Origin of the sequence: Solibacillus merdavium (genome assembly GCF_014836935.1) — a bacterium.
Taxonomy (GTDB): domain Bacteria; phylum Bacillota; class Bacilli; order Bacillales_A; family Planococcaceae; genus Solibacillus; species Solibacillus ferritrahens.
Map to the genome: position 1 here is coordinate 1 of NZ_JACSPW010000012.1, position 56,509 is coordinate 56,509.

Consider the following 56,509-nt stretch of genomic DNA (forward strand, 5'->3'; position numbering starts at 1 on the left):
TATACATTTCGAAAAAAATTTTTTGGCACTCAAAAATGGCGTGAGCCATTGATATATCAACATTTATAGAGGGAGGGGGTTTATATGCAAATTAGGCAAGCTCAGTTAAAGGATGCTGCAGGAATCGCCAAAGTACATGTGGATAGCTGGCGGACGACGTATAAAGGAATTATTCCGGATGAATATTTGGATGGGCTATCCTACGAACAAAGAGAAGAACTGTGGGAGAGAAATATGGCAGCTCCCGATAATTACATAGTTGTTGCCGAAAATAGCGATGGGCACATTGTCGGCTTTGCTACTGCAGGGAAAAGGGAAGAAAATCAAACTGACAAGGCAGCTGATTTAACCTCTATTTACCTGTTTGCTGATATGCAAGGTTATGGCATCGGGAAAATGCTAATGAAAGAACTGTTTATCTATTTCACTCAAAATGGTTATGAAAAGATATTTGTGGAAGTGCTAAAGGATAATAAAACCCGCCATTTTTATGAACATTACGGCGCTCAACTAGTAAAGGAAGTCCAAATCAAAATAGGCGGCAAAGCACTTGATGAGCTTATTTATGAGTGGGAAAGTGCTGAGAAGGTATTAGAAAAACTGTCGAAACCCTAACACCAGATTTATGAGGAAATGAAGTGATGAAATATGTGGCAAATCAAACAAGTACAACATATTGATTTATCGGCATTAAAGGATGAATTAAGGCTTCAGATGGAAGAGGTTAAGCCTCGTATTGAAAAAAAGGCATTTCATGAGTTATTTATTCTAGAAAAAAATGACGAAATCATGGGGCTCTCGCTTAGTTGGTTAAACAGCTTTCATCCAAAAGCTAAATATGTAAGAGTCTATACAACTTCAGCCTGTAAAGAAACAAAGTGGCCGACAGCTCTATATGAGCAATTATTCAATGATACTTATCCGCAGAAGCAGCTTATCTTTTCATGTTGGGATGAGAAAAAAGATGCTATTTCTTTTATGGAAAAGCAAGGTTTTAAGCTATTTAGGAAAACGTATATGCCTGATTTAGAAGTACGAGCTTTATTACAGCAAATGCCGACTGTTCCAACCTTTAAGCAATATGAATCTCTAAATGATGTCCTGCAAAATGAGGAGAAGAAACAAGCCTTTCTTACACAATTAAAGGAAAACTATGAGAACACACATTTACATAATCCTGTGCAAACATATACATGGCAACAGTGGGGAGAAATATTGCTCGATGATGAACCTGATCTAGAGTATAGCTATGTTGTATTTGAAGAAGCACAAGTAAAGGCGTATATTTTGTTGCATAAATTAGGCAATCATTATGAAGTCGGATGGATTGGGTTTCAAGGAAATACCGAAGATGAATGGAAACTGACAGCTCTTTTCAAAACACAAATGGAACTGTTACAGCGTGAAGGAATAAAGAAGGTCTCTATTGAAATAGATACAACAGATACCAGCGCCTTTTCATTATTTAGGTTTCTAGATTTTGAACAATTTCCTAGCTGGAACAGTTATTCACACAAATTCGATAGGGGTAATATAAATGGTCAAAGCAGTGATATTTGATTTGGACGGTACATTATTAAACAGGGATGCATCAGTTAAGCAATTCATAGCGAATCAATATGACCGTTTCTATCACCAACTACATTCTATTAATCGGCTAGATTTTTTAAACCGCTTTATTGAACTGGAACAAAGAGGTTATGTATGGAAGGATAAAGTTTACCAGCAGCTAGTACAGGAATTCAGTATTGAAATCTCTTGGGAAGTCCTGCTTCAAGATTATATAGCTCATTTCCATTCCCACTGTATCCCTTTTGCCCATTTGTATGAAATGCTTGATGAGCTGAAACAGAGAAACATCCGATTAGCAATCATTACAAATGGTTTCGGACAATTCCAGATGGATAATATCCATGCACTCGGTATTGCACACTATTTTGATGCCATTTTAGTATCAGAGTGGGAGCAAATGAAAAAGCCACAGCCTGACATCTTTTATAAGGCACTGAAGCAAATTAGCGTTCAGCCTGAAGAAAGCATATATGTAGGTGACCATCCAGTAAACGATATAGAAGGGGCTCAGAGTGTGGGCATGAAAACTATCTGGAAAGGAGATCCATATTTTGGTTCAGTAACTACACCTTATATAATTGATGATTTAGATGAAATTATAGGTATTGTAGATTCGATCAATGAATCCCAATCCAGTCTGCTATGACAAGGAGGTCATTATGAACCATATTGCCATCCATACTCATAAAGAAGCGGCACGCTTTATGTGCCATCTGCTTGAACAGGAAAAGGAATGGATCTTTTCTAAACTAGAGGAGCCGAAACGAATTTTGAGATTTTGGGAGAGAGTTATACAAATTATGTAGCGAAATAATGAACAGTTTTTCCGTTAAAGTCCAATTATATAAGCCTCTTTCCTAGATACATACCATATATGTTTGTTAGTATGAAACAGAGATGAATTTTAAAAGGGTGAATTTGATGTATAAAAAAATGTTAATCGTATTTAGTGCAGCTACTATTTTATCTGCATGCGGAAACAGCGCCGATGCTGAGAAGGAAGTAATTGATGCGCAATTTGAGCTGCATGGGGATTATGCAAATTTACCAGAATACCTGTATATTCTTGAAGAAATTGAAGCCGAGCAGTATGATTTTAATACTGTAACCGACAATGATGACAAGCGCGTCATTTCTATTCAAGCGGATAGTGAAAATTACCGATCTATTTATGTTTATAAAACATCTCGCTTAATCATCCAGCATGAAGGGAATCAAGGCGAAATATTTAATGAAGAAATCGATTGAAACCACAAATAACTAGCTCAAAATCCTCCTACTAGTAGTGGGGATTTTTTTACTCTATGCTAAGGGGGAAGTACTATATTTATATTTAATACAGTCATTTTATGGATCGTTATATCCACACTTATTAATACATATTTAATGACATTTCCTATACCCGTTTTACGTAAAAGAGCTTATCCTGCCAACTATCTGATTCAACAAAATAATCGAATAGATTTCCAAAACAATACGGAATGTGCGGCCTTTTCAACAGCGTATATTTTGCGCCATTTTGGTTTGGAGGCGGAGGGGGAAGCGTTATACACACATTTTCCTAGTAAAACGATGGCCGGCAATGTATATCCAAAGGGAATCCGGACGGTGTTAAATAAAAAGGGCTTTAAAACAAACTATTATAAAGGGAATATCCACACATTAAAATACGAAGTTAGTAAAGGAACTCCTGTAATTGTTTTTATTAAAGTACATAAGAATCTCAATAACTTGCATTTTGTCCCGGTTGTAGGCTACGACAAGGAGTATATTTACCTTTCAGAGTCTTTAAAGCATCTGGTGAATAGTGAAGGTGAACACAAGAGCTATAATCGGAAAGTTCCTATCGAAGAATTTAAAAAACTTTGGGATGTAAAGAGACTGCATATGCTTTTTTATAGCAATACATACTTAGCCGTTCATGCCAATTCAAAGGAGGGATGAAAATGTTTAAATATATCGATGATATGGCTGGAGCTATATTTGATATTTTTAAATATATTTGTTATTTTTTTGCTGGCGCAATAATCGTTGGTGCACCACTATACTTGATTGCTAAATTATTTGAGTGGCTTTTCTAAATGTCTTATATATAGAACTTTGAAAGGATTTAAATTCCAGCATAAGAAAAAATATCCATTTTCATTAGGGAAATGGATATTTTTCGGTTAGAGCATAAATTAAAGACCATCCGCCTATAAAATTAATACGTGTCCTTAAACCGTTTTGGCTTTTTCACATAGCCTTCAATTACGAACCCGCACTCCGTACAAATAATGTATTCAACCTTGGACCCGAACCCTAATTTATTGACGACGGACATGACACTGTAGCCACTGTGCTGGCCTTTTCCTAATTCCGTCGAACCGCATTTTGGACAATCACTTACCTTTGTAGATTCGATCAATTTCTTCACTCCTCGTTTTGCTATACTGATTCCGTTACTACTTCCGAACTTTGTGTCTCCGGTTGCTTGTTTTCATGTGATTGTTTCGTATGTTTTTGCACAACGTTATTAATATTAAAGAAAAGTCCCATTACAATAATGGAAAATATCCAGCCCGCTACTTTTTTATAGATAAGCATGTCCCCATATCCATCGATACCATATTTATTTAGCAGAAACGCCGTTAAACCTGCCATAAAGAGACCCCGAATAATAAACACCGCTTGGATGATTTGAAACCATTTGAAAATGCCCTTTTGAAAAAATAAAGTTTTGCTGTCTTTTCTGTCATAGCCCTGTAAATAGGCAAAATCGACCGCGATATATAATGAAAAAGGCTGCTTTACGATGAATAGAATACAGTATAAAAAAGTATAAAAGAGACTTAAATAAATGCCATTTATAATCATTTGCTCTGCTGAACCTGACAGTAAATCGACCGTTGTGCCAATTAACAGCGAACCTAAAATAAATATTCCTGTTATATTAAACTGTCTATCAAAAATAAAGCGGTAAAGGGTATAAACAATACCAGGAACGGTTGAAAGCAGCATCGCAACATAATCCCCTAAAGGTTCCCTACCAAAATTCCAAATAATATAGGGGAATGCCGCATAAAATAGCAGCTCAAGTAAAATAGAATTTTTATTCGACTGTGGTTTTTTTGCCATAGAATCCTCCAATATAACAATATAAATACAATTATAAACTTAATTTACATAAAATGGATTACGTTATTTCTTAAAGAATTAATATAAAAAAGTAATTGTTAGACTAACTTGATTACATTTGACATGAAGAATAATAAAAAGTACAGCGTAACAAATGTGAACAATAGGATTCTTTCTTTTCTGGCAATATATGAAATACACGTAACAATAATTGATCCAGCTGCCAATGCAGAAACTAAAGGACTGCTTAACAGAAGGCTTAAGGTAAAGAAAACAAAGAAAGCTGCATAGGACCAGTTTTTTAGTTTTAAAAATACCCCTTGAGCACCTGTTTCGGTAATTTTCCATTTACCTAAATAGTTATGTTCGTTTTTATTAGGTTTTAGTGATAAATTCTCTTGATCAAACTGCATGTATACGGGCTGCAAATAAGGTGCACACCCATCTACTGCTTCATAACCCCAGTAAAAAGGTTCTCCATCAATTTGGAAAGGCGCAATGGGCGGGTATGGCGAATTAACTATTGTTAGTTTATCCAGATCGTTATATTTAGGGGATAAATAGAGCTCTGCATCATAAGAAAAGACAACACGCTGTCCTTCTAATTGACCGAAGTATGCAGTCCATTTTAATGTACGGATATTACTAAACAAAAACTGGAATTTCTTCTTCTTTTGAAGTGATGCTAAACTGCAATCGACAGGAACCCAGCCTGCCTGTTCATCATAAAGTTCATTCCACACATGAGCTCCCATCTTACCATTAGCCCAACTACCGATAAGCGTACGGCAAGGAATCCCGATGGAACGACATAGTGAAGAAAATAGAAAAGAATATTCTCCACAATCACCTTGCTTCGCTTGTAAAAAGGACTTAGTGCCACGTCCTTTAGGGGGATAAACATATTTATATTGAGTGACTGTATAATTAAAGATAGCCTTCGCTTTTTCCATTGTCGTTACAGCCCCAGCCGTTATTTCATGTGCTAGATTCCTCATCTGTTCATCCACAACAACGAGTGTACCGCTGCGCAAATAAAATGCCTTTTCCTTATCCGTAAGCATTTTTTGTTCATTTTGTTTATACGTATCGATAGAATAATTCATTTGAAACTGTTCATTTTCTTTTAAAGTAAAATAAAAGAGTTCATTATTGCCGTCATCAATTGTTTTTTCTTCAGGGGAATGAGTACAAGTCACGTCAGGGTGATCCATCGGTAAAGTAGTCCATATCCTTGTTATGCCTTTATTTGAGTTGTGATACGAATATGCTATATTGACAATATTTTTCATTATAGACACCTTTTCTTTTAATGATTTTTAAATATTCTGGATATTTGTATATACGGAAAATACTTATAAAAGTTTCAATGTATTTAATTTTATAAGATCAAGTAAAGGTAAAAGGAATGAGAAAGAGGGTAGCAAGAAGGTGCGAATTTACTATTAGTTTTCTGATTTATCTATGTTACAATAATTTTCAAATAAAATAATTTCCTTCGGGGTCGGGTGAAATTCCCAATCGACGGTGATGAGTTAATCTCTAAGCCCGTGAGCCGCTTTTTGTGTGCAGGATTTGGTGCAAGTCCAAAGCCGACAGTATAGTCTGGATGGGAGAAGGAATAGCCACGCATTTTTTAAAAATTTGATTTAAAATGTGCTTTTTTGCTATACACTTTTCCCGTCGCACCAAGTGACGGGATTTTTTTATTGATAATTTTATATGAATTTCCTTCGGGGTCGGGTGAAATTCCCAATCGACGGTGATGAGTTTAACTCTAAGCCCGTGAGCCACTTTTGTGTGCAGGATTTGGTGCAAGTCCAAAGCCGACAGTATAGTCTGGATGGGAGAAGGAAGCAATGTCATTCGCTTTTTGAAATTTGTGTTCAAAAGGCTTATTTGATGCTGCTAAATTTCCCTCTCATCGAACTCCGAATTCAATCGGGGTTCTTTTTTAATTTTAAAAAGAGGTGAGTAGGATGTTTACAGGAATTATTGAAGAGTTAGGAACTGTGGAGAAGATTAGTCAGTCCACACAAACGATGGAATTATCCATTCGAGCAAGTAAAATTTTAGAAGACGTAAAACTCGGAGACAGCATTGCGGTGAACGGTGTTTGTTTAACAGTGAAAAAATTTTCGTCCAATTCATTTTTGGCAGATGTGATGCCTGAAACTGTTAAAGCAACAAGCCTGAAACAATTGACTGTAGGTATGCATGTCAATTTGGAACGGGCAATGCTGGCGGACGGCCGTTTTGGCGGACATATTGTATCTGGCCATGTTGATGGTGTCGCAATCATACAGCGGAAAAGACCTGTTGCTAATGCGGTCTATGTGGATTTAGCGATGGACCGTACTTTAATTGCACAGTGTATCGAAAAAGGTTCTATAACAGTCGATGGCATAAGCTTAACGATTTTTAATGTGTCAGATACACTCGTTACCATTTCCTTAATCCCCCATACGTACGAACAGACCGTGTTGGGCTATAAAAAGGCTGGGGATGTTGTGAATATTGAAACAGATTTGATCGGGAAATATGTGAAAAAGCATTTACAAAATCAAACGATAAATACGATTACACAAGATTTTCTGCAACGTACAGGGTTTTAAAGGAGTGGGAAAAGATGAATACGATTGACGAAGCAATTCAAGCATTAAAAAATGGTGAAATTATTATTGTATCTGATGATGAAAATCGAGAGAATGAAGGAGATTTTCTCGTTTTAGGAGAATTTGCAACACCGGAAAATATCAACTTTATGGCACTTCATGGTAGGGGATTAATATGTACACCTATTTCTCTAGCCATCGCTGAAAAACTTTGTCTTCACCCAATGGTCCAGAGTAATACAGATACATATCAAACGGCTTTTACGATTAGTATCGATCATATTAACACAACGACAGGAATCAGTGCATTTGAACGTTCAGCAACGATATTGGCATTACTTGAACCAGCAGCGAAGCCGGAACATTTCCACCGTCCTGGGCATGTTTTTCCGCTTATCGCAAAAGAAGGCGGGGTAATAGAGCGCCGCGGTCATACAGAGGCAGGGGTAGATCTTGCAAAATTATGCGGGTCGATGGAAGCGGCGGTCATATGCGAAATTATGAATGAAGATGGTTCGATGGCGCGGATGCCGCAGCTTGAAAGACTCGCACTAAAACATCAGCTGAAATTTATTACGATAGAAGATTTAGTTCAATATATAAAAATAAACACAATGGTTGTATAAGAAGGAGCATATGAAATGGGAAAAACATTTGAAGCGCAATTAGTAGGTACAGATTTAAAAATCGGAATCGTTGTCGGCCGGTTCAATGAATTTATTAACTATAAATTATTAAGCGGTGCAATCGATGGATTAAAAAGACACGGTGTAAATGAAGATAATATTGATACTGCCTGGGTACCGGGTGCATTTGAAGTACCCTTTATTGCAAAGAAAATGGCAGAAGCCAATAAGTATGATGCAGTAATCGGCTTAGGTACAGTCATTCGCGGATCAACAACACATTATGATTATGTATGCAATGAAGCAGCTAAAGGAATTGCCAAAGCGGGCTTGGATACAGGGGTACCGGTTATTTTCGGGATTGTCACAACTGAAAATATCGAGCAGGCGATTGAACGCGCAGGGACAAAAGCAGGGAATAAAGGCTATGACAGTGCGATGTCAGCTATAGAAATGGCGAATTTAAATAAGATGTTTTAGATGTTGTTATGTGTCATACCAAGGCATAATGATTAAAAAAGGCTTTCCGAAATCGTATCTTTTCGGAAAGCCTTTTTCGTGCATACGCAAATTTGATTTGGAAACATTATTTAGAATGATTCTGTATGCTTTATCAATCTTTAATTGGACGCTTAGACAACAATAAATTGATTATGAAACCACTGATAGTAAATATAATCATCCCTATCAACACCTTTACTAATGATACCTCGATATCCACAATATGATCAGTCTCCTGTGTTATTTCAAGTACTGTCCACCAGTTATCGATTGAGGATTCATATATGGCAAAGTATAACCATATTAAAAAACAGAAATATACAAATATAAAAATCCCCATTTTTCTATTCATAACACACCTCCTATACAACTTTTCGCAAATTCAGAGTGTTATACCTTTTTAATCTTTCTGATATTATTCGTGTTTTAAGAAAAACGTTTTCAAATGCAAGTTTGGGGAATCTAAAGTCGATCTTCAACAATCGGGTGCTTTCCTTGAATAAGGAAAGGCCCTTTTCTTTCACTTCCGTTTGTATAATCAGCATTGGAATATAATAGATCCTTATTTATAAATTTCTAGCAGTGTTTTTCATTGCCAAATGTTCGAAGATTAATTTGTTTATTTATTTTTACCGGTTTTTTCATTGCCGTGTTTAAAGTTCCCTGTAATTTTAGCTAATAAAAGCTGTACTTCCATTATATTTTCTGCTGCATTTAATTTTTCTATAAGTTGCGCAGCCTTCCCATCCTTTACAATTTTGATTTGCTTGCCTTCAAAATAGATGATCACTGTCCCTTTTTTCGTTATTTGGTAATTGAATGGCTCTTCCCTTAATCTGTTGCGTTTATCTATTTCACTCACCATATTACCCCCTGTCGACAAAATAGCTTACAAGCCATTTTGTGAAAATATATCCTCTTTCGCAGGGATAATACTCTCTTTTTTATTGTTTAGTTTAAGTAGGGTGTATGTAGACCAAATATCTATGCTTATAATAACTGGAATTTTAGATTTAGTTGGTACATCATATTTTGTGTATCAAATTGTTTCAAAATTGGTTATTCATTAAGATATATAAATGCAGTTTCATACTAGTTAATAGAAGCTTTTCAGTTATTAAATTAAAGGGCGCGATTCTTCAATAAGAAGGTCGCGTTTTCCGTTAAAGGACCATATTGTTGAATAACACTCATTTATAGTTTCCAAACACATATAGGTATGGAAATTTGAATTCTCAATAAGTTCAAAAATATTTTTAAGAACATTTTATTTATTGTCACCTTCTTAGTTGAAGGTGACAATTTTATTTTTATTACATAAGTATTTACTTATATTGAAAGAAATGATACGTTATATAAGTAAATACTTATGTAAAAGATTGGAGGGGTCGTTATGGATTTATTAGAACAACAACTAAAAGCATTGGCAGATAAAAATCGTCTTACGCTTTTAGCATGCATGAAAAATGGTGAGGTATGTGTTTGTGATTTTGTTGAAGTGCTTGGCATTTCGCAACCTGCTGTTAGTCAACAGTTAAAAAAATTAAAAGATGCAGGTATTATTTTAGAAAGAAAAAAGGGGACGTGGAAATATTACCGAATTGCAGAGCAACTTTCCCCTGTTGTAGAAGCTGTCATTAACCAACTAGAAGCTGATGATGGGTGTCGTTGTGGAGGAAATACATGTTCTTGTTAGCAAGCATTCTCTTTATCACAACATTAATTTTCGTTATTTGGCAGCCTAGGGGACTGAATATTGGTTGGTCTGCCATAGCTGGCGCTGTAATGGCATTACTTCTTGGTGTTGTTGATTTTTCTGATGTTGGCTCAGTAATCAACATTACATGGAATGCTACGCTCTCATTTATAGCTATTATCTTAATCTCATTGATTTTAGATGAAATTGGTTTATTTGAGTGGGCTGCCTTACATATGGCGCGTGCAGCAAAAGGCAGTGGCATCAAAATGTTTGTTTATGTTAGCTTACTTGGCGCTATTGTAGCAGCATTGTTTGCTAATGATGGGGCTGCACTGATTTTAACGCCGATCGTATTAGCGATGGTTCGTAACTTACAATTCAGTGAGAAAATGATTTTCCCGTTTATTATGGCAAGTGGCTTTATCGCTGACACAACCAGCTTACCTTTTGTCGTCAGTAATTTAGTAAACATTGTCTCTGCTGACTTCTTTAACATAGGCTTTATCGAATATGCTTCACGTATGTTTATTCCTAACTTATTCTCACTTGTGGCAACCATTGTTGTGCTACTCCTATATTTTAACAAGTCGATTCCACGGGCATATGACGAAGCAATGTTAAAAGAACCACGTCTTGCCATCAATGACATGAAACTATTTAAGTTATCTTGGTTCATCCTAGCAATATTAGTGATTGGTTATTTTTCAAGCGAATGGATTGGCGTACCCGTTTCACTAGTTGCAGGGGTAATTGCAATTTTCTTCTTAGTAATGGCACGTCGAAGTAAAGCTGTCGATACAAAAGCAGTTGTTAAAGGTGCTCCATGGAATATTGTTTTCTTCTCAATTGGTATGTATATTGTCGTTTACGGCTTAGGGAATGCAGGTTTGACATCTGTACTTGCTCGACTTATTGAATGGACAGCAGACCAAGGTTTATTTGTCGCAACGGTTGGTATGGGCTTTATTGCAGCTTTTCTATCATCTGTTATGAATAATATGCCGACTGTGATGGTCAATGCATTAGCAATTGCTGAAACGACTACCAATGGCACATTACGAGAAGCGCTCATTTATGCCAATGTTATTGGTTCTGACTTGGGACCAAAAATTACGCCTATCGGATCTCTTGCGACTCTTGTGTGGCTTTATGTACTTTCAGGAAAAGGCATTAAAATTTCATGGGGGACGTATTTCAAGACAGGGATTTTATTAACGATACCTATTTTACTGTTTACATTATTCGGTCTTTATATCACGCTTTATATTTTTTGAGGAATGGAGCCTTATTTTATATGAAAAACACGTTATATTTCTTATGTACCGGCAACTCATGCCGTTCACAAATGGCTGAAGGTTTTGCCAAAAAGTATTTACCTGATTGGAACATCAAAAGTGCTGGGATTGAAGCGCATGGATTAAATCCAAATGCTGTCAAAGCAATGGCTGAAAAAGGCATTGATATATCGAAACAAACTTCGGATATCATTGACCAAGAGATTTTAAATAACGCAACACTTGTTGTGACTCTGTGCGGTGATGCAGCCGACAAATGCCCAGTAACACCACCGCATGTAAAACGTGAACATTGGGGATTTGATGATCCTGCAAAGGCGAGTGGAACTGAAAAAGAAAAATGGCTTGTATTTCAAACAGTGCGCGATGCGATAGAAACAAGAATTCAGTTGTTTGCTAGTGACCAAAACTGATGCAAATACACAAATCGGGCGATAAGTCAGTCACATTTTTCACGGCTTATATGCAACTCGTTTTACAAGCTAACATCACTTCAGTTGAAAATCTTGAAAAATACATGGTCCAACACTTTTTTCAAAATGATATATCTTCACTCGGTACAATTACGCTTGCTAATTTTAAACAAGCGCTTCAAATAATTATAAGAAATGAGGAATAAAAATGGAGTTTAATATTTTAACAAATTCATCTTGTTGCACACCAAATACAGGGTGTTGCGAACCAAAATATCCAGTCGCTATTATTGGTGCAGGTCCTATTGGGTTAGCCGCTGCTGCCCATTTAAAATCTTACAAATTGCCATTTATCATATTAGAGAAAAATGAGGTGGCTGCAAATGTTGCTTCTTGGGAACATGTGCAACTATTTTCACCATGGGAATTTAATGTAGACAGTGCTGCTAAACAATTGTTAGAAAACACTGGGTGGACGATGCCGAATAAAAACACTATTCCAACTGGAAAAGAATTACGAGAAGATTACTTAATTCCTCTAAGCAAGTTGTTTAAAGAGCAGATCCATACGAATGAAGAGGTTATTGCGATTACAAAGTTAGATACCGATAAAATGAAATCGACCAACCGAGTAAATAAGCCTTTCTTGATTTTCACAAAGAACGGGCAAGCGACAAAAACTTATAAGGCCAGCGCTATTATTGATGCGACAGGTACATGGGGACATTCCAATCCTGCTGTTAGCCATGGGGTATGGTTACCGAACGAACACGCAGCCAGTCATAAAATAAATTATCAAATTCCTAACGTATCTGCCGATTCTTCACGCTATGCAAATAAACGCATTGGTGTTGTAGGTGGTGGACATTCAGCCATCAATTCCCTACTTCAACTAGTAGAATTAAAAGGTGCATACCCACAAACGGAAATCACATGGATTTTGCGTAAAAAGCGTGTTGAAGATGCTTTAGGTGGCGGAACTTCCGATGAATTAGCTGCGCGTGGTGAGCTTGGCTTAAAAATGAAACAAATACTCTCTGATAAAACGATTCATGTGGAAACACCTTTCTATATCCAAACTATTTTAGAGAAAGAAGAAGGATTGATCCTTAAAGGTACAGATAAAAAAATTGGTCCTTTTGATGAGCTAATTGTCAACACAGGCAATCGTCCAGATTTTTCATTCCATAGTGAATTACGTTATGAGGTTGAACCATCGACAGAAGCTGTTTCTGCAATTGCTTCATTAATTGATCCAAACCTTCATAGTTGTGGAAGTGTACCAGCACATGGTGAAAAAGAGTTACGGCAACCAGAAACGAACTTTTACATTGTTGGCTCTAAGTCATACGGACGCGCTCCAACTTTCTTAATGGCTACTGGTTATGAGCAAGTACGTTCAATTGTTGCGTTCCTTGCTGGCGACATATCTGCTGCTCTTGATGTGAAATTAACACTACCAGAAACAGGCGTTTGTCATACTGGGATTGAAGGATGCTGTCAATAAAAAGGGGCTTTTATTAGATGATTCGTTTTTTAGAAAAGAAAGATATACCTGACGTGCTGACAATCTATCAATTAGGGATTGACACAGGTATCGCGACATTTGAAACAATGGCACCTTCTTTAGAACAGTGGGACCAAAAATTTCACCCAAACCTTCGATATGTCTTTGAAGAAAATGATAACATTTTAGGTTGGATATCTATAACGCCTGTTTCTTCAAGAGAGGTTTATAAAGGAGTAGGAGAAGTAAGTGTTTATGTACACCCTCATGCTAAAGGCAAAGGGGTTGGTACTCAACTACTTAAACAATTAATTGTGCAAGCCAAACTCTCGGGTTACTGGATGCTACAATCATCTATATTTGAAGTGAATTTAGTTAGTATTCAACTTCACAAAAAGTCCGGATTTAATATTGTAGGGTTACGTAAAGGAATTGCTAGAAAAAACGATCAATGGATGAATACAATTTTGATGGAACAACATTTAATACTTGAATAACGAACCTTTAGATAAATGATATTCAACAATCAGGCGCGATTCTTCAATAAGAAGATCGCGTTTTTCCGTTAGAGGACCAGATTGCTCCCAAAATATTATTTTATAGGACTTGTGTAGCATATATTTTAAAACCGTGTTATGTTATTGAAAGAAATACTATACATACAAGCAAACAGCTTGTTATTCAATAGCATTGTAAGATGAAATTTAGCAATTACTCAAAGGAGAACAACAATGAATAAAATAAATTCAAACACAGCCATTCATCCGACTTTACAAAATTATTTAGAAATTTTACCTTTATTCCACTCAATGTTACCAGACCTAGCTATTGGATTAACTGATACACAAGAATGGATTGCTTACTTTCCGGGGCGAAAAATAGATATAGGAGCAAGAGCAGGTACTAAAATAAATCCACAAGAACCTCTAGCAGATTGTATTAAAAACAAGGTAATAATAAATGATGAAGTTCCACCGGAGTTCTTTGGACTTCCTTTCACCGGCATAGCTGCACCTATATTAGATAATGGTCAGGTAATTGGAGCACTAGCCATTCAATTACAAAAACAAAATGAAAAACAACTTAGAGCTATTTCAGATCAGATTTTACAATCACTTGAAAAAGCTAGTAACCGTGTCGTGTCTATCACAGATAGCTCGGAAGGTCTCTCAAAAATCAGTGATAAATTGTTAGAACAGTCCACTCAAGCAATGGAAGAAGTGAAAAATACGGATGAAGTATTAAATTTCATTAAGAGAGTTGCTGATCAAACAAACCTTTTAGGGTTAAATGCCGCTATTGAAGCAGCAAGGGCAGGGGATAAAGGTCTTGGCTTCACAGTAGTTGCTAATGAAATAAGAAAACTTTCTTTTGAAACCGTTTCTTCCACAGAAAAAATAAGACAAACACTAACGAACATCCAAAATTCCGTGAATGAGATTACAGCTTCTATTCAAGAGGTTGTGGTTGTTGGACGTGAACAAGCATCCTCTACTGACGAAATTTCAAACATTATTACTAAGATTGAATCTATGAGTAAAGAGTTAAACAAGTATGCTTCCGAATTATAAAAATTAGGAACGTAAAAAATATACATATAATATGGATTTCCAAAAATAAAAGCGAAGTAGTACCTAAAACAAGGGGCTACTTCGCTTTTAGACTTATTTATTGTGAATACTTAATATTATATACATAATGGCGTAACGGAGTGATGATAATATGACAAGAAATCAGAAAAACGAGGTACCTATTGTTGTTTTAAGCAGCTTTTCTATCCTAGTTTTGCCTGCACTTTATTATAGTGGAGTAAATAGTTTAATCGTAGGAACTTATACTATTATCATGTTTATTATTCTATCTACGTTAACAATAAGCATGATTAAACAACAAAATAGTAGAAAGAATAATAAGGAAGAAAATCACTAAAATGATTTTGAACTTACTGTGGCTTTAATCAACAAACGGGCGCAATTGTTATAAATAAGACTTAGGTCATAATTTCTTACGTTTTCGTTCTAAAAATATAGGTGCTAAATTTAGCAAGATAGAAACAATTGTCAAAAACCAAAATGCCCTTGCCATACCAGGCAGTTCACTTAAAGCCGACCAGTCTTCCACTTTTACCCACCGATTTAAATTACTGAAAGCTGCACAAATTGTTAATGCTGTTAATGATAATGCCATCGCCATAGCAAATTTATAGTCCTTTCCTGCTGCATACATATAAAGATTTATAAAGGTTATAACTACTGCAATAAGACCTAATATTACCCACATAATAATACCTCCATCATACTTTCATTTTTCAATATAGATATAAATTGTAAGTTTATGGTTCTTAAAGCGATGTTTGATATGTGCGTCTTAATTCATTTATATTGGTTGGGCGTATTGAAATCGTAAATTGAATGACTAAGAGAATGGAACTATATTGTAAATCAATTCCTTCTATTTCAAACCTTACGCCAACTGTAAGAGTAATTTTGCTTATTTTTGTAGTAAGGTATTGCTAAGGAAACAAACAGGAGGCTGTAATGGTGAATGCGTCGAATAAATTACTTGAAGTGAAAGAAGTTCATAAAGTTTTTGGGAAAGGACAAAGTGAAACAAAGGCATTAAAAGGTGTCACTTTTGATGTTTTACCAGGGGAGTTTCTTGGCATCATGGGAGCGAGTGGTTCAGGAAAGACAACGCTATTAAATGTAATCGCTACAATGTTGAAGCCAACATCAGGTCAAATATTACTAGAGGGGCAAAATATTTCGTCGTTCAAAGGGGGGCAGCTTGCTGCATATCGAGGCAATCACATTGGTTACTTATTCCAGCAATTTGAACTGATTGATAATTTAACGGTGAAAGAAAATATCGTGTTGCCGTTAGCCATTCATGGAATTCATGTAAGTGCACAGGAGCAACAGTTGTCGGAATTAGTGAACAGATTTGATATTGAAGAACTGTTAAATAAATTTCCGTCACAGTTGTCTGGCGGTCAAAAGCAGCGGGTTGCGGCTGCAAGGGCATTAATTTCCAATCCTAGTATTGTCCTAGCAGATGAGCCCACAGGAGCGCTAGATACAAAAAATGCAAAAGTTTTAATGGAGAAGCTATCTGAACACAATCAACTGCATCGGTCTACGATTTTAACGGTGACGCATGATGCGAATGCAGCTAGCTATTGTTCTAGAATTTTGTTTATCCAAGACGGGGTCATTTTCCATGAACTACGCAGAAATGTACTGGGCGAATCGCAAGAGGCATTTTATGAGCGCATTGTGATGGTGATGGCGCAGCTTGCTGGAGGTAGTAGCAATGTTCTTTGATTTTGTGAAACGTAATAGCCGACAAACGCGAAAGGAAAACGGGGTGTATTTTGCATCGCTGATTGTATCGATTATGGCGTTTTATGTGATTTTGTCACTAGGTGAACAAGATGTGATGCGGTATTTGAAGACAATTGAAAGTGATGCAGTAGATCGCTTACTATTATTAATTCCCGTACTTTATGGGGTTTCACTAGTATTCGTGTTCTTCCTTGTGTATTTTGCAAATCGCTATCAGATGCAGCAGCGTAGTCATGAGTTCGGTATGTATTTAATGATGGGGATGAAGCAAAGTAAGTTATTTCTCATGACGATGGGAGAAGCGATATTGAATAGTATCATGTCTCTTTGTATAGGCTTACCGATTGCTTTGTTTATAACGGAGCTTATTAATTTAACGACGTCTCGTTTAGTTGGCATGGGGATTGTAGGACATGCATTTCGAATTTCATGGGTTGGCATACTATTAACGATTTGTGGTTTCTTTCTTGTGCAATTACTAGCAATGCTGATTTTGAGCTTTAAGTTGAGCCGAAAAGAGCCGAATGAATTACTTCATGAGGATAAAGATAAGTCGCAAAGTACAATGACACCTAAATGGGGTGTAGTCAGTCTACTATCTGGTGCTACTTTACTGCTTGGGACAATCTTTTTATGTATCGCATACGGCATGGCGATTTTATATTTAAGAAATTTTGATTACAGCATATTTGCACTTATTTTACTAATCGGTATAATGGGGACGTTTATAATGTTCCGCGGTTTAGGCAGCTTGATTGGTTTTTATGTGATGAAAAAAGGTAAGTCCACAACAGGTATATCAATGTTTACAGCGAGACAGCTACAGGAAAACGTACTGCATCAATGGAGCTCACTGGCAATTTCATCACTACTTATTTTAATGGCGATGGTGTGCTTTGCGTTCGGGACATTTACTGCGTTAACGAATGATGCAGTATCTACACGAACAGTGGACTACACGTTTAATGATGAAAAGGCAGAAATTCAAGCGGTTGTGCAATCAGAGGAATTAGCACCATATATCGAGCAATTTTACGGCATGGCGTTGCACAATTTTTACGCAAGCGAAGATGAGTCAACATTAAACTTTCATTTTGCTTGGTCAGGATTAATGGAGGAAATATCGAGTGCAACTGATTCAGAGGCTAAAAATATTTTAATTAATAACTTTTCACAGAAAGGTAATCCTTATTTTATTTCATTATCAAGCTATAATGATATGCTACAAGCAGCAGGTAAGGAACAAATTGTACTCGCTGACAATGAAGTTGCGATGTATTCAAGTGAGGTTACAGGTGCTCCTTATGATGTATTAAAGGATTTATTACAAAAGGAGCCGACAATTGAAATTGCGGATAAAGAGTATACATTAGCGTCAAATCTATACTCAGATAATATTGTAGCGGACCGTGCGATTACGTTAATGTATGCACTTATCGTACCAGATACATTGTTCACTCAATATTTTGATGTAGTTGATACGTGGCTGTGGAATATGACGTTAAAAAGTGATTTCGTAAAAGAAAAAGGGCTTATGCAGGCGATGCTTGAAGTCGATCAAGTACTCAACACAATGGATGTGCAATTTGAAAGCTACCTTGCAAGTATGGGCAGACAGCTATTTTATACGGTAGCAGCAACCTATACAACGTTTTACTTAGGCGTGATGTTTTTACTAATCGCCAATACGGTGCTAGGCTTGAACTTTTTAATGCAACAACGAAGCACGCGTAGTCGCTACGAAACACTGGTGATGCTCGGTGCAAATGTACATTCTATCTGTCTGTCTGCACGCAAGCAAATTTGGTTATATTTTATTTTAGCGATTACAGTGGCACTTATTAGTGGTAGTTTTGGGATTTGGTCTTTATTAACCGCCTTGCCAGCGGCTGAGTTTAATGTTCGTAACATCAGTGTGATTGGACTTGTTGTGCTACTATTTATAATAATCGAAGTGATATATATTCGTATGATACAACGAAAAAGCGACGCAGAAATTCAAAAGCTAAACGATATTGACTAGAGGTGTTTGTATGGCGAACATTGTCATAGTAGAGGATGACCATTTTCTACGTGAAGAATTACAACATATTTTACAAAAGGAGGGGTACTCAGTTGTGAGTATCTCTACTTTTGATGCCCCCGTAGAAGCGATTATACAAGCCAATCCGTCCCTTGTATTATTGGATTTAAATTTGCCAGATATGTCCGGCTTTCAAATTTGTCGTACGTTAAAGGCGAAGGGCGTTGGTCCAATATTAGTGTTAACAGCACGTAATCAGTTACGAGATGAACTGCATGCATTAGAGCTCGGGGCGGATGATTTTTTAAATAAACCGTGTCATCCGAAGCGACTCATTGCCCGAATCGAAAAGCTACAGCAACTGTACGCTACAATGCCTAGACTATTAAAATGGGCACAATTCACGCTAGATGAAAGAGGGAATATTTTATATGCTGCTCAGCAGTCTGTCGCCTTATCAGAAAATGAAGCCATTATGATGAAATTATTTATTAACAATTCACCAGCAATAGTGACAAAGGAGCAACTTTTTATAGAGCTATGGGGAAGTAGTGAATTTGTAGACGAGAACATTTTACAAGTCAATATGACGAGACTTCGAAAAACGTTAGATAAGGTGGGAATGTCACGGTCAATTAAAACGGTCAGAGGTATCGGCTATCAATTAATAGGGGGCGAAACCTCATGAAAAAAGTCAATTGGCTACATCTATTTCAGCACTCGCATCACTGGATTTTACTCCTTTTTGTGAATAGTGCTTTATTTATATTTTTAGCGTGGGTTGCTTATCCAAAAGAATTTAAAATATTAGTACCGACGATGCTCATTATCACATTGGTTACGATGTTGTATGGGGTAATTATTACATTGAAAAAACAGCAAGAGAAACAAAATCCTTTTTATCAGTTTTTAAAAGAGCCCTCTCTTGAGAAGGAAGAACATTTATTACAAATTTTAGGTAACTCCTATAAAGAAGTCGTGCACAATTTAGCCAATGAATTACGTCGCCTGCATGATGAAGCACTAGAGGCAAAGTACCAGTCATTAGAATATCAAACGTTTATCGAAAGCTGGGTGCATGAAATTAAAACACCACTTTCATTATTTCATTTTGTGTTACAAAATCGGAAAGACGAAATGTCTTCTTTAGTTTATAAACGGCTAGATCATGCAAATATAACGATTCATGATTACGTAGAACGTATATTATTTTTTGCCAAGCTTCAAGCAGTGCATGTGGATTATAGCTTGAAAAAGGTCTCGATTTTGGAATGCTTTGAAGACGTCTTACTAGAGCTACAATCATTATTGGAAGAGCAGAAGGTAAGTGTTCATACGGATATCAAGGACATTCCCGTTATATCTGATGAAAGAGCGCTTCATTTTATTTTAATCCAGTTACTTGTGAATGCAATTAAATATCGAAACGTAGATAGTGATAGTTTCATTTGGATAGAAACAGGCTTTGAACATGAAAAAGACAGCTATTATGTGAAAGTAGCTGACAATGGACTGGGTGTCTTGCAATCAGACTTACCATTTATATTTGATAAAGGATTTACTGGAGACACTCACAATCAAAAGCAGTCTACAGGAATGGGCTTGTTTTTAGTGAAAAAATTATGTGATGATTTGCAAATTGAAATGAAGGTCGACTCAGAATATAAGCGTGGTTTTACAATGAAGTTATTGTTTCCGAAGGTTTAACCGTACGAAATTGAACAAAAATACTAACGAAGCTAATCGTCCATGAAACGGTTAGACACTATTACTGTTAGAGGCTGATATTCCAACACTGGTACGTAGTAAAGGGATAAGCGATAGTGTGTAAAGACGGCGAAATCCTTGTCAAGCAAATAAGCGGAGATTTTCCCTTTATACGCTGTTAACCTTTAGTTTAAGTTGAAAATAAAGGGAATTTTTCCGTCTATTCATAGAAAAACGCACTCACTCACTTGTTTTTTAGGATGATAAGCGGAATTTCTCCGTCTATTTTGACCACTTTTAAAGAAATTAACTAAATAAGCGGAATTCCTCCCTCTATTTAAGCCCATTTTCATTTTCCTGGAAACCTTCATAAAGTTAATTCGTTTTATTGAGAAACATTGGAAAATAAGGAGGATACTATGAAGAAAATCAATTCCGTTCTTTTAAGTTTAGGCATTATCGCTATGGGCATAATCGTATTGTTTTTATGTGTATATCTTTTACCTATCCTTGCCCAGGAAGCAGCTGCTGTTCATCCGGAAGTCGCCTACTTGCAATATCCTATTTTACTTGGATTATACGCAACAGCAATCCCATTTTTTTACGCGCTTTATGAGTCATTGAATATGATATATGTGATTGAACGGAAATCATTATTTTCAAGCAGCATTATAAAAGGGTTAAATTATATTAAATATTGTGCATTCATTATCATCGCTTTGTACGTAGCAGGATTTATTATACTTGATACGGCAAATGCTTTTCCGCCGATCATGGCATTAGCAGGGTTAGTAATTATTATCGTTTCCTTAATGGTAGCAACCGGATCAGTATTTATTAAAAACGTTTTATTAAAATTTCCATTATCAAATTAACAGTGGAGTTTAAAAAATAGTGATCAAGGAGATGGTGTTTTGAGCGATATAGATAAACGAAACAGATTAAAAGAAGAGCCATTCACTTATCGAATAACTAAAAATGGAACGGTAGCAATTAACTTTAAAGGTAAGCAAATTAAAATAGTAAAGGATAAAGAGGCAGAACGTCTTATAGCAAGAATAAAAGCAGTTGAAGATAATATATTAGAAGTACAGTTATTGTTAGCGAAAATTACGGGTAACTTTAAACATGGAAACGAAAAATCCGGAAAAAATAAAAGAAAATAAATATTGGTAATGTAAAACATTGAGGGTGGGACAAAGTTAGAGATCTCATTGATATAGAAGAAATCCCTTATTAAGAGCCATATCCCTGTAACGCTGGCAGTAGCAGAAAAATATCGATTTTTCCTTTTGGAAACTCGATATTTTTCGTTTTCTCCTAAGTTCTTTATATTTGGGCTGTCTTGAAAGTATGCTATTTAATGAACTCAATTAACTTTTCCGTCATTTCTTTCCCAACTGTATAAGCTGTATGGGTATCTTCGGTGTTCATCAAAGTGCTTGTTTCACCTTTTTCATGTATCCAAAGATAAAAATACTGTGTATTTCCATTCTCATAAATAATGTTCATATAGTATTCTGGATTAGTCATATCCGCTATGCCATTAACTTTTATACCACTCATAATTATAGTTTTTAACGTCTCGATAGAACTACTGTCTTCAAGAACGATTTTGTTACTTCCTTTCGTTTTTGAAATACTAACTTCTTTAATTTTTCCATCGATTTGTAATGTTGGAACCTCTTCTACCTCTGACTGCTGTTTAGGTTTATTTTCACCATTGTTTATTGCATTGCTTTCATTTGTTTGGCAACCTAAAAGAATTGTTGATGTAATAGTCAGTGATAAAACAAGTAACATAACTTTTTTCATATAATAATCCCTCCATAATTATTAGACGGAGTTAACTTCCTGAAAGTTACAAGTGAAAATAGAGTTTACAAATATTTCCGCATACTTTACTATTATGTTATACGATATATCGCGACACATAATAAAAAGGAGTGATGGACATGTCCTATAATGGTGGACCGATGACAGAGGCAATGTATTACGTCTTATTAGCGTTAATACGTCCAAACCACGGGTACCAATTAATGCAATCAATTACAGAGGTATCGCGCGGAAGACTAAAAATGGGGCCGGGCACATTATACGGAGTTCTTTCACGTATGCAAAAGGACGGGTTAATTGTTCTGGCAAAGGATGATGGACGAAGAAAAACGTATGAAATTACGAAAGAGGGCGAGCAGGCATTACGTGTGGAGTACGAGAGACTGAAATCTTTAATTAATGACAGCCGCATTTTAGAGGAGGCAAACGATGAGTAAAATTGTACGTAAAATTCGACCATCTGAATATTGGCGCATCGGGGAGCATGAAAGTTATTTTTCCGATATGTCTTTAAAAGGGCTGCATCTTCATAAAATAGGGACTTATTTTATTCATTTTAAAAAAGGTGAGCCGAAGCGGATTGAATATCGCATGGAAGTGACGAAGAAAAAATCCATAACTTATGAACAAATAGATTTGTATGAAGAGAATGGCTGGGAATATGTAACAAGCTATCAATATTTTCATGTCTTCTCATCCCTGGAAGAGAGCAATGCACCGGAAATTCATACAGATCCGGCAGAACAGGCTTATACGTTGCAGCGCCTAAGTAAGATTCTTCTTGTTAATTTAATCGCAATGTCGTTAGCGGTAGCTTTAATGATTGGTTTACTGAGCGCTACATGGTTTTTGGACGGAACACCGGTTTTACGTCTAGTAGAAGGGTATATTATTCAGCAAAGTATCATGAGTATCCTCTTTCTTTATTATGTGTATTACTCAATCCAGGCAACAAGGGCAATACGGTCATTAAAAAGAGATTTAAATGAAGGAAAAGCAATAAATCATCATGCCCCATGGCAAAGTAGTTTGCATAAAAATGCTATTTTCCCGTTTTTCTATGCTGGAATCGCGCTTGTAAGTGCTATATTGCCAGTGATGCAATTAATAAAAATGGATACTTATACTCTGCCTCAAGAGGATGGAGGCTTACCTATTGTCCGTTTGGCAGATATTGAACAGAATCCTTTACTTCAACGAGATGAATATTATATAGATGAAGTGGATTGGGCAAACCGCTACTCGACAAACTGGAGTATTTTTGCACCTGTGCAGTATGAAACAGATGAAGGTGGTATCGTCGAGGGTAGGATGTGGTTAGACGAAAGCGGCACTTATTCACCTAGTATCTCATCGGAAATTTATGAACTAACTTTTCAAGCTTTCGCGGCGCCATTAGTAAAAGATTTAATTAAATGGAATTCGTATAAAGAGGAAATTGATTCTTACGTAGAAATAGATCATGCCACACTTGATGAATTACGCGTTCATGAAGAGGAAGAACAGAAACAAATAGTTGCTGTTAAAGGTAAAGTAGTCATGTATGTCCGCTATTACGGTTATGCAGACGTAGATCATCTAATAGAAAATGTCGCACAAAAAATAGAAGTTTTTGCTGAAAAAGAGAATACCTAATACAGATTGTCGACAAAAGGTTTCGAGAGACCTTTTGTCTTTTTATTAGGCTATTTTCTAAAAGATTGTTGTTTTAAAAAAAGATTGATTTACTATTAAATGATTGTATAATAATGTAAAACTAATACAGGGGGATTTATCATGTCGTTATTATTTAGAAAATCAAAAATAGAAGATATAGAGATATTACTTCCTATTCAAAAAGCTTCATTTCAAGAAGACTTAGAAAAATACGAGGACTTCGAAACTAATCCAGCTTGCGAAACAAGTGAAAAGTTAGCGGAAAATATAAAAAAATATCAGCATTTTACAATTTTAGACGAAGATACAGTTATCGGCGCAATTGATGTTAGAGGTAGTGATGAACGTATGCATATAGATAAAGTATTCGTTTCTCCAACTAGTCAAGATAAAGGAGTTGGTACTGCCGCTATTCAGTTTCTAGAAGAGCAGTTTCCCAATGTGAAATTATGGACTTTGTATACCCCGCACTTAAGTTTTCGTAATCACTATTTTTATGAAAAATTTGGATACAAAAAGACCAAAGAAGTTCAGTTAACAACCAATTTAATTTTGTTTAAATATGAAAAATTATCAAAAACGTTAAGACCTCTTGATTGAGGTTTTTATTATGCGCTTCTTAGCATTTTTACTGTTATTTTATTGGATTTTTGACACAATATATACGAAAACAGCCTTTTATTATAAATTTCAACAATGCTAAGCAGGAACAGTTGTTCACGTTCATTGATTTTATTACTAGTCATCGTAGATATCGTATCTCACTTTATTTAAAGTGATTAATAAGTTGATTGGAATGGAGGGACCGTGACTCCACCGGGAAAAGCACGCGCGGAAGATCCACTGAATTGTGCCTGCCGTTATAGGCACAATTCAGTTAGCTGGAGCCGTGCCCGGGGAAAGCATCGGTCCTGGAATGGAAATCAACGGTTTAATGTTAATTTAATTTAATTTAATTTAATAAACACTTTTTATTGATCTAGGGTCTTAATATAATTTTGAAACGAATTTGGGACTTGAGCCGTATAAATAGTAAGAACTTTTAGGAGGGATTTTTATGTCGGTTCAAGATCCACTTTCGCTTGGTACATATTTTATCAATAATGAATTTAAAAAGATCTATAATGCAGCTACTGCAGATTTCCATACTTTAATATCTGTTGAAGATTTTATTGAAGTTGGGAAGGAATATAATAAAGGTGTAACGCATTATGAAATTGCCCATCAATTTCAATACGATGACATCACTCAATTTGTCTGGTTGGATGATCAGAAGAAAAAAGCAATTGTCGTTGCATTTAATGTGGAAAATGTCATTCAAAGTCTTTATTTAAAGCCATATGTTATATTTCCAGAAACCGATCAGAAATTTACGAAAAACAAATATCGTATGCCCATTGAACAGGAATGGTTTGTATTTTGGGGCGGTACGAATGAATTCGTCAATTACCACTATCCATATGAACAGCAGCGTTATGCTTATGATCTTATTATCATGAAAGATGGCAGAAGCTATATGGATTCCCCGACATTGAATGCTAATTACTATGCCTTTAATGCAGATGTTGTAGCTCCATATGCAGGGGAAGTCATAAAAGTTGTCTCAGACATAAAAGATAATGTCCCGGGGGAAATGGATGAAGAGAATGCTGCAGGTAATTATGTTGTCATTGCCCACCCTAATGAGGAATACAGTATGATTGCTCATTTTAAGAAAGACTCGATCGTTGTAAAGCCGGGGGATACAGTAAAAGAAGGGCAACTGCTTGGTCAATGCGGGAATTCAGGCAATTCATCGGAAGCGCACATTCATTTTCAAGTAATGGATAAAGCCGATATGAACGAAGCAAAATCGATTCGAATTCAGTTTCAGGATGATTTTGAACCAATACAGGGCGATATAGTTAAGCCACTGCCTTTTAAAGATCATTCTGAAGAAAAATTTGATAAAGTCGAGAATTCATTTTCAATTGTTGAAATGATACAGATGATACCAAAAGTAATAGGTCAATTATTTAAGTAGAACAATTCCATAAGTAGGAGGTTGAAAGAATGACGAAAACTGTACGCAAGTTAAGACCTGCTGATTTTTGGAAAGTTGGAGAACATGAGAGCTGGTTTTCGGATATGTCCGAACAAGGCCTCCATATATATGATATAGGTACCCATTTTGCTAAGTTTAAAAAAGGTGAACGAAAGCAGATGGAATACCGTTTGGAACTGGCGAAGGACAAATATATTTCAAATGACAAAATTGATTTATATAAGGAAAATGGCTGGGATTATATAGCAAGTGACCGCTACTTTCATATTTTTGCAGCCCCGACTGAAAGAAAGACGAAAGAGATAGAAGTCAATTCGGTAGAATATATAGCTGTATTAAAATCGCTTCAGAGAAAAATGCTGCTGAATCTACTTGTAACAGTAGGAGGGGTAGCATTAATACTTTTCGTACTATACAGATTTTGGTTCCTTGATAATACCAAAATATTGCTATTAATTGATGGGGGCTTAGAAGTTACATTAATTTTAGCTGTAATTAATTCCTTATATATAATATCTGCTTTTAAAAGCTGGTGGGGAATTACTTGGGTACGTAAAAAATTTATAGAAGGTGAATTGATCGATCACCATAAACCTTGGGAACTCTCTTTTTTATATAATAAGATTACCTATATATTTAATATAGCGATTACAATATTTGCTCTGATTATCCCGATTTACCAAATAACTAAAATAGATCATTTGACGTTACCGAATGAGGATACATCATTACCGATAGTCAGACTGGAGTCGATTGAAAATAATCCGCATTTAGTAAGAAAGGAATGGGGGAACTATGTTAGCGTTAATTGGAGTACTTTTGCCCCAATCATATATGAGACTTTAGAGAATGGTGAAGAAAAAACGGGGGAATGGACTGATCCGAATAACACTTACACACCAATAATATACTCAAATATTTATCAGCTACGTTTTCACTTCCTTGTGGATCCTTTAGTTCAAGATTTAATAAAAGAGAGTAATAATGAAAGCAATGATAAAAAAATTTTTACAGAAACAACACATGAAAAATTTGACCAACTGCTAACTCATGAAGGAGATAAAGTTAATGAATTTATTTTCGTAAAAGATAATGCCGTAATGTATATTTCCTACAATGGACAGGTAAAAGCAGATGTCATAATAGATCAGGCTGCTGAAAAAATCAGCTTACTAACAAATAAATAGTTTCTGCTCCCCTCCGCTCCGCGTCATTCTGCTTTGGCATAAAGTGAATTTCTTCATAATTGAAGATATAAAAGAGAACCCTTCCGCTCTCCGCCGCCTCGCGATAGCGCAAGCGGCTTGATTGGGTGTTTTTTACTTCACTTTATAACGTGGGTAAAATTTTGTAATTGGTGGGCCTCACAATCGGCAATAAAGGCAGTGATAAAGACACGTATCACGTGGCTTTATCGCTGTCTTGCCGTAGCCCACCAATCAATCAAGTTAAATTTTATTAGAAAATCTTCCACATGTTATAGTGAGGAGCCAGCAAAATACAAGTCATTTAAAAATGTATGTAGCTTCCTTCGTCTTAATTATGTTAAAATAACTAAAAATTTAGAAAACGAAGGTGAGGAAATGGAGAATATCGTATTCTTTATTATTGCAAGTGTGCTGTTGATTATTTTGCCGGGTCCTGATACAGCAATTGTAACGAAAAATACAATTGTTAATGGACAAAAGGGCGGCTTGCAGACGATGCTCGGATCATGTGTAGGCTTAACCGTTCATACGATTGCTGCGGTTGCCGGATTATCAGCCCTTATCGTTAAATCTGCCGTAGCATTTACAGTATTAAAGTATGTAGGTGCCGCTTATCTATGCTATTTGGGGATAAAAACATTGCTTGCTATGCGTGTGAAAAACACAGAGATCGATGAAGTTCCGACTATCGAAGTAAAGGGTAATTCCTATTTCAGGCAAGGGTTGGTAACGAATATTACAAATCCTAAGGTGGCGGTATTTTTCCTTACGTTTTTACCGCAATTTTTATCAGCAGGCAGTGAGCCATTTTGGCCTTTCTTAACAATGGGTATTATTTACATTGTACTCACGTTTGTATGGTTTGCTGTTTATGTATTCTTATTAAACAAAATACGCAATTTCATGAAAAAACCAGCTACACAATCAGCTATTGAAGGGTTAACTGGTGCTGTGTTAATCGGATTTGGTATGAAACTTGCATTTGAAAAACAGTAAACCGTAAAAATCGATTCATTGCTACTTGGCATTGAATCGATTTTTTGTATTTTAATTGGGGTTTATTTATAATGCCTGGCATGGTCGCATACTTTTTTATCAGGTAGGGTATGGATACCTAATCTTATAGAAAAAGGGTGAGACTTTATGGGGTTATATATTGTCATGTGGATTGCCTTGATTGCCGTAATTGTCGTCAATGCATTATCCAATACACTACCATTAAACGGGGTGACAGCAGCTGAAATTACAAATAGGCTGGATGTACTCTTTACACCAGCCGGCTATGTATTTTCGATTTGGTCGCTTATTTATCTATTATTAGTAATTTGGTTAATTGCCATTTACAAAAAAGTGAAAGAAAACCGTTTTAAATCAAAAGTAGGATTTTTATTTATTATAAGCTGTATATTTAATATTGCTTGGTTATTTAGCTGGCATTATGAACAATTTATTTTATCTATTATCATCATGTTTTTATTACTGTTCACACTCATTGCGATTTATCAACAGTACAAAAATATAGAAAAAGGCTTATCAGAACGCTTTCCATTTTCATTTTATTTATCGTGGATTTCAGTAGCAACCATTGCCAATATGAGCTACGTATTAAAATATTACAATGTGGATCTTGGTATTTCGGAAGTAGCAGGTTCTCTTGTACTTGTAGCAGTAGCAGTCATCCTCGGCTATTTGGCAGTCGCGCTTTCCCATGATATTTTCTTTGTATTAGTAATTGTTTGGGCATTAATCGGTATCGCTGTCAAAACAGACGACACTACAATGCAATACGGAACGATCGCATTAACGATCATATTAATTATCGCATCGCTCATTCGTTATATGCGAAATAAGAAATTTGCTTAAGAGGATTAGGCAGAATTAGATATATCTAATAAATGAGAAAATACTAATATTAAAGTAGATACTTTATGATTGATTGGAGTGAAGGGTCGAGTGTAGCTGACGGCTAGCGCCTTTCGCTACAAGCAAAGCTTCCTACGGGAATAGCGAAATTATTTTTGCGACGAGTAACCGCAGGAGCATGACGCTTGAGACTACAGGCTCAGGCCACGCCCGTGGAAAGCGTACCCTTGACGGAAATCAATTGCTGGATAAACAGAAAAAACCATTTTCTCATGGAGAAGATGGTTTTTTCGATATTGCCATATATATTTCAGTCGTAAATCATTTAAAAAACACAATCGACATAAAGCCCATATAAAAACATAAAGCAACAGCGAAAGTCATAGCTGCTGAAATAATAATAGGAAGCTGTTTTATGTAGCTTACAATGACCAGCCCAATAAAGAGGACGGTAAGTAAGAAAAAGCCTAAGCCGATTCCAGTCATTTGCAAATATGCCCGCATGCCTGTCTCAATCGAGCTGCTATAAAATAGCTCAAAAAAAGGTGAAATTTCCTGTACAGTAAAGCTTGGTGGCTGTTGTTCACTGAATAGCGCAGTAATAAACAAAATAATGATCAATAAAGTAGTCTCCATTATGACCCACGTACGAGGCTCAAATAACGGCTTTTTTATTTTCAGTTTAATTAATAGCGCATTGGCCAAAATGATTACGGTAAGGGGGACGAGCAATACATGTTTAATAAATAAAAATTGCCCGTAATTGCTTGACCAGCTTGTTATATAGCCAGGGACAATCGATTCGGTCATCATCACACCGCTTAATGCAATCGTTGTAAGGGAGACAAGTGCAACAGGTGAGAACCACTTTAAATAAGCTTCCCAATTCGCGGCGTCTTTTGAGAAAAAGCTAATCATGATTAATATACCGAGCCAAACACTTACAGCAAGCAAATGAACAAAGTCGAAAATGGAACCGACAATGCCTGACATCGATCCTGCGTGACTAATATAGCCAATTGCAGCCATAATCGCGATAAGGACTAAAATTCCCATTACAGCACTAAGCTTCGACTCTTGTTTTACATACATCCGAACGATTAATAGTAAAATAATCGTGAAACCTAAAATTGCAAGCCATGAATGTCCAACTTTAAATTTTGATAGGAGCATCCATATTGAGTCGAAAAAGCCGAATTGCGGCGTTAATATCGTAAGCAATTGTATATTAGGAACAAACGATACAATAGGTAAAGCAATCGTACTGATCATTAACCATTTTTTTGAAATATAAACTTGCGGACGTAACGAAGTGGGGATACAGTTTAGAATAAATGTCCCCATTAAAATCGATAAACCTATATAGAGCAGAAATTGGCTAAAAATCGTTATAGCTATCATTTAGTCTTTTTCCGTGCGAAAAGTATGATTATACTAATGAAAATAATAGCAAGTAACATTCCGCCAACGACCAGCAACGGCATATTATTTTTATCATCCTCTACACTTACGGGTTCGGATTCAGATACATCAACTTGTGACGAATCTTCTACTTCAGCCTGCTCAACGTTCTCTTCTGTAACAGCTTCCTCTGTTTCAGGTGCATTGACAGTAAAAGAAAACTCTCCTGATAATGGATGTCCGTCTTCACTTATACTGTTCCACTGAACTGTATACTCACCATTCGGTAAAGGGTTATCAAAACTACCAGTTAATACACCATCTACTAAAGTCATATTGCTAGTTTCCATTTGCTCGCCATTAGCTGTAAGGACTTTAAATGTACTACCTTGTTCGATTTTACCGGCATATGTGAGCGAAATAGATTGCAGCGGTTCTACAACAACTTCGCCATCTTCCGGTTTTGTCGTATCCAAATAAGTATGTGCTGCAGCATTTGGAACGAATAAAACTAGTGCAGCTAGAATCGATAATAATATTGTTTTCATATTATAATGATTCTCCTTTCAAGTTTTTTTCACTCACCCATCATTGTAGCGGAAACATGAAACATTTTCATCATTTCGGTGTTGAAAACCTATTAATCCAAATAAGGTAAGCAATAGAAGGGTGCTATGCTATAATAATTTGGACTATTCATAAAGGAGATTACGATGCAGTTGGTTGAAAATATCTTTTTACGGGGCAACGAAAAAGCGGTTTTACTTTTACATAGTTATACAAGTAATGCGAAGGAAATGCAGTATTTAGCAAAAGAGCTTCATCAGGAAGGTTATACTTGCTATGCACCAAACCTGGTAGGACACGGTGCTACACCTGAGCATCTATTTGCAAGTTCCATTGAAAAAGTAGCAGCCGGCAGTAGAGAGGCAGTTAATTATCTAATTCAGCAAAAATATGAAACGATCTATTTGATTGGTCAGTCTTTAGGTGGTGTGTTAAGTATTCGTTTGGCCAATGAATTTCCGCAAATTAAAGCCGTTTGCATTATTTCATCGCCTATATTGGAACGTCCAGCGGTAGAGCTAGAAAAAAGGGCAGCACATTTTTCAAGGCGGTATTTAAAAAATAATGGGAGATCGGAACAGGAAATTCAGGAGTTTATGAGTGAACACTTTCCAAGACCTATCGAAAAATTTATCGCCTTTCAGCAATTTATTGTCCAGTCTGGAAAGGAAGTTCACGCGATGAAGCAGCCGTTGTTTTTGGCAAAGGGCGGGTTGGATGAAGCGGTATTTCATAAGAGCATTGATTTAATTGAACAGAAGGTTAACGGAAATATTGTCTGCATAAAGCTATATAAAAATAGTGGACATCTTATTTCATTAGGAAAAGAACGTGATTTGTTAGCTGAGGATATTTTAGATTTTTTAAAGAAAATTGAAAAAAGAACTGTTTAAAGTTACCTTTAGACAGTTCTTGATACCATGCTTATTCTTCTTCTTTATTAAACCATAATGGATCATTATCATCGATATCACCATTATAATTAATAAAAATTTCTTCACCGGCTTTAATATCTTTGTAGGCAAAAAAATCGAATGTTTCATTTTCAAAATTTATTTCATACGTAGCATTAGGTTCATAAGAATGATTAAATAACATCCCGTAGCCTAATAATATCGCAGATCGGCCTACACCGAACTCAAATGCATAATCTGCAAGACTTGTTTTTTCAATATGTTTATGTTGCTCATTCGGGTAACTTAGGACAGGAGCCTGGTGGAATAAAGTTCCTGCTGGAATTGCTTCTTGCGCAAAAACACCGCGAGTATATTCGCCCTCACTAATTGGGGAATTTTTTATTTCAATCATTTTTTCGCCTTCTATCTTTTAAGATTCTACTCTACTGTAACACGGATGTTGTAAGAAAGGTTGTTTTCTAGCTTATTTACTGAAAAAACGGGAAGGAGAGGTTATTATCGTACAAAAACTACAATTTGAAGCGGCATGGGACAAAACGATTGCAAAACAAGACCGCCTCATCATCGAACAGCTATTTCATCAAACTAAAGATGAGGACACGGAGGAGATATCGTGCTGCTTCGTACGAAAAGCATTAAATCATCGGCAGCAGCTGCTCCTGACCGTACTTATTCATAATCGAAGTGGAGATGTGCTAAATTTTCAAAATAGAGAAGTAACCTGCACAACTACTAAGGGTGTTTTTGCAAAAACATTCACCATTCCAAATTTAAATATTCCTCCACATACTTCAATGCCATGGACCTTTATTTTTGATGATGAAGAAGAATTTCTATTCACTGAACTTTTGCATGTGGATATTCAATAATTCATTTGGAAACTAGGGGGACGTCACACTGTTTGACAACCCCCACCGTTATTTTAAGCTTTCCACAAAGGCTAATAGTAAGCAACAGATTTCTTCAAATAATCCCCACATCAATTCTCCTTAAATTAACATTTCTTTATATGTATATAATACCGATAAATCGCCTTAAAATAGATAAATTATTCTTGAATATTAGAAATAATTTTACTAAAAGGAGCGGTTTTTATGCATTTCAAAAATGTAACGATTGCAGGTAGTGGTGTTTTAGGGAGTCAAATAGCATTTCAGTCCGCATTTTTCGGCTTTAATGTAAGTGTTTATGATATAAATTCGAGAGCTATTGAGGCAGCAAAAGAGCGTATGGCAACATTAAGAACAACATATGGTGAGTATTTTAATGATACTAACCGTGCTGAGAAAGCATTCAGCAATCTGAAGTTTTTTACTGATTTAGCGGAGGCAACAAAAGATGCGGACATCGTTGTTGAAGCAGTACCGGAGCGCATCGAAATTAAACAGAGTTTCTATGAAAATCTTGGGAAAGTGGCGCCTGAGAAAACAGTATTTGCTTCAAACTCTTCTACCTTGTTGCCAAGCCAATTTGCAGCGTATACAGGTCGTCCTGAAAAATTCCTCGCATTGCACTTTGCCAACTCGATTTGGCAAAACAATACGGCCGAAATAATGGGACACCCGGGAACAGATGCAAAGTACGTAGAGCAGGTGGCAAATTTCGCTCGTGCAATCGGCATGATTCCATTTGTGCTGAAAAAAGAGCAGCCTGGTTACATCCTAAACACATTACTAGTTCCATTTTTATCTGCGGCAATGGAGCTTTGGGTGAAAGATATTGCTGATCCGCAGACAATTGATAAAAACTGGATGATTTCAACGGGTTCGCCTCGGGGACCATTTGCCATTTATGATATCGTCGGAATGGAAACACCATATAACCTGAATTTAATGCGTGCCGAGCATGACCCGGCTGCCAAATTTGTTGCCGACAAAATTAAACGTGAAATGATTGATCAAGGCAAAATGGGCATTTCAACAGGTGAAGGCTTCTACAAATACCCAAACCCTGCCTATATGGATCCGAGTTTTTTGAAATCGAATTAACATTATTTTGGCGTGCACATCATGAAAAGGTGCGCGCTTTTTTAATTTGTAAACACAATTAGTACTTCATACAGTATACTGGAAAACGAGGTGATTTTATGGAAATGGTAAATCAATTTAATTCGGCAATATGGATGTCATTCGTTACACCGATTTTCTTAATAAGCTGTCTGTATTTTTCGCTTTCGTTTTTGCAGCATATGAAAAGCGGTAACGAGCAGCTTTTAAATTATAACAAGTGGGGCGCTGTATTATCGCTCGCTTTTGCTCTGCTTGTCCCAGCATTCTATAATATTTATTTTTATTATCAAGTAATGCAGTAACAGGATTACATAGGAGGAACAGGAAAGTCACGAAACGTTGGTGAAACAGCATTTCGTGACTTTTTAAAATGTTCTTAAACTTCAAATCGAAAAGTTAGAGTTATTATGTGAATTAATATTGAGTTTCTAGGCGTTTTTTAATTTTTTCAACCATTTCATGTTTTTCATCATGCATAGCTCCATAATCAGGATATTTAACAAATTCTCGATAATCGATAGTAATAAATAAAATTGCTTGTAAAGCCTGATTCAAATCCGCAACATCCTCCTCTAAAAGGGGAGGACCAAACATATAACGTTGGAGATATGCTTGAATATCATACATTCGATTCTTCCATTCTAAATGCACCACATTTCCACGGAATATTAAATCTGTTATCTCACTAATCTCAACGTAAAGCCCATGAATATAATCTTTTTCCTCAGCTGTTATGGGTTGACTAAAGTTCCATTCAAGTAGTTCCTCAACCGTATTTCTCAGTAATTTGTTTGCGGTTGAGTATTGATAACTAAGCTCTTTTTCTAATTCTCTTACTTGTTCTCTTGCAGGGTGAACTATCCAAATAACTGCACATAAAGCAAGAGCAACTAAAATTCTTATAAAGTACTTCAATAAAAACACACCTCTCATATTCTCCGTTTCCCCAAAGAATACTTCAGAAGGAAAATGGATATTTATGTTAATGTATACTATAAAGTAATGGTGCAGGCTCATGCAATAAGAAGCATTAAATTGAAAGGGAGAATGATTTGTTAATATTTCTACTTTTTTATTTAGTAATATGGCCACTTACAGTTCTATTGCATGAAATAGGGCATGGACTCGGAGTCGTCTTTACTTCAAAGTGTCACGCACACATTTATTTAGGTAATTCAAATGAAAATAACAGGGAGAATTTTAGATTAGGAAGACTTCATTTTCATATTATTTGGTCATATAAAGGTTATTGTTATTGGGGATATGAACTAAATAAAAAACAATGTGTTATTTCTTTAATTGGTGGTCCAGCCATGTCATTGCTAGTTACCCTCATATGTTTATTGTTCACTTTTAATACTTCTTTAGGGGATTTATATTCACTCTTATGGGCGACAACAGTTTTGAATTTTTCCCAATTTTTATTCACGATTATACCTATTACTTATCCTCGGTGGATACGAGGATATAGTGGATATCCGTCTGATGGTTTACAGCTGCTGCGACTGTTAAGAAATTAGTTAATCTTTTTACTTTAGAAGAACCAGCGACCGAAATAGAAGGAGAAATTCCACTTATTAAGTAAAAAAATTAAAAAAACACGAAAATAAACGGAGGAATTCCGTCTATTGATTAAAATCAACATGAAATTTACATGTTTTAGTGTACATAAGCGGAATTTCTACCCTTATTTTCAGTAAAACGAACACATTTTTTCAAATAAGGGGAAATCATCCGCTTATTAATCCTTGTTGCACTAAAGCAGCACGTTAGTTGAAGTGATCTAACGTTATTTTTGCCAATGTAAAATGATATAGAAAAGGTACTGATATTATAAAGAATATATAGCAATGATAAAGGGGGTATTATGTATGTACACAATAGGACAAGTAGCAAAATTTTTAGATGTATCTAGAGATACCTTGAAATTTTATGAAGAAAAGGAATTAGTAAAGCCTAAGCAAAATATTGAAAATGGGTATAGAAAATATAATCATTTTGATATTTATGATATAGCAACAGTAAATTTCTATAGAGAACTTGATATTGAAATTAAAAAAATCCAGGAATTAAGAAAAAGTAAGAGTATAGAGGGAATAGAATCATTATTAGAAGAGAAAGAACAAGATGTTTTGGATGAAATAGAATATAAAAAACTTCTTTTAAAAAAGATTCAGATAGTAAAAAAAGATTGCGAAAAAATCAAACAATTCTTAGGGGAATATACAGTAAAAGAAATGAATCCTTTAGAAATAAAGGGGGAAATAGAACATTTTACTGCGTATGATGAATATGGCACTCTAAAAAAGAACACAGACAGCTTAAAGAAAGCAGTTACCCTAACATCTTTAAGAAGAATTATTCGTTTCAATGAAAAAGGAATTCTAGAAGAAAAGTTTATAATTGTAAGAAAAGTAGAAGACTTTGATCAAGAAATAGAAGGTGAAATTCTATCCCATCCAAAATGTATTTATACGGTTATTGAAAATGGAAGATGGTCAACTGGTGGGGAAAATATTGATCATAGTGTGGAAGCTAGTTTAAGAAAAGTAGCATTAGAAAAAGGGTATGAACTTTTGGGGCTAGTTTATATAAATCTATTACTTACCATTTATGAAGATGGACTTGAACGTGTTTTTTTAGAAATTTATGCACCTATAAAATAATGCAGACATGTATTGACCTGTGAGTAACTCCTAGGTTTAAGCTGAAGGTATTAGTAAATATGGACATTATTATATTTATAAAATACTTAGTTTGAAACGGGGATAATGCATGAATAGAGAAAAAAAACTAAAAAAACCAGTAGCAAGTTTTATTTTACTAACCAATATCATTTTTTTACCCCTTTTTTTTCTTGTAGGAGCGACACACATGTTAGGCTTTCCTACATGGGTCATTGATGTAATGTTCTGTATAGCAGCTTGGTCTTCAACTTTTGCTTTTGCAGTGCTGTTTAAAAAAATCTATCCTGGGCAGAGTTTTATACAATTTGTAAAAGAGAAATTCAAGCATAAACTTAAAATTTCTATCATTCTTGCTACGAGTATGATTCAAGTTTTTATATTTTTGATAATTTTGTTTACTGTATCTAATAATAGTGAAGTAGACTCTATTTTTACTGTCTCTTCATGGGGAATGCTGATCTATTTCTTTTTCAAAAACCTTCTTTCTGGGCCACTAGGAGAAGAACTAGGGTGGAGAGGTTTCGCTCAAATTGAGCTTCAAAAGAAGCACTCACCATTAAAAGCTTCGATAATCATTGGATTTTGGTGGGGTATTTGGCATCTACCAATATGGTTTACTACAGGGTTTGTGGGGATTGATTTAATCAAATATATATTATTTTTTATGATTGCAATCATGTCTATTAAGATCGTCATGACAGCCTTTTATAACTTAAATCAGAATTTAATAATACCGATTATCATTCACCAATTCTTTAATCTTTTTATTGGTTTAATAAACGGAAACTTAATCGATTTAATCATGTATAACGCAATTTCTTATTTAGTAGTAGCAGTTTTAATCATCATTATAAATCCAAGGAAAGTATTGTACGGAAAGAAAGATACAAACATTATTAATGGAAATAATTATGTTAATTAATGTTTGTTTGTAAAGCTATACACGTCAACTATTGGGAGCGATATCGTATCTCACTTTATTTAAAGAGATGAATAAGTTGATTGGAGTGGAGGGACCGTGACTCGACCGGGAACAGCGAAATTTATTTTGCGACGAGTAACCGCAGGAGCACTACGCGCGGAAGATCCACTGAATTGTGCCTGCCGTTGTAGGCACAATTTAGTTAGCTGGAGCCGTGCCCGGGGAAAGCATCGGTCCCGGAATGGAACAACGGTTCAATGTTAAGAATATCATTTTGATTTAGTTCGCGTTTCCTTACCCTCAGAATTTAACATATAAAAAATAAGATAAGGATTATCATACTTAATTTCAAAGCACCATTAAAATTAAAACACTGTTAAAAGATACAAAGTAAAGCGGTTTAATACACTGATTTGCTTAAAACATATTATTCCTGTATGAATTGTTTAAATTCACTATTGACTTTGAATAATTCAGTCTGTAAACTTACGAATTAAGATTACTGAATTGCAAGAAAATTCTATGACTTATTTAAAGGAGCAGGTACGATGACAGCAGTTGCACACTTTGAAGAGATAGCCCTTCAACTCGCCGCTCAGTTTGAGAAAACTGCAGTGAAACGGGATAAGGATGGGGGAAATGCAAAGCAAGAGCGTGATTTAATACGAGAAAGTGGGCTTTTAAAACTTATAATTCCGACTGAATACGGTGGTTTAGGTGGTAATTGGCATGACGTATTTAATGTTATAAGAACTTTCGCGCATGTAGATAGCTCGCTTGCACATGTGTTTGGTTACCATTTTATTAATTTAGTTACACCACATTTATGTGGAACTACGCAGCAAAAGGAACACTTTTACAGAGAGACAGCTAAGCATAATTACTTTTGGGGAAATGCTTTCAATCCAGTAGATATTAAGCTAAAAGCTGAAAGAACTCCGACTGGTTATGTATTAGACGGGATTAAAACATTTTGTTCAGGCAGTGTCGATTCGGATATTTTATTAGTATCGGCTTTACTGGATGGCCAAAATGAACCTTTGTTGGCCGTTATTCCGAGTAATCGGATAGGTGTAGAAATAAATGGAGACTGGGATAATATGGGGCAACGTCAAACTGATAGTGGGTCCATACAATTTCAGCAGGTAGAAGTGCTTCCTTCAGAAGTATTGCAACGCGGTTTTTATGCAAGCGAGTTTTCACAGCTCCGCTTAAATATTGCAACATTTGTGTTAAACCATGTATATCTTGGTATTGCAGAAGGTGCATTAAAATCAGCTCTTTCTTATACAAGAGAACAAACAAGACCGCGTTCAATGACACAGACTTCAGCAATTGAAGATCCCATCATTCAACATCACTACGGTCAGTTTTTTGTACAGATTGAAGCAGCGAATTTGGTTGTAAAAAAAGCGGATCAATTATTGCAGCAGCTATGGGATCATCCTGAAACGATAACAGCAAACGACCGAAGTGAGCTGGATAATGCCCTACAGACAGCAAAAATATTTACAACGCAGGTTGGGTTAGATATTACTTCGAAAATATTTGAAGTGATGGGAAGCCGGTCTACAGCGAGTTATTATGGATTTGATCGCTATTGGCGCAACCTTCGAACGATGACATTGCATGTTCCAGTTGATACATCGCTTCAAGCATTAGGTAAAAAATTTTTACTGGGAGAGTGATTTAATGGTTCAACTATTAGAACGCCAAGTGCAAGAACCTGAATTACCAAGTTTGGAACAGACTCATAAAAAAACAAAAATTAAAGTGCACAATATTGATTTTAGCTACGATGATAAGACAAAAATTCTCAATGATATCCAGCTTGAAGTAAAAGAAGGTGAATTCCTTGTATTTATGGGACCTTCTGGATGCGGGAAGAGCACATTACTTCGGATGATTGCTGGACTGGAGCCGTTTTCCGACGGTGACATTGTAATTGATGAAAAATCAGTGAGGCAAACGCACCCGGATTGTGGTGTAGTATTTCAGGATTACTCGTTATTCCCTTGGCTGAATGCACAATCCAATGTCATGCTTGCCTTAAAACAGCGCAATAAGAAAATGCCGAAAAAAGAGCTCGCGCATATTGCAGAACAATATTTAACACTCGTTAATTTAGGGCATGCCATTAAAAAGTATCCTGGTCAAATGTCAGGCGGCATGAAGCAGCGTGCAGCTATTGCAAGAGCTTTAAGTTTCGGATCAGATTTACTGTTAATGGATGAACCATTCGGGGCACTGGATCCGGTAACTCGTATAAAGCTACAGGATTTAATCGTTCAAATTAGTGCTGAGCAAAAGCGCACAGTAGTTTTTGTAACACATGATGTCGATGAAGCGATTTACTTAGCGGACAGAATTATCATTTTTGCCCCTGGAAAAAACGGTGCAGTTACAAAAAGCATCGAAGTACCGGTTCAGAAAAAAGGAACAAATCGTCAAAAACTCTTTGAGGACCCGCAATTCCGGGCATTCCGGGAATCATTATTAAACGAAATGAATGAGCAAATCGTTAACAGTTTAAAAACAGAAATAACTGATGGAGCAGGAATTTAGGAGGATGGATAATGCAAAAAAGTAAACTGAAATGGCTGGCATCTTTAGCAATAACGGCAGGGATACTTGGTGCCTGCGGGGATGAAAAGCAAATTTCACAAGGCAAGGCGTCGAATGATTATGAAATTACTGTTGGATTAAGTCAATCTGCGGGTGGAGTGTTAGTCGATATAGCCCACCAGGAAGGTTATTTTGAAGAGGAAAACATCGAGGTGAATCGGGTAGGCTTTGCGAATTCAGCAGATGGGCTAAATGCTTTGCAGGCTGGGAAAATTGATGTTGGCTTAACATTTGGTACTGCAGGTCCCTTAACATTTATCGCCAATGGCTCTGATTTTTCGATTATCGGAGGACATTTGGAAGGCGGTCATCCGATATTAACGAAAAAGGAAAATGCCGGACAGTATACATCTCTTGAAAGCTATAAAGGAAAAAAAGTCGGTACAATCCGTATTTTCACTTCGGATATCGTGTTCCGATCAGCGCTTGAAGATGCAGGCATTGACTGGAAAACAGACTTGGAAATTATTGAATTTAAAACAGGTAGTATGTTACTTGAAGCTGTTGCATCCGGGAAAGTGGATGTTGCCGTATCTGCCAACTCATTTTATGCACAGGGGGTTGAGATGGGGCTAGAAGCAGTTGCCTGGAGCAATGACTTACAGGAAGGTCATGTTTGTTGCCGTGTTGTAACTCGTTCAGAATTATTAGCTGAAGACGATGGCGAAGCGTATAAGCGATTTTTAAAAGCAATAATCCGTGCAGAGCGTAAAAAAATTGAAGATCCTGAAGCTGCCATTACCGCTGCGAAAGAATATATGAACGTTGATGAAGAGGTAATTAATAAAATTGTTAATGAATCACATTCCCATTATTCTTCAGATCCTAGTAAAGAAAAGGTTGTTCAAATGTGGGAACAAATGAAGGAAATTGGCTATGTAGAAAATGTTGACGACATTGATGTGAATGACTATGTCAATATCGATCTTTATGAAAAAGCATTAAGTGAATTAATCGAACAGTATCCGGACGATTCGTATTACAAAGAGCAATTAGTTCGTTTCAATGAACAGAACATTTAAGTAGGGAGTGAGAGTGAATGCTCACATTTTTTAAACGCTATAATCTTACTATTTTGATAGGAATTATATTCATTGCGGTTTGGGCAATCGTCACAAAATATGCAACGTGGATTAATCCGGTTATATTCCCTCAGCCAATAACGGTTATCCAGTCATTTAGTGTAAAAATCGGCGAACTTTTAAACGGTGTTGTGAGTTCGATGAAGCTGCTCATTCCAGGATTTTTCGGAGCATTAATCATAGGAGTTGTAGGGGGGCTGTTCTTCGGATTAAACAGAAGATCGCGAGAAGTGTTAATGCCATATTTCCATGCATTAAGCCCGATTCCTCCGACATTGTTTATTCCATATGTCATCGCAATTTTACCGACGTTTCAAACAGCATCGATGTCACTTATTTTTATCGGAGCATTTTGGCCCGTTTTCTTAGGAACGATTCACGGAGTTCTTTTAATAGAAAAGCATTATTTGGATAATGCAAAATCACTTGGGTTAAAAGGTCCAACATTCTTATTGAAAGTCGTTTTACCTGCGAGTGCACCTCACATTTTAAGTGGTGCCAGTACGTCACTGGCAATGAGCTTTTTAATTTTAACGATTGCTGAAATGTTCGGTGCTTCATCGGGAATGGGATTCTTCATTCAATATTACAGTGATTTTTCACAATACCACTATGTGTTAGCCGGCATTATTTTTAACAGTATTATTATCGTCACGGTCATGATCGCCTTTGAAAAGATTAAAAAACGTCTGTTGTTTTGGACGAATTTAAAGGCGGATAGTAAGTGAAGAAATTACTTTATTTATTCGTGTTACTGCTTGCCGGCTGTAGCGCACTGTCTGCCGAAACACTTGAAGTGACGATAAAGGCAACAAAACATGAAGTGGGGGCCTTTGAGCCAGTGAAGATCACTTCACTTGTCACAGTCAATAACGAACCAATCAGCAGCGGGGCAGAACTTGAGTTTGAATTGATCAATCCCGATGGTACTTCGATTGGAACCGTAACGCCTACAAATGAAGGCAATGGCCTGTATTCAATTGAAACGAGCTTTGATGGTCAAGGTACCTACAAAATCATCTCGCATGTCAGCTACGGTGAATTACATGAAATGCCTGAAGTGGAGGTCACGCTGAAATGAAAAAAGCTACACAGCTAACCCTTGTCATTGTACTAATCATCGCGCTCAGTTACTCCATTGTATCAAACGTAACGAGCAGTCATGCAGAAGCAAAAATCGATCATATTAAACTTCTAACCACTACTGGTCAACAAGTTACCATTCCTTCAGAAGGCAGCTACATTCTCAATTTCTGGGCAACGTATTGTCCTCCATGTGAGCGGGAAATGCCAGCGTTTGAAGCAGCTTACGCAACACTGCAAGCTCAAAATATCGAGCTGTATGCGGTGAATGTGGAGGAACCAACAAAACTAGTAAACCGGTATTTAGCACAATTTAATTTATCGTTTCCTATTTTGTTGGATCGAAACGGAGAACTAAAAGAGGCCTATGAAATTTTAACATTACCAACAACTTTATTTGTGAAAGACGGAAAAGTCGTACACACCGTCAAGGGTGAACTGACTGAACAGCAATTACTTACACTCACTAAAAATTTTCTTTACTAAAGGAGAGTATCAACTATGACATTTTTTAATCAAGAAACCATTGCCTTACATACAGGGCAAACAGTAGATCCGGTAACCCGTTCACGTGCAGTTCCGCTATATCAGACGACATCTTATGTATTTGATGATACAGAGCATGCGGCAAGTCTTTTTAAACTACAAGGCAGCGGCTATTTATATTCCCGCAATGCAAATCCAACGAATGCCGTTTTTGAAGAACGTCTCGCTGCACTTGAAGGGGGAGTTGGAGGGTTTGCTGTTTCGTCAGGTCAGGCGGCCATTTTAATTGCCGTATTAACTTTGGCGCAGGCGGGTGAGGAAATTGTTGCAACAAATGCGCTGTACGGTGGTACTTATACGTTATTTTCCAAAACATTACCCCGCTTTGGTGTGACAGTACGCTTCGTCGAAGGATCTGATTTACAGCAAGTTGAAGCTGCGATCAACCAAAAGACACGTGCCGTATTTACAGAAACAATCGGTAATCCAAGCTTAGAAATTGCTGACATAGAGGGATTGGCACAAGTTGCACACCGCCATGACGTGCCGCTGATTGTTGATAATACATTTGCTACACCTTATTTATCAAAGCCAATCGAATTTGGCGCAGATATCGTTGTTCATTCAACGACAAAATTTATTGGCGGACACGGAACTTCTCTAGGTGGAGCAATTATTGATTCAGGTAAATTCGAATGGAAAGAACCACGCTTTCCAACATTTGTACGACCAAATGAATTAATTGATAACCGGTCATTTGTTGAAGCTGCCGGTGAAAAAGCGTTTATCGCAAAAGCCCGTTTTGAATTAGGTCATGATTTAGGGGCAACATTGTCACCGTTTAATGCATGGCTATTTATTCAAGGGCTTGAATCTTTGGCTGTTCGCGTACGCCAGCATGTTGTGAATGCACAGGCAGTAGCGGAGTATTTAGCACAGCATGAATTAGTGGAATGGGTAAATTATCCGACATTACAGGGAAATGACCCGCAAAACTTAGTAGCAAAATATTTACCAAAAGGTGCAGGTTCTATTTTTAGCTTCGGCATTAAAGGCGGGTTAGAGGCGGCGAAAGCATTTATCAACAATGTACAGCTCCTTTCACATGTTGCAAATGTAGGCGATTCAAAATCACTTGTTATTCATCCGGCAAGTACATCGCATTCCCGATTAACGGCTGAGCAGCAGCTTGCAAGTGGTGTAACACCAGGGTTAATCCGTTTATCCATCGGTTTAGAGGACATTGAAGATATTAAAGCAGACTTGGCACAAAGTCTTCAAAAGGCTGCCGAAGTCGCGCACATTACAAAATAACAGGAGGATTTGAATATGACAATTGCAGTAGTAGTTAATGATGAAGGTATTGTAACACCAATCGTGGAAGGAACAATTTTACGTATTATTCAAAAAGACCATTCTATAGAAGATTTTCGTAACCCGGCACTCGATTTAACAGAAGGTCGACGCGGTGCCACATTACGTAAAGCCATTGAGCAAGGGGCAACGACATTTATCGCACCGCCTGAAACGTTTTGTGAACTATCTTATAAAAAGGCGAAGGAAGAACAGATTTCATTTATTAATATTGCAGCAAACCAATCATTTGCACAGGTTATAGAACAGGTAAATTCAGGTGAAATTCAAATTTCAAAGGAACTGCCGGCTGAAGAAGTAGTACCAAGCGCACCGGCTGTACAATAAGGAGGAAATAACATGACAAAAGTAGAGTTCATTACAATGGCACCAACTTCCGGAGACAGTGAGTATATAGGGAATCAAGTTTCGAATAAAGGCCAACAAACATGGTCTGGCGTTGGCGTAGATTCGGATCGTGAGCCTTCTGTTGAGTATATTACACAGATTGCTCAAGCTGCAGAAAAAGCCGGCTTCTCAACATTACTGTTACCGATTGGTGGAAACTGCGTCGATTCTTTAGTCGCAGCGTCTCATTTAACTGCACATACAAAAACATTAAATTTCCTGTTTGCTGTACGTCCCGGTTCAACAGCTCCAACACAATTAGCAAAGCAATTCGCATCAGTCAACTACTGGACGAATAATCGAGTATTCGTAAACGTAGTAACAGGTGGAGCACCAAAGGAACTGGAAAATGACGGCGACTTTTTATCACATACGGACCGCTACAAGCGTACGCGTGAGTATATCGAAATTTTAAAACGTTTATTCAATGGAGAGACGTTTGATTATGATGGAGAGTTCTACACATTAAAAGGTGCGAACTTGCCGTTACCAGTAAAAGAAGCACCACCAATTTTCTTTGGGGGCTCTTCACCAATTGCAAAAGAAGTCGCTACAGATGTGGCGGATGTTTACATGCTGTGGGGTGAAACATTGGAAACAACAAAAGAAGAGCTGGAGTCGGTTGTCAAACTCGCAAAAGAGAAAAACCGCAATTTATCATACAGTGTGTCATTCCAGGTTGTTCTAGGAGAAACGGAAGAAGACGCATTTAAAAATGCCAATAAAATTATTAGCCAAATTGCACCGGAAGTGTTAGCAGCAAAACACGAAAACACATTAAAGAACGGGGCAGTTGGCGTAAATCGTCTGCATCAGCTAATGCTAGAGGCAAAGGATAATAACTTTGTCATTGCACCAAATATTTGGGCAGGGCTCACACAAGTATTATCAGGCAATTCGATTTCCTTAGTTGGAACGCCGAAGCAAGTTGCAGAACGAATCGTGGAGTTTGTAGATTTAGGATTTGATAAAGTATTACTTCGTGGATTCCCTCATTTAGAGGTCATTACGGACATTGGTGAAAAAGTAATTCCGCTTGTGCATGAAATTTTGGCTGAACGCGAAAAGCAAGTAGTATAGGGGGATCATCATGACGAAAAAGCAAATAAAGCTAGGTGTATTTCTAATGGGAACGGGTCATCACATCGCTTCTTGGCGTCACCCGGATGCTCAGGCAGATGCTAGTGAAAATGTAGAGTTTTTTAAAGAAGTAGCCATAAAAGCGGAGCAAGGAAAACTTGATATGCTGTTTTTGAGTGACGGCCTATCTTTTAATGAATTGTCACATCCGGCTGAACAAGTACGCTTTGAGCCACTGACATTATTAAGTGTGCTATCAACGGTAACTAAAAATATCGGCTTAACAGGTACGGCATCCACTACGTATAATGAGCCTTTCCATATCGCCCGAAAATTTTCTTCGCTGGATCATTTAAGTAGAGGGCGAGCGGCTTGGAATATTGTCACGAGCTATTATGAAGCAGAGGCAAGCAACTTCAATCAAGATAAGCATTTGGACCATTCGTTACGATATGATCGGGCAGATGAATTTGTTGAAGTGGTAAAAGGCTTATGGGATTCCTATGAGGATGATGCACTCGCACGTAATAAAGAAACAGGCGAATATATTAAAAAAGGGAAGCTGCACACGTTAAATCATAAAGGCGAATACTATTCGGTGCGCGGACCATTAAATTCATCCCGACCACCGCAGGGGAGACCAGTATTAGTGCAGGCAGGCTCTTCAGAAGCAGGGACAACACTAGCCGCAAAACAGGCAGATGTCATTTTTACAGCCCAGCAAACATTAGCGGATGCACAAAGCTTTTATAAAAAGTTAAAAGACAAGGCAGTCGCAGCAGGTCGTAATCGTGATGATATAAAAATCATGCCGGGTGTTTCGGTTTATGTAGCGGAAACAGAGGAAAAGGCTCGTGCAAAATATGAAGAGCTGCAGCAATTAATCACACCGGAAATTGGCCTGGACTTTTTGGAAGATTATCTAGGTATTGATCTATCAGGCTATGATTTGGATGGTCCACTTCCAAAAGATATTCCGCCAACTAACGGCAACCGCAGTCGTCAACAGCTTATTATCGAGCTTGCTGAGCGTGAGAACCTGACAATCCGTGAGCTGTATTTAAAAATTGCCGGCTCCCGAGGACATCGAATTATATTCGGTTCGCCTAGTCAAATTGCCGATCAGTTAATAGAATGGGTGGATAACGATGCGGCGGATGGCTTTAATTTAATGCCGCCATACTTCCCGGGAGGATTTACGGATTTTATTGATCTGGTCATTCCGGAACTTCAAAAACGCGGAGTCTTCCGTACAGAATATGAGGGCAATACATTACGAGAAAATTTAGGCTTACAGCAAGTGCCATCAAGATATGCATTACAACAAGTTTAGGAGGAGTGAAAAATGACAAAAGCGATATTAATTAATGGCGGCAATAGTATTTCGTCACGATTAACGGGAATTCAGCAATATATTGAAACCTTATTAGATGCGCAAGGTATTACACATGAGACAATTCAGGTACACCAACTGCCTGCACAGGATTTAATTACAGCCAACTTTGCAAGTGAAGCAATTTCAAAGGAAATAGTAAAAGTAGGGGAAGCGGATATTGTATTTTTCTTAACTCCAATTTATAAAGGCTCATTTACGGGGATTTTAAAAACCTTCATCGACTTATTACCGCAAAAAGGGCTGGAAAATAAGACAGTCATACCGGTAGCCATAGGCGGATCAATTGCGCATTTATTGGCTTTGGAGTACTCATTGAAGCCGATACTTTCCATTTTAGGAGCTACAACGATATCGAGTCCAATCTATATAGTAGATTCTCAAGTGACAAAAACAGAAAACGGCTTTACATTGGATCAAGCAGCAGTAGACCGCATAGAAAAGGTGTGGGAAACCGTTGCGCCACAAGTGAAACAAACCGTATAAATGATCATCCTCGCGAAGAGTAATTGACTTCGCGGGGATTTTTTAATGTAAATTCAAATTATGGTATAATTTTGGTAATAATAGAATTCTATGTAACATCATCATAGACCTATGACGAGATGAAAAATATAAAGTATAGATTGGAATGTAGTCATAATGCAAAATATATCATTCGATTCTAGTTATCAAAAAGAGGAAATTAAGAGAAATATGGACTTGATTAAGTTGGAATGCGACAAAATAAAAGACTTTATTAATATTGAAATTTTTCCTTTTGAACAATTGGATGAATGTCAAGTAGGATATAGCGTTGATCCTGATGGAAAGTCTCTTGTAACGGATGAAGAGGATACTTGGGATGAAAATTGGATTGTCATTGCATATGAAACTCTGTGTGGAGACCCAGTTATTACTGAATTGAATGCAGATAGATACCCTGTATCATTATTGATGCATGGAATGGGCAGTTGGGATAACGGCATTTATCTTGCCGATTCATTGGAATCTTTTCTAAAAAGTATAATTAAAATAGTTGATTTCCTTACAGAAAAGCAAGTGTTAAATGGGAAATATAATATTCAGCACAAAGAATTAAAAGTACTATTAAATGATATTGTTGAAATAAGCAATTCCGCAAACCTTGAATCGTGGGAGTCTTTATTAAGCCCGTTATTCGATATTGTAGAAGAATACGAGAACGTATTGGAGACAAAAATAGAAGAAATGAAAAATGAAGGCAAAAAAATTTCAGAGATTGCTAGTTTACTTAATTTGCAGGCTAAAGATGTGTACGAGTATATTAAAAAGATTTGATAAGTATACACAAAACTATCTCTAGACTGGAAAACAAAATGAAAATGGGTCTGATCTAGCATTTCTTTCAAAACAATTAGAAGATACAGGTATAAGTACCTCACATGCACTTAAAATAGGTGAAACGAGTAAAACAATAAATAAAGATGATTCTGAAATGCTTTTGAAATTAAATGGCTACTTAATTAGATATTCCTTTATTTCTAAATCCAACCTTTCAGCAGAAATCGTAGAAGAAATGCAATCGGATTTAATAAGATTCAATACAATACTAGCTGAAAATGATTTTAACGACAAAGACGAATTTGGTAGCTGGACAAAACAAAATTATTTAAAAAAGTTAGAAATGTTGTTTCAGAAATCGATAAAACAGACGGGGAAATTTAGGGGAACTATACATGATCGTCAATTTAAACGGCCGTTTGGGAAGGTTAAAGAGGTGATGAAATTGGATAATAAAAAGGGATTACTACTATTTTGTTCAATAGTGTTTTTAAGTATTAGTATTATAATTGCATCTAAGTTCATTTCAGATGCTCTTAATAATGTTGGATTAGGTTTGGAAGCTTCAAAATCAAATACTACTTCGATTGAAAATTTTGAGTTAATTTTGAATGATGGGTGGATGTATTTATATGAAACAAACAGCGGACAAATTTGGAAAAAAGCAGATAATGATAATCCGGACAGTGAATGGGAATTAGTTAAACATTATACTGAATAACGGGTTAAGTATGACAAACATCTTAAAATTCGTTACCAATCCCGCTTTTGGAACTTGTTTTTCAAAAATATGTAACTAGCTTTAAATTGGCGGAAATTTTCAGTTGCAAGATTGAAGGGGGATTCTAAATGAAAAAAGCACGTGAAAATCAACTATCATACTTATTTTTAGGCATTATTATGATTCCACTAAGTATTTATATTAATTACCCATATATTGCTAATGATGATTTTCCAGAAGGAATTATGATTTTTTTCTTAGGAATAAGTGCGCTAATGATGTCCTATTTGTCACCTCATTTATTTCCGAAAGATGAGCGAACAAAAGAAATTGTAGGTAAAAGTATGACAATAAATTATTTTACTTTATTCGGATCAATTACAATTCTAATTTTCTTGACGGGCTCACTTGGATTTATTAATTTAAGTGCTACACAGGTTTTAATTGTTTTAACTTGTATTATGGGTACATCAATCCCATTAACAATGGTTATTTATTCGAAACTAATTTAATAGTTAACTACAAATCAATACAAAATAACGTTCTTAAATGTGACACTTAAACACCTTATTCAATTGAATAAGGTGTTAAATTTTAGCTGCTTATATCCCGAAACGACGCTTTGGGAATTTTCCATACATATTAGATTATAAAATTCATTAAATTAATTTAGCATTAATTGTAACGAATCTTTGTTTCATTCTATATATAAGTGAACTCAATTTAAGGATGTTGGAGGGAGGTATTTAGTGGAGGATTTAAGTGAAATCTATAAATCCTATGCCAATGAAGTAAAACTTTTTCTTCTTTGTTTAACATCAAGTGAGGATTTAGCAGAAGAATTAACACAGGAAACGTTTTATCAAGCGGTTAAATCGATTCATCGTTACAATGGCGAATGCAAAATTTCAGTTTGGTTATGTCAAATTGCTAAGCACAGCTATTTTGATTATTTAAAGAAGGCAAAGCATCGAAATCATACGAGTATTGATTACTTAATTAAAGCAGGTGTAGATATACGTTCAAAGGAAGATTTGCCTGATATCGCAATGATTAAAGAAAGTACACTACGTGGAATCCACCAAGAAATTCGGCAATTACAAGAACCGTATGCTGAAATTTTTTTACTTCGGATAACTATGGATTTAAGTTTTAAGGAAATAGGTGATATCTATGAGAAAAGTGAAAACTGGGCAAGGGTTACATATTATCGTGCAAAATGCAAATTAGCAGAAAGGGTGGATTTGGATGAATTGTAATATTATAAAGGATTTGATGCCGTCCTATATAGATAGAATTTGTAGTAAAGAAACAGGTGCAGCAGTGGAAGAACATATTGAGCATTGCCAAGATTGTAAAAAAACTATGCAACTGATGCAGCAACCCACCATACAAATAGTCGAAACAAATGTAGAGGTTGCGAAAAAACCGTTTAACCTCATTAACAAAAAGCGCCGATTTCAAGTGATTACAGCTATTTTGCTGACCTTTATGATTACTACAATAAGTGCATTAGTAATACAAGATGTAGGGGTTGTTAATCAATTCTTTTTCCCAAAGGTTACAGCAATTGCACATATAACGGATGACAGTGAAGAATGGCAAAGTATTAGATTCTCTGCCGATGGGATTAATACTCAAGATTATGTGATATATGATAGCGTTTTTTGGAAGAAGGAGATTATTAATGATGCTAATAGTGATAGTAATGTGTATCTAAGAGTAAAAGATGAAAAGGGCGATGTAATTATTGATGAATTTCCAATATCCTCTGGAAAAGGGGTTAAATTAGAAGGTTTGAAGAGGAAAGAAAAATACTTTTTTGAAATAAAAGCTTCACCAGGGCGCTTCTTTATTAATGCAGTATAGATGTATCTAGTATCAAGTTGATTTTATAATTCAAAATAACGTTCGTAAATAAAAGTTTGTGGAACATTGTATATACTTGATTTTTTGCAAGGTTCCTCATTTCAAAAGGAAGGATAGAAGAGGTGAGGGAAACCGTTGCACCACACGTGAAAGAAACTGTTTAAATAATTATCCTCGCGAAGAGTAGCTCACTTTGCGGGGGTTTTTTATATGTAAAACCTCATTTTATCCAAAATATGGTATAATTTACCGGGGAGGGATGAAATTATGAGCAAACGCTTTATTTTGATGCTTGCTGTAACGTTCATTATTTTTACAACAAGCAGTGTGATTTTACTTCAAAAGGAAATCGAAGAGCCTATTATTCTTCCAATTGGTACACAGGCACTGCATATGGAGGAAGAGAGCTTTATTAATATGAGCTATGTTACAAATCATAATGAGGATATAGAACTCAAATCTATTCAAGTAGGCGAACTGGAGCTAGTACCGTATACGAAACCATATCACTTCTCTGTGAATACAGAAACTGAAGAAAGTGATTCCCTTATACAAAGCTATCCATATTATGATCTTCATTCGGTCGAATTTAAAGTAAACGAAAATGAATACAGTGCATTAACTGCTGCATCCAACAAAAATGCAACGGCATTTTTTTCTAATGGTGTAAAACAGGAATTCCCTTTGAAATTGGAAGTTCTTACAAAGAAGAAAGAATACTTGTTTGTCGGAGTACAAAGTAGTGATACAGCAGAAGGTGAATCAGAAACAATATTTACTATTACAGAGGCTGGAACTATAGAAGAAATAGAAACGGTATTTCCATTGGCGAATATCAAGTTATATAAAGAAGATAAGCAGATGACACTTCCATACAATACAGAAAAAGGCGAAAAGCTATCGATTCGCATCTCTCCAAACTACCGTATTTGGGATTCCAGATATAAGAATATTATTGTTCACGGCACATTTGCGACTGGAGAACCATTTACCGAGGGAATTGCACAATACATATATGAACTTCCTCCTAAAAAATGGATGAATGATTTTGTGATGGAAGCGAGGGACAGATAAATGAGTCGATTTTTTTCACGGGTACTTATAGGCTTTGCTTTTATCATTATTGATTTTCATTTTGGAATTGATATTATACCGGATATTATTGGCTATATTATCATTGCAAGAGCAATTCAAAAATATGCCGAGTCAAAGTACAATAAAACCGCTGTCCTGCTTTCGTATATTTCAGGAGTCATATCTATAATAGAAATGCCTATCATATATAGTGCAGTAGAGAATTTCCCGACAGTAGTGTTTTTACTTTACGGGTTTATAACAAGCATCATTCAACTTCTTTTCTATTATTATATTTTTGGTATATTCTTTAGCTTTGTTCAGAATACACCTCATGTAAATTACACGAAAAGGGTGAAGCATTTAGTTGTAGGGAGCTTATGGATTGTCATTACATCGATCTATCTTTTTGAAATTACTCAACATATTATTTTAGGATTTGCGGTAGTGATTGCAGGAATAGCATTAATTATTGGGTTTATTATGTTTATCATATACTGTTATAAAATGATGAAGTACGGGAAGTTAATTGAACTAAGCGAAAAGGTAGAACATGTGGAGACAACGTAGACTAGTGAGCAGTGCATCAATTTGGATAATGGGTGAATGACTGTTACTGAATAACAGTATTAGACAGAGCAACTCCGCTTATTAAGCAAATAAAGAAAAAAACCACTAAAATAAACGGAGAAAGTCCGTCTATTTCATAAAAATCCATAAAATATCGAGGTGTTAACGTACCATAAGCGGAATTTCTACCCTTATTTTCAGAGAAACGAGCTCAATTTTTCAAATAAGGGTAAATCCTCCGCTTATTTAACTCTCGGACCTGTGAATATTTTATGGTTAAATTCATTTTATTTAGCTGAGTAATGTTTCCATCTTAGTCATATGGTTTATCATAATCCTGAATTTTAAGCTCTTTTAGAAATTCAATAAAATTTATTCTATATCTATATTTTTCTCTATAATATGACTTTTTACCGAGAAAATCTTTATGCACAATCTCAATAATATATTGTTTCATCCGATTTTCTTCCGCATAATCATAACTTTCGGTAAGTTCTATTAGAAAGGAAACAAGATAATTAAATAATACAGGGAAATCTTTTTCAATTTCTTCCTGGTATTCAACTAAGGCTTTAATATACTTATATAACTCACTTTGTTTAGTAAAACGGAAACTGCATCCTGAATTCCAATACCCAAGCCAAATAGTAAATATACTAACAGAATACCGTCTCAATTCTTTATCAGAATCCCCGAAATATAAATAATATGGATAATGAGGAAACGCCATTCCACCATCAAAACCTAATATTCGGAAGCCACTGTTCAATACTTTATTAACTTCTGTAATAATCATACTTTTTTCTTCCATTGTAAGTTTCTTATCTTCTGACTTCATAATACCCCCTCAATTTTTTACTTTTATTATATCAAAATATTGGTAAGTTATTGAATTCTTGCCTGTAAATAAAGAAAATATATATTGAGGTGATTAAATGAAATATACTTGTCCTTGTTGTGGCTATAAAACATTAGATGAAGAACCTCCAGGAACATATGAAATATGTAGTATCTGTTTTTGGGAAGATGATGGAGTTCAATATGAAGACCCAGATTATGAGGGAGGCGCAAATCTACCATCTTTAAGAAAGGCACAGAAAAATTATGTCTTATTTGGGGCTTGTGAAGAAAGTTGTATTGGGGCTATAAGAAAACCAAACGAAAATGATGTAAGAGATCTTGATTGGAAACCATTATAAGTTAATAGAAGATTAATGCATTAAGTTAACTAGAAAGTAGGTAAATCAATGATTCCATTAGTTTATGACCAAGTAAATGGTTGGGGAAAAGACGATGAATTTTTTCTAACATTATTAAAGAAGATCAATGTAAAGACAATAGCTGATTTAGGATGTGGGACAGGGAGATTAACAACTCACTTTGCAAAAGCAGGCTATCAAATTACAGCAATTGACCCAAATGAAGAAGCAATTGAATATGCAAAAAATAAGCAACATTCCAGTGAAGTAACATGGATTGTTGGTGATAGTACAAATCTACAAACGAATACATATGAAACAGTCATTATGACTGCGAATGTTGCACAAGTATTTCTCACAGAGGAAAGTTGGGAAAAGGTTGTTGCAGATGCTTTCCGAGCGTTAAAACAGGGAGGCCATTTTATTTTCGATACTCGTAATCCATTAGCAAAGGTATGGGAAGAGTGGGAAAAAGATACGACACCTGATTTAGCAACAGATTTGTTGAACGGTGAGCCACTTGAAATTTGGACACAATATGAAGGATTAGTAAATGATGTGTTTACGTTTTATGAAACGGTAAAAAGAAAACACACTGGAGAAGTAATGATTCATGAAAAGATGCAATTGAAATTTAGAACACAGGAAACAATATATGAATCACTGAAAAGAGCAGGGTTTTCGCAGGTTCAAGTTTATGGAGATTGGGAATTTAATCAAGAAACTTCAAAAAATAAATCTTTTATTTTCCACAGTATCAAATAAATCTCTTTAACGACTCTTTTGGGCCGTATTTATTTATATGGTATAATGCTAAAAAATGGATAATAGGAGAGTAAATATGGAAATCATATTCCTGGTAATCGTGTTGTTTTTAATTATTTTGTTCTTTATTTCCTTTACTCTATTTATTAGACGATTAATAATAAATTCCGCGGTTAAAGCAAATAATTCGAATGATTTAAATGAAAAAATGATAAATTAATTGAACAAAACGAACAGCTCCTTTTATTACTAAAGGAACAAAAATAGATTTTTAAGATACAGAGTAAATATAAGTACTTAAGCTTTCATATTTTTAATATACAAATATAATAGGGGAGAAAAATAGCCGTGATTTCAAATCAAGAACTACATATACGACTTATGGACAAGACTGATTTCAATCTAATGGTAAAGTGGCTAATAATCAGCAGGTATTAGAGTTTTATGAAGAACCACCTTCAAATTTAGAACGAGTGATAAATAAATACGCACCAAGAATAGACGGCAAACACTATGTTACTCCCTGTATTGTAGAATACAATAAATGAATCAATTGGTTATATCCAATATTATGAGCTTCAAGATACTGAACTTAAAAAGTACGGCTATCCAGGAAACCAAAATATTTATGGAATAGATCAATTTATTGGTGAACCTAAATTATGGGGGCAAGGAATAGGGACAAAAATGATACAAATGATGTTAAATTTCCTTTGTAATAAAGGTGCCTCAAAGGTTCTATTAGAGGTGAAAAGTAATAATGTCAGAGCAATATCAAGCTATAAAAAATGCGGTTTTAAGAGAATTAAAGATCTTAACAACGATCTGGTTTTAATGGAATGGATAGTTTGAATTGATTGAACATAAAAAGGAGAACCCATTTTAACCAAAACGGATTCTCCTTATAATTAAAAAATAGTACTTACGAGCTTTTCATCAATTCCGCCACGGCTGACACTACTTTTATTTTGCCGTATATTTTTTTATAGCCGGAATAATTTCATTGCCAATAAGCTCGATGTTTTTCATCACTTTATCGAACGGAACGCCGCCGAAATCAATTTGAGCCATGAAACGTTGCATGCCGAACAGTTCATATTGGTACAGCATTTTTTCAATAATTTGGTTCGGGCTGCCGACCATTAAGGCATCCTCTACTCGAGGAGCCTCTTCTACTTGCCAGCGCGGATAACCTTGTCCACGAATTGCCTGGAAACCGCCGCTTAAAAAAGGATGCATCCCGTCAACTGCCTCTTGTTCTGTTTCTGCAACATAAAATAAACTTGTCGTTGCGATCGGTAATGTACTCGCATCAAAGCCGCTGCGATCAGCTGCTTCCCGGTAAGCATCAACCGAAGCCTTGAAGTTAATCGATGGACCGCCTAATGTTGTTAGCATCATCGGTATTCCCATATAACCAGCTTTTATGGCACTTGCCGGAGGTCCACCAACTGCACGCCAAATAGGAATGGAGCCGTTTAATGGCTGCGGTAAAATATGGGCATTATTTAAAGAAGGACGGAATTTACCACTGTAATTGACAACCGTATTGTCATTTAACTGTTTTAGTAAAGCTAACTTTTCCTCAAATATTTCCTCGTAATCACGTAAGCTCACACCGAACAATTCATGTGCGCCAACACGCGATCCACGACCCGCAACAATTTCTGCACGGCCGTTTGAAATTAAATCAATCGTAGCAAAGTCTTCATATACACGAACCGGATCAGCTACACTTAATACCGTTGCAGAGCTGGAAAGTTTGATGCTCTTCGTTGCATTGGCTATCGCACCTAACACAACCGAATGTGCCTGTGTTGTAAAATATTGCTGATGACTTTCACCGACAGCAAATACATCAATACCAGCTTGCTCGGCTAATTGGCTTGCTTCAATAATTTCCTTTAGACGCTCTTGTGCAGAAATACGAGAGCCTGTTAAAGGATTTGGCATATGATCACCTAATGTGT

General features: G+C 36.1%; 69 protein-coding genes and 2 riboswitches (1 of these 71 cut by a window edge). Of the genes, 57 read left to right on the top strand and 12 right to left on the bottom strand.

Annotation, left to right across the window (positions count from 1 at the left end):
- The first annotated feature begins 84 nt into the window (after window positions 1-84).
- The 7 genes from H9632_RS12750 (at window position 85) to H9632_RS19025 (ending at window position 3,653) form a co-directional block, all read left to right on the top strand.
- Window positions 85-615, top strand: a complete 531-nt coding sequence (locus tag H9632_RS12750) for a GNAT family N-acetyltransferase (RefSeq protein ID WP_191704450.1) — start codon at window positions 85-87, stop codon at window positions 613-615.
- Between the two features lie 33 nt (window positions 616-648).
- Window positions 649-1,560, top strand: a complete 912-nt coding sequence (locus tag H9632_RS12755) for a hypothetical protein (protein ID WP_191704451.1) — start codon at window positions 649-651, stop codon at window positions 1,558-1,560.
- On the top strand, window positions 1,538-2,218 hold the full coding sequence (locus H9632_RS12760; protein WP_191704452.1) for an HAD family hydrolase: 681 nt from the start codon (window positions 1,538-1,540) through the stop codon (window positions 2,216-2,218). Before H9632_RS12755 ends, H9632_RS12760 begins: the two co-directional genes overlap by 23 nt.
- A gap of 13 nt (window positions 2,219-2,231) precedes the next feature.
- Window positions 2,232-2,378: a hypothetical protein gene (locus tag H9632_RS12765; RefSeq protein ID WP_191704453.1), complete on the top strand. Its 147-nt coding sequence runs from the start codon at window positions 2,232-2,234 to the stop codon at window positions 2,376-2,378.
- A 115-nt stretch (window positions 2,379-2,493) separates the two neighbouring features.
- Complete coding sequence (locus tag H9632_RS12770) at window positions 2,494-2,820, top strand: hypothetical protein (RefSeq protein WP_191704454.1); 327 nt, start codon at window positions 2,494-2,496, stop codon at window positions 2,818-2,820.
- Between the two features lie 138 nt (window positions 2,821-2,958).
- Window positions 2,959-3,516 carry a cysteine peptidase family C39 domain-containing protein gene (locus H9632_RS12775; protein ID WP_225223834.1) on the top strand — a complete coding sequence of 186 codons (558 nt, stop codon included), beginning with the start codon at window positions 2,959-2,961 and terminating at the stop codon, window positions 3,514-3,516.
- A gap of 2 nt (window positions 3,517-3,518) precedes the next feature.
- Window positions 3,519-3,653 (top strand): hypothetical protein, encoded by a 135-nt coding sequence (locus H9632_RS19025; RefSeq protein WP_263618331.1) that lies wholly within the window; start codon window positions 3,519-3,521, stop codon window positions 3,651-3,653.
- Window positions 3,654-3,775: 122 nt separating this feature from the next.
- Here the strand turns inward: H9632_RS19025 and H9632_RS12780 are convergent, their stop codons facing one another.
- The 3 genes from H9632_RS12780 to H9632_RS12790 all read right to left on the bottom strand — a co-directional run bounded on the left by H9632_RS12780 (window position 3,776) and on the right by H9632_RS12790 (window position 5,981).
- Window positions 3,776-3,979, bottom strand: coding sequence for a transcription initiation factor TFIIIB (locus tag H9632_RS12780; protein ID WP_225223835.1), 204 nt, complete (start codon window positions 3,977-3,979; stop codon window positions 3,776-3,778).
- A 20-nt stretch (window positions 3,980-3,999) separates the two neighbouring features.
- Window positions 4,000-4,689: a VC0807 family protein gene (locus tag H9632_RS12785; protein ID WP_191704455.1), complete on the bottom strand. Its 690-nt coding sequence runs from the start codon at window positions 4,687-4,689 to the stop codon at window positions 4,000-4,002.
- 98 nt (window positions 4,690-4,787) lie between these two features.
- A complete protein-coding gene (locus H9632_RS12790) occupies window positions 4,788-5,981 on the bottom strand; it encodes a transglutaminase-like domain-containing protein (RefSeq protein ID WP_191704456.1) in 1,194 nt (397 codons plus the stop codon).
- 198 nt (window positions 5,982-6,179) lie between these two features.
- Window positions 6,180-6,314: riboswitch (FMN riboswitch) on the top strand.
- 100 nt (window positions 6,315-6,414) lie between these two features.
- Window positions 6,415-6,548: riboswitch (FMN riboswitch) on the top strand.
- A 120-nt stretch (window positions 6,549-6,668) separates the two neighbouring features.
- On the opposite strand from H9632_RS12790, the gene ribE reads away from it, so the two are divergent.
- The 3 genes from ribE to ribH are packed head-to-tail and all read left to right on the top strand — an operon-like array spanning window position 6,669 to window position 8,410.
- Complete coding sequence (gene ribE, locus H9632_RS12795; protein WP_191704457.1) at window positions 6,669-7,304, top strand: riboflavin synthase; 636 nt, start codon at window positions 6,669-6,671, stop codon at window positions 7,302-7,304.
- Between the two features lie 14 nt (window positions 7,305-7,318).
- Entirely contained in the window at window positions 7,319-7,930 is a 612-nt protein-coding gene (ribB, locus tag H9632_RS12800; RefSeq protein ID WP_191704458.1) for a 3,4-dihydroxy-2-butanone-4-phosphate synthase, read from the top strand.
- Window positions 7,931-7,945: 15 nt separating this feature from the next.
- On the top strand, window positions 7,946-8,410 hold the full coding sequence (ribH, locus tag H9632_RS12805; protein ID WP_191704459.1) for a 6,7-dimethyl-8-ribityllumazine synthase: 465 nt from the start codon (window positions 7,946-7,948) through the stop codon (window positions 8,408-8,410).
- 640 nt (window positions 8,411-9,050) lie between these two features.
- Here ribH and H9632_RS12810 read toward each other — a convergent pair.
- Window positions 9,051-9,296, bottom strand: coding sequence for a hypothetical protein (locus H9632_RS12810; RefSeq protein WP_225223836.1), 246 nt, complete (start codon window positions 9,294-9,296; stop codon window positions 9,051-9,053).
- A gap of 528 nt (window positions 9,297-9,824) precedes the next feature.
- Here H9632_RS12810 and H9632_RS12815 point away from each other — a divergent pair.
- From H9632_RS12815 to H9632_RS12840, 6 genes are all read left to right on the top strand, one after another.
- Window positions 9,825-10,127, top strand: coding sequence for an ArsR/SmtB family transcription factor (locus tag H9632_RS12815; protein ID WP_191704461.1), 303 nt, complete (start codon window positions 9,825-9,827; stop codon window positions 10,125-10,127).
- Window positions 10,115-11,404 (top strand): arsenic transporter, encoded by a 1,290-nt coding sequence (locus tag H9632_RS12820; RefSeq protein ID WP_191704462.1) that lies wholly within the window; start codon window positions 10,115-10,117, stop codon window positions 11,402-11,404. Before H9632_RS12815 ends, H9632_RS12820 begins: the two co-directional genes overlap by 13 nt.
- A gap of 20 nt (window positions 11,405-11,424) precedes the next feature.
- Window positions 11,425-11,838 carry an arsenate reductase (thioredoxin) gene (gene arsC / locus H9632_RS12825; RefSeq protein WP_191704463.1) on the top strand — a complete coding sequence of 138 codons (414 nt, stop codon included), beginning with the start codon at window positions 11,425-11,427 and terminating at the stop codon, window positions 11,836-11,838.
- Between the two features lie 208 nt (window positions 11,839-12,046).
- Window positions 12,047-13,345: an NAD(P)-binding domain-containing protein gene (locus H9632_RS12830; RefSeq protein ID WP_191704464.1), complete on the top strand. Its 1,299-nt coding sequence runs from the start codon at window positions 12,047-12,049 to the stop codon at window positions 13,343-13,345.
- Between the two features lie 17 nt (window positions 13,346-13,362).
- Window positions 13,363-13,842 carry a GNAT family N-acetyltransferase gene (locus tag H9632_RS12835; protein ID WP_191704465.1) on the top strand — a complete coding sequence of 160 codons (480 nt, stop codon included), beginning with the start codon at window positions 13,363-13,365 and terminating at the stop codon, window positions 13,840-13,842.
- 234 nt (window positions 13,843-14,076) lie between these two features.
- Entirely contained in the window at window positions 14,077-14,916 is an 840-nt protein-coding gene (locus H9632_RS12840) for a methyl-accepting chemotaxis protein (RefSeq protein ID WP_191704466.1), read from the top strand.
- A 424-nt stretch (window positions 14,917-15,340) separates the two neighbouring features.
- Here H9632_RS12840 and H9632_RS12845 read toward each other — a convergent pair whose 3' ends face one another.
- Window positions 15,341-15,625, bottom strand: coding sequence for a hypothetical protein (locus H9632_RS12845; protein ID WP_191704467.1), 285 nt, complete (start codon window positions 15,623-15,625; stop codon window positions 15,341-15,343).
- 260 nt (window positions 15,626-15,885) lie between these two features.
- Between H9632_RS12845 and H9632_RS12850 the strand changes: the two genes are divergently transcribed.
- The 6 genes from H9632_RS12850 to H9632_RS12875 all read left to right on the top strand — a co-directional run bounded on the left by H9632_RS12850 (window position 15,886) and on the right by H9632_RS12875 (window position 21,585).
- Window positions 15,886-16,668 (top strand): ABC transporter ATP-binding protein, encoded by a 783-nt coding sequence (locus H9632_RS12850; RefSeq protein WP_191704578.1) that lies wholly within the window; start codon window positions 15,886-15,888, stop codon window positions 16,666-16,668.
- The gene (locus H9632_RS12855; protein WP_191704468.1) at window positions 16,658-18,712 is read left to right on the top strand and encodes an FtsX-like permease family protein; all 2,055 of its coding nucleotides are present in this window, start codon (window positions 16,658-16,660) and stop codon (window positions 18,710-18,712) included. Before H9632_RS12850 ends, H9632_RS12855 begins: the two co-directional genes overlap by 11 nt.
- A gap of 10 nt (window positions 18,713-18,722) precedes the next feature.
- A complete protein-coding gene (locus H9632_RS12860) occupies window positions 18,723-19,400 on the top strand; it encodes a response regulator transcription factor (protein WP_191704469.1) in 678 nt (225 codons plus the stop codon).
- Window positions 19,397-20,419, top strand: a complete 1,023-nt coding sequence (locus H9632_RS12865) for a sensor histidine kinase (protein ID WP_191704470.1) — start codon at window positions 19,397-19,399, stop codon at window positions 20,417-20,419. The genes H9632_RS12860 and H9632_RS12865 overlap by 4 nt, the downstream gene beginning before the upstream one ends.
- Window positions 20,420-20,838: 419 nt before the next feature.
- Entirely contained in the window at window positions 20,839-21,294 is a 456-nt protein-coding gene (locus H9632_RS12870) for a DUF2975 domain-containing protein (protein WP_191704471.1), read from the top strand.
- A gap of 39 nt (window positions 21,295-21,333) precedes the next feature.
- On the top strand, window positions 21,334-21,585 hold the full coding sequence (locus tag H9632_RS12875; RefSeq protein WP_191704472.1) for a hypothetical protein: 252 nt from the start codon (window positions 21,334-21,336) through the stop codon (window positions 21,583-21,585).
- 190 nt (window positions 21,586-21,775) lie between these two features.
- Here the strand turns inward: H9632_RS12875 and H9632_RS12880 are convergent, their stop codons facing one another.
- Entirely contained in the window at window positions 21,776-22,234 is a 459-nt protein-coding gene (locus H9632_RS12880) for a hypothetical protein (protein ID WP_191704473.1), read from the bottom strand.
- A gap of 140 nt (window positions 22,235-22,374) precedes the next feature.
- On the opposite strand from H9632_RS12880, the gene H9632_RS12885 reads away from it, so the two are divergent.
- The 7 genes from H9632_RS12885 to H9632_RS12915 all read left to right on the top strand — a co-directional run bounded on the left by H9632_RS12885 (window position 22,375) and on the right by H9632_RS12915 (window position 29,026).
- Entirely contained in the window at window positions 22,375-22,692 is a 318-nt protein-coding gene (locus H9632_RS12885; protein WP_191704474.1) for a PadR family transcriptional regulator, read from the top strand.
- On the top strand, window positions 22,685-23,890 hold the full coding sequence (locus tag H9632_RS12890) for a DUF2812 domain-containing protein (protein WP_191704475.1): 1,206 nt from the start codon (window positions 22,685-22,687) through the stop codon (window positions 23,888-23,890). Before H9632_RS12885 ends, H9632_RS12890 begins: the two co-directional genes overlap by 8 nt.
- Before the next feature lie 141 nt (window positions 23,891-24,031).
- Entirely contained in the window at window positions 24,032-24,511 is a 480-nt protein-coding gene (locus H9632_RS12895; protein WP_191704476.1) for a GNAT family N-acetyltransferase, read from the top strand.
- A gap of 457 nt (window positions 24,512-24,968) precedes the next feature.
- Window positions 24,969-25,934: a M23 family metallopeptidase gene (locus H9632_RS12900; RefSeq protein WP_191704477.1), complete on the top strand. Its 966-nt coding sequence runs from the start codon at window positions 24,969-24,971 to the stop codon at window positions 25,932-25,934.
- Between the two features lie 29 nt (window positions 25,935-25,963).
- Complete coding sequence (locus tag H9632_RS12905) at window positions 25,964-27,142, top strand: DUF2812 domain-containing protein (RefSeq protein WP_191704478.1); 1,179 nt, start codon at window positions 25,964-25,966, stop codon at window positions 27,140-27,142.
- Between the two features lie 396 nt (window positions 27,143-27,538).
- Window positions 27,539-28,159 (top strand): LysE family translocator, encoded by a 621-nt coding sequence (locus H9632_RS12910; protein ID WP_191704479.1) that lies wholly within the window; start codon window positions 27,539-27,541, stop codon window positions 28,157-28,159.
- Between the two features lie 147 nt (window positions 28,160-28,306).
- The gene (locus H9632_RS12915; RefSeq protein WP_191704480.1) at window positions 28,307-29,026 is read left to right on the top strand and encodes a TspO/MBR family protein; all 720 of its coding nucleotides are present in this window, start codon (window positions 28,307-28,309) and stop codon (window positions 29,024-29,026) included.
- A 321-nt stretch (window positions 29,027-29,347) separates the two neighbouring features.
- On the opposite strand, the gene H9632_RS12920 is transcribed toward H9632_RS12915, so the two are convergent.
- Window positions 29,348-30,427 (bottom strand): copper resistance D family protein, encoded by a 1,080-nt coding sequence (locus tag H9632_RS12920; RefSeq protein ID WP_191704481.1) that lies wholly within the window; start codon window positions 30,425-30,427, stop codon window positions 29,348-29,350.
- Window positions 30,424-30,975 carry a copper resistance CopC family protein gene (locus tag H9632_RS12925; RefSeq protein WP_191704482.1) on the bottom strand — a complete coding sequence of 184 codons (552 nt, stop codon included), beginning with the start codon at window positions 30,973-30,975 and terminating at the stop codon, window positions 30,424-30,426. The genes H9632_RS12920 and H9632_RS12925 overlap by 4 nt, the downstream gene beginning before the upstream one ends.
- A gap of 165 nt (window positions 30,976-31,140) precedes the next feature.
- Here H9632_RS12925 and H9632_RS12930 point away from each other — a divergent pair, with 165 nt between their 5' ends.
- Window positions 31,141-31,887, top strand: coding sequence for an alpha/beta hydrolase (locus H9632_RS12930; RefSeq protein ID WP_191704483.1), 747 nt, complete (start codon window positions 31,141-31,143; stop codon window positions 31,885-31,887).
- 31 nt (window positions 31,888-31,918) lie between these two features.
- Here H9632_RS12930 and H9632_RS12935 read toward each other — a convergent pair whose 3' ends face one another.
- Entirely contained in the window at window positions 31,919-32,302 is a 384-nt protein-coding gene (locus tag H9632_RS12935) for an SET domain-containing protein (protein ID WP_191704484.1), read from the bottom strand.
- Window positions 32,303-32,408: 106 nt separating this feature from the next.
- On the opposite strand from H9632_RS12935, the gene H9632_RS12940 reads away from it, so the two are divergent.
- From H9632_RS12940 to H9632_RS12950, 3 genes are all read left to right on the top strand, one after another.
- Window positions 32,409-32,780, top strand: coding sequence for an SLAP domain-containing protein (locus H9632_RS12940; protein ID WP_191704579.1), 372 nt, complete (start codon window positions 32,409-32,411; stop codon window positions 32,778-32,780).
- A 225-nt stretch (window positions 32,781-33,005) separates the two neighbouring features.
- On the top strand, window positions 33,006-33,899 hold the full coding sequence (locus H9632_RS12945; RefSeq protein ID WP_191704485.1) for a 3-hydroxyacyl-CoA dehydrogenase: 894 nt from the start codon (window positions 33,006-33,008) through the stop codon (window positions 33,897-33,899).
- Window positions 33,900-33,997: 98 nt separating this feature from the next.
- Complete coding sequence (locus H9632_RS12950) at window positions 33,998-34,222, top strand: hypothetical protein (protein WP_225223838.1); 225 nt, start codon at window positions 33,998-34,000, stop codon at window positions 34,220-34,222.
- Between the two features lie 112 nt (window positions 34,223-34,334).
- Here the strand turns inward: H9632_RS12950 and H9632_RS12955 are convergent, their stop codons facing one another.
- Window positions 34,335-35,012, bottom strand: coding sequence for a hypothetical protein (locus H9632_RS12955; RefSeq protein WP_191704486.1), 678 nt, complete (start codon window positions 35,010-35,012; stop codon window positions 34,335-34,337).
- Between the two features lie 779 nt (window positions 35,013-35,791).
- Between H9632_RS12955 and H9632_RS12960 the strand changes: the two genes are divergently transcribed.
- The 20 genes from H9632_RS12960 (at window position 35,792) to H9632_RS13055 (ending at window position 52,575) form a co-directional block, all read left to right on the top strand.
- Complete coding sequence (locus tag H9632_RS12960) at window positions 35,792-36,586, top strand: MerR family transcriptional regulator (protein WP_191704487.1); 795 nt, start codon at window positions 35,792-35,794, stop codon at window positions 36,584-36,586.
- Window positions 36,587-36,695: 109 nt separating this feature from the next.
- The gene (locus H9632_RS12965) at window positions 36,696-37,529 is read left to right on the top strand and encodes a CPBP family intramembrane glutamic endopeptidase (RefSeq protein ID WP_191704488.1); all 834 of its coding nucleotides are present in this window, start codon (window positions 36,696-36,698) and stop codon (window positions 37,527-37,529) included.
- Between the two features lie 548 nt (window positions 37,530-38,077).
- On the top strand, window positions 38,078-39,217 hold the full coding sequence (locus H9632_RS12970) for an acyl-CoA dehydrogenase family protein (RefSeq protein ID WP_191704489.1): 1,140 nt from the start codon (window positions 38,078-38,080) through the stop codon (window positions 39,215-39,217).
- A gap of 4 nt (window positions 39,218-39,221) precedes the next feature.
- Entirely contained in the window at window positions 39,222-40,094 is an 873-nt protein-coding gene (locus H9632_RS12975; protein ID WP_191704490.1) for an ABC transporter ATP-binding protein, read from the top strand.
- Window positions 40,095-40,105: 11 nt separating this feature from the next.
- Window positions 40,106-41,176 (top strand): ABC transporter substrate-binding protein, encoded by a 1,071-nt coding sequence (locus H9632_RS12980; RefSeq protein WP_191704491.1) that lies wholly within the window; start codon window positions 40,106-40,108, stop codon window positions 41,174-41,176.
- 17 nt (window positions 41,177-41,193) lie between these two features.
- On the top strand, window positions 41,194-41,964 hold the full coding sequence (locus H9632_RS12985; protein WP_191704492.1) for an ABC transporter permease: 771 nt from the start codon (window positions 41,194-41,196) through the stop codon (window positions 41,962-41,964).
- Window positions 41,961-42,317 carry a FixH family protein gene (locus tag H9632_RS12990; RefSeq protein ID WP_191704493.1) on the top strand — a complete coding sequence of 119 codons (357 nt, stop codon included), beginning with the start codon at window positions 41,961-41,963 and terminating at the stop codon, window positions 42,315-42,317. Before H9632_RS12985 ends, H9632_RS12990 begins: the two co-directional genes overlap by 4 nt.
- The gene (locus H9632_RS12995; protein WP_191704494.1) at window positions 42,314-42,805 is read left to right on the top strand and encodes a redoxin domain-containing protein; all 492 of its coding nucleotides are present in this window, start codon (window positions 42,314-42,316) and stop codon (window positions 42,803-42,805) included. Before H9632_RS12990 ends, H9632_RS12995 begins: the two co-directional genes overlap by 4 nt.
- A gap of 15 nt (window positions 42,806-42,820) precedes the next feature.
- Window positions 42,821-44,119 carry an O-acetylhomoserine aminocarboxypropyltransferase/cysteine synthase family protein gene (locus H9632_RS13000; RefSeq protein WP_191704495.1) on the top strand — a complete coding sequence of 433 codons (1,299 nt, stop codon included), beginning with the start codon at window positions 42,821-42,823 and terminating at the stop codon, window positions 44,117-44,119.
- 15 nt (window positions 44,120-44,134) lie between these two features.
- The gene (locus H9632_RS13005; RefSeq protein WP_191704496.1) at window positions 44,135-44,506 is read left to right on the top strand and encodes a chemotaxis protein CheY; all 372 of its coding nucleotides are present in this window, start codon (window positions 44,135-44,137) and stop codon (window positions 44,504-44,506) included.
- Window positions 44,507-44,518: 12 nt separating this feature from the next.
- Window positions 44,519-45,646 carry an LLM class flavin-dependent oxidoreductase gene (locus H9632_RS13010; protein ID WP_191704497.1) on the top strand — a complete coding sequence of 376 codons (1,128 nt, stop codon included), beginning with the start codon at window positions 44,519-44,521 and terminating at the stop codon, window positions 45,644-45,646.
- A gap of 4 nt (window positions 45,647-45,650) precedes the next feature.
- Complete coding sequence (locus tag H9632_RS13015) at window positions 45,651-46,979, top strand: LLM class flavin-dependent oxidoreductase (RefSeq protein ID WP_318247701.1); 1,329 nt, start codon at window positions 45,651-45,653, stop codon at window positions 46,977-46,979.
- A gap of 12 nt (window positions 46,980-46,991) precedes the next feature.
- Window positions 46,992-47,525, top strand: coding sequence for an NADPH-dependent FMN reductase (gene ssuE, locus H9632_RS13020; protein WP_191704499.1), 534 nt, complete (start codon window positions 46,992-46,994; stop codon window positions 47,523-47,525).
- A 156-nt stretch (window positions 47,526-47,681) separates the two neighbouring features.
- The gene (locus H9632_RS13025) at window positions 47,682-48,338 is read left to right on the top strand and encodes an SMI1/KNR4 family protein (protein ID WP_191704500.1); all 657 of its coding nucleotides are present in this window, start codon (window positions 47,682-47,684) and stop codon (window positions 48,336-48,338) included.
- Window positions 48,339-48,495: 157 nt separating this feature from the next.
- Window positions 48,496-49,062 carry a hypothetical protein gene (locus H9632_RS13030; RefSeq protein WP_191704501.1) on the top strand — a complete coding sequence of 189 codons (567 nt, stop codon included), beginning with the start codon at window positions 48,496-48,498 and terminating at the stop codon, window positions 49,060-49,062.
- Between the two features lie 128 nt (window positions 49,063-49,190).
- The gene (locus tag H9632_RS13035; RefSeq protein WP_191704502.1) at window positions 49,191-49,574 is read left to right on the top strand and encodes a hypothetical protein; all 384 of its coding nucleotides are present in this window, start codon (window positions 49,191-49,193) and stop codon (window positions 49,572-49,574) included.
- Window positions 49,575-49,811: 237 nt separating this feature from the next.
- Complete coding sequence (locus H9632_RS13040; protein WP_191704503.1) at window positions 49,812-50,321, top strand: RNA polymerase sigma factor; 510 nt, start codon at window positions 49,812-49,814, stop codon at window positions 50,319-50,321.
- Complete coding sequence (locus H9632_RS13045; RefSeq protein ID WP_191704504.1) at window positions 50,311-50,931, top strand: zf-HC2 domain-containing protein; 621 nt, start codon at window positions 50,311-50,313, stop codon at window positions 50,929-50,931. Before H9632_RS13040 ends, H9632_RS13045 begins: the two co-directional genes overlap by 11 nt.
- 267 nt (window positions 50,932-51,198) lie before the next feature.
- On the top strand, window positions 51,199-52,005 hold the full coding sequence (locus H9632_RS13050; protein WP_191704505.1) for a hypothetical protein: 807 nt from the start codon (window positions 51,199-51,201) through the stop codon (window positions 52,003-52,005).
- Window positions 52,006-52,575 (top strand): hypothetical protein, encoded by a 570-nt coding sequence (locus tag H9632_RS13055; protein ID WP_191704506.1) that lies wholly within the window; start codon window positions 52,006-52,008, stop codon window positions 52,573-52,575.
- Between the two features lie 313 nt (window positions 52,576-52,888).
- On the opposite strand, the gene H9632_RS13060 is transcribed toward H9632_RS13055, so the two are convergent.
- Window positions 52,889-53,413 carry a carbamoyl-phosphate synthase small subunit gene (locus tag H9632_RS13060; RefSeq protein WP_191704507.1) on the bottom strand — a complete coding sequence of 175 codons (525 nt, stop codon included), beginning with the start codon at window positions 53,411-53,413 and terminating at the stop codon, window positions 52,889-52,891.
- A gap of 97 nt (window positions 53,414-53,510) precedes the next feature.
- On the opposite strand from H9632_RS13060, the gene H9632_RS13065 reads away from it, so the two are divergent.
- The 4 genes from H9632_RS13065 to H9632_RS18885 all read left to right on the top strand — a co-directional run bounded on the left by H9632_RS13065 (window position 53,511) and on the right by H9632_RS18885 (window position 55,391).
- On the top strand, window positions 53,511-53,774 hold the full coding sequence (locus H9632_RS13065; protein ID WP_191704508.1) for a CPCC family cysteine-rich protein: 264 nt from the start codon (window positions 53,511-53,513) through the stop codon (window positions 53,772-53,774).
- Between the two features lie 48 nt (window positions 53,775-53,822).
- Entirely contained in the window at window positions 53,823-54,539 is a 717-nt protein-coding gene (locus H9632_RS13070; RefSeq protein WP_191704509.1) for a class I SAM-dependent methyltransferase, read from the top strand.
- Between the two features lie 76 nt (window positions 54,540-54,615).
- Window positions 54,616-54,759, top strand: a complete 144-nt coding sequence (locus H9632_RS13075) for a DUF4083 family protein (RefSeq protein ID WP_225223839.1) — start codon at window positions 54,616-54,618, stop codon at window positions 54,757-54,759.
- A 332-nt stretch (window positions 54,760-55,091) separates the two neighbouring features.
- A complete protein-coding gene (locus H9632_RS18885) occupies window positions 55,092-55,391 on the top strand; it encodes a GNAT family N-acetyltransferase (protein WP_318247702.1) in 300 nt (99 codons plus the stop codon).
- Window positions 55,392-55,502: 111 nt separating this feature from the next.
- Here H9632_RS18885 and H9632_RS13085 read toward each other — a convergent pair whose 3' ends face one another.
- Window positions 55,503-56,509: the 3' portion of an LLM class flavin-dependent oxidoreductase gene (locus H9632_RS13085; RefSeq protein ID WP_191704511.1), read on the bottom strand. Its footprint extends 49 nt past the window's final position; only the last 1,007 of its 1,056 coding nucleotides appear in the window; its start codon lies off the right edge, out of view; it ends in the stop codon at window positions 55,503-55,505.

Bases quoted from the DNA above. Each gene is read 5' to 3' on its own strand.
- H9632_RS12960 (WP_191704487.1), top strand. From the start codon at position 35,792: ATGTACACAATAGGACAAGTAGCAAAATTTTTAGATGTATCTAGAGAT.
- H9632_RS13005 (WP_191704496.1), top strand. From the start codon at position 44,135: ATGACAATTGCAGTAGTAGTTAATGATGAAGGTATTGTAACACCAATC.
- H9632_RS13075 (WP_225223839.1), top strand. From the start codon at position 54,616: ATGGAAATCATATTCCTGGTAATCGTGTTGTTTTTAATTATTTTGTTC.
- H9632_RS13035 (WP_191704502.1), top strand. From the start codon at position 49,191: ATGAAAAAAGCACGTGAAAATCAACTATCATACTTATTTTTAGGCATT.
- H9632_RS12915 (WP_191704480.1), top strand. From the start codon at position 28,307: ATGGGGTTATATATTGTCATGTGGATTGCCTTGATTGCCGTAATTGTC.
- ribE (WP_191704457.1), top strand. From the start codon at position 6,669: ATGTTTACAGGAATTATTGAAGAGTTAGGAACTGTGGAGAAGATTAGT.
- H9632_RS12890 (WP_191704475.1), top strand. From the start codon at position 22,685: ATGAGTAAAATTGTACGTAAAATTCGACCATCTGAATATTGGCGCATC.
- H9632_RS12790 (WP_191704456.1), bottom strand. From the start codon at position 5,981: ATGAAAAATATTGTCAATATAGCATATTCGTATCACAACTCAAATAAA.
- H9632_RS12860 (WP_191704469.1), top strand. From the start codon at position 18,723: ATGGCGAACATTGTCATAGTAGAGGATGACCATTTTCTACGTGAAGAA.
- H9632_RS12885 (WP_191704474.1), top strand. From the start codon at position 22,375: ATGTCCTATAATGGTGGACCGATGACAGAGGCAATGTATTACGTCTTA.
- H9632_RS12865 (WP_191704470.1), top strand. From the start codon at position 19,397: ATGAAAAAAGTCAATTGGCTACATCTATTTCAGCACTCGCATCACTGG.
- H9632_RS12855 (WP_191704468.1), top strand. From the start codon at position 16,658: ATGTTCTTTGATTTTGTGAAACGTAATAGCCGACAAACGCGAAAGGAA.
- H9632_RS12910 (WP_191704479.1), top strand. From the start codon at position 27,539: ATGGAGAATATCGTATTCTTTATTATTGCAAGTGTGCTGTTGATTATT.
- H9632_RS12775 (WP_225223834.1), top strand. From the start codon at position 2,959: ATGACATTTCCTATACCCGTTTTACGTAAAAGAGCTTATCCTGCCAAC.
- H9632_RS13055 (WP_191704506.1), top strand. From the start codon at position 52,006: ATGAGTCGATTTTTTTCACGGGTACTTATAGGCTTTGCTTTTATCATT.
- H9632_RS13060 (WP_191704507.1), bottom strand. From the start codon at position 53,413: ATGAAGTCAGAAGATAAGAAACTTACAATGGAAGAAAAAAGTATGATT.
- ribH (WP_191704459.1), top strand. From the start codon at position 7,946: ATGGGAAAAACATTTGAAGCGCAATTAGTAGGTACAGATTTAAAAATC.
- H9632_RS12750 (WP_191704450.1), top strand. From the start codon at position 85: ATGCAAATTAGGCAAGCTCAGTTAAAGGATGCTGCAGGAATCGCCAAA.
- H9632_RS12820 (WP_191704462.1), top strand. From the start codon at position 10,115: ATGTTCTTGTTAGCAAGCATTCTCTTTATCACAACATTAATTTTCGTT.
- H9632_RS12840 (WP_191704466.1), top strand. From the start codon at position 14,077: ATGAATAAAATAAATTCAAACACAGCCATTCATCCGACTTTACAAAAT.
- H9632_RS12770 (WP_191704454.1), top strand. From the start codon at position 2,494: ATGTATAAAAAAATGTTAATCGTATTTAGTGCAGCTACTATTTTATCT.
- H9632_RS12970 (WP_191704489.1), top strand. From the start codon at position 38,078: ATGACAGCAGTTGCACACTTTGAAGAGATAGCCCTTCAACTCGCCGCT.
- H9632_RS12815 (WP_191704461.1), top strand. From the start codon at position 9,825: ATGGATTTATTAGAACAACAACTAAAAGCATTGGCAGATAAAAATCGT.
- H9632_RS12830 (WP_191704464.1), top strand. From the start codon at position 12,047: ATGGAGTTTAATATTTTAACAAATTCATCTTGTTGCACACCAAATACA.
- H9632_RS12945 (WP_191704485.1), top strand. From the start codon at position 33,006: ATGCATTTCAAAAATGTAACGATTGCAGGTAGTGGTGTTTTAGGGAGT.
- ribB (WP_191704458.1), top strand. From the start codon at position 7,319: ATGAATACGATTGACGAAGCAATTCAAGCATTAAAAAATGGTGAAATT.
- H9632_RS12995 (WP_191704494.1), top strand. From the start codon at position 42,314: ATGAAAAAAGCTACACAGCTAACCCTTGTCATTGTACTAATCATCGCG.
- arsC (WP_191704463.1), top strand. From the start codon at position 11,425: ATGAAAAACACGTTATATTTCTTATGTACCGGCAACTCATGCCGTTCA.
- H9632_RS13010 (WP_191704497.1), top strand. From the start codon at position 44,519: ATGACAAAAGTAGAGTTCATTACAATGGCACCAACTTCCGGAGACAGT.
- H9632_RS12880 (WP_191704473.1), bottom strand. From the start codon at position 22,234: ATGAAAAAAGTTATGTTACTTGTTTTATCACTGACTATTACATCAACA.
- H9632_RS12920 (WP_191704481.1), bottom strand. From the start codon at position 30,427: ATGATAGCTATAACGATTTTTAGCCAATTTCTGCTCTATATAGGTTTA.
- H9632_RS12950 (WP_225223838.1), top strand. From the start codon at position 33,998: ATGGAAATGGTAAATCAATTTAATTCGGCAATATGGATGTCATTCGTT.
- H9632_RS13000 (WP_191704495.1), top strand. From the start codon at position 42,821: ATGACATTTTTTAATCAAGAAACCATTGCCTTACATACAGGGCAAACA.
- H9632_RS12925 (WP_191704482.1), bottom strand. From the start codon at position 30,975: ATGAAAACAATATTATTATCGATTCTAGCTGCACTAGTTTTATTCGTT.
- H9632_RS12905 (WP_191704478.1), top strand. From the start codon at position 25,964: ATGACGAAAACTGTACGCAAGTTAAGACCTGCTGATTTTTGGAAAGTT.
- H9632_RS12980 (WP_191704491.1), top strand. From the start codon at position 40,106: ATGCAAAAAAGTAAACTGAAATGGCTGGCATCTTTAGCAATAACGGCA.
- H9632_RS12760 (WP_191704452.1), top strand. From the start codon at position 1,538: ATGGTCAAAGCAGTGATATTTGATTTGGACGGTACATTATTAAACAGG.
- H9632_RS12965 (WP_191704488.1), top strand. From the start codon at position 36,696: ATGAATAGAGAAAAAAAACTAAAAAAACCAGTAGCAAGTTTTATTTTA.
- H9632_RS12935 (WP_191704484.1), bottom strand. From the start codon at position 32,302: ATGATTGAAATAAAAAATTCCCCAATTAGTGAGGGCGAATATACTCGC.
- H9632_RS13070 (WP_191704509.1), top strand. From the start codon at position 53,823: ATGATTCCATTAGTTTATGACCAAGTAAATGGTTGGGGAAAAGACGAT.
- H9632_RS12930 (WP_191704483.1), top strand. From the start codon at position 31,141: ATGCAGTTGGTTGAAAATATCTTTTTACGGGGCAACGAAAAAGCGGTT.
- H9632_RS13045 (WP_191704504.1), top strand. From the start codon at position 50,311: ATGAATTGTAATATTATAAAGGATTTGATGCCGTCCTATATAGATAGA.
- ssuE (WP_191704499.1), top strand. From the start codon at position 46,992: ATGACAAAAGCGATATTAATTAATGGCGGCAATAGTATTTCGTCACGA.
- H9632_RS12870 (WP_191704471.1), top strand. From the start codon at position 20,839: ATGAAGAAAATCAATTCCGTTCTTTTAAGTTTAGGCATTATCGCTATG.
- H9632_RS19025 (WP_263618331.1), top strand. From the start codon at position 3,519: ATGTTTAAATATATCGATGATATGGCTGGAGCTATATTTGATATTTTT.
- H9632_RS13030 (WP_191704501.1), top strand. From the start codon at position 48,496: ATGCTTTTGAAATTAAATGGCTACTTAATTAGATATTCCTTTATTTCT.
- H9632_RS12985 (WP_191704492.1), top strand. From the start codon at position 41,194: ATGCTCACATTTTTTAAACGCTATAATCTTACTATTTTGATAGGAATT.
- H9632_RS12900 (WP_191704477.1), top strand. From the start codon at position 24,969: ATGTCGGTTCAAGATCCACTTTCGCTTGGTACATATTTTATCAATAAT.
- H9632_RS12785 (WP_191704455.1), bottom strand. From the start codon at position 4,689: ATGGCAAAAAAACCACAGTCGAATAAAAATTCTATTTTACTTGAGCTG.
- H9632_RS12845 (WP_191704467.1), bottom strand. From the start codon at position 15,625: ATGTGGGTAATATTAGGTCTTATTGCAGTAGTTATAACCTTTATAAAT.
- H9632_RS12895 (WP_191704476.1), top strand. From the start codon at position 24,032: ATGTCGTTATTATTTAGAAAATCAAAAATAGAAGATATAGAGATATTA.
- H9632_RS12755 (WP_191704451.1), top strand. From the start codon at position 649: ATGTGGCAAATCAAACAAGTACAACATATTGATTTATCGGCATTAAAG.
- H9632_RS12765 (WP_191704453.1), top strand. From the start codon at position 2,232: ATGAACCATATTGCCATCCATACTCATAAAGAAGCGGCACGCTTTATG.
- H9632_RS12810 (WP_225223836.1), bottom strand. From the start codon at position 9,296: ATGGTGAGTGAAATAGATAAACGCAACAGATTAAGGGAAGAGCCATTC.
- H9632_RS13025 (WP_191704500.1), top strand. From the start codon at position 47,682: ATGCAAAATATATCATTCGATTCTAGTTATCAAAAAGAGGAAATTAAG.
- H9632_RS13065 (WP_191704508.1), top strand. From the start codon at position 53,511: ATGAAATATACTTGTCCTTGTTGTGGCTATAAAACATTAGATGAAGAA.
- H9632_RS13050 (WP_191704505.1), top strand. From the start codon at position 51,199: ATGAGCAAACGCTTTATTTTGATGCTTGCTGTAACGTTCATTATTTTT.
- H9632_RS12835 (WP_191704465.1), top strand. From the start codon at position 13,363: ATGATTCGTTTTTTAGAAAAGAAAGATATACCTGACGTGCTGACAATC.
- H9632_RS12975 (WP_191704490.1), top strand. From the start codon at position 39,222: ATGGTTCAACTATTAGAACGCCAAGTGCAAGAACCTGAATTACCAAGT.